General features: G+C 57.4%; 66 protein-coding genes, 2 tRNA genes and 2 pseudogenes (2 of these 70 running past the window's edge). 51 read left to right on the top strand and 19 right to left on the bottom strand.

Annotated features, from left to right (window positions below; translation table 11 throughout):
* The 5 genes and pseudogenes from kdsA to HEQ17_RS04595 form a co-directional block, all read left to right on the top strand.
* Positions 1-196, top strand: a pseudogene (gene kdsA, locus HEQ17_RS04615) (3-deoxy-8-phosphooctulonate synthase) (it extends 660 nt beyond the left edge of the window).
* Positions 193-480, top strand: a complete 288-nt coding sequence (locus HEQ17_RS04610) for a DUF1330 domain-containing protein (RefSeq protein WP_296291582.1) — start codon at positions 193-195, stop codon at positions 478-480. Before kdsA ends, HEQ17_RS04610 begins: the two are co-directional and overlap by 4 nt.
* A 52-nt stretch (positions 481-532) precedes the next feature.
* Positions 533-1,816, top strand: coding sequence for a phosphopyruvate hydratase (gene eno, locus HEQ17_RS04605; RefSeq protein ID WP_296291580.1), 1,284 nt, complete (start codon positions 533-535; stop codon positions 1,814-1,816).
* Between the two features lie 11 nt (positions 1,817-1,827).
* Positions 1,828-2,103, top strand: coding sequence for a septum formation initiator family protein (locus HEQ17_RS04600; RefSeq protein WP_296291578.1), 276 nt, complete (start codon positions 1,828-1,830; stop codon positions 2,101-2,103).
* 40 nt (positions 2,104-2,143) lie between these two features.
* Positions 2,144-2,731: an ATP-binding protein gene (locus HEQ17_RS04595; protein ID WP_296291576.1), complete on the top strand. Its 588-nt coding sequence runs from the start codon at positions 2,144-2,146 to the stop codon at positions 2,729-2,731.
* A gap of 29 nt (positions 2,732-2,760) precedes the next feature.
* Here the strand turns inward: HEQ17_RS04595 and HEQ17_RS04590 are convergent, their stop codons facing one another.
* Together HEQ17_RS04590 and HEQ17_RS04585 are read right to left on the bottom strand one after the other, a co-directional pair.
* Positions 2,761-3,747, bottom strand: a complete 987-nt coding sequence (locus tag HEQ17_RS04590; protein ID WP_296291575.1) for an Hsp33 family molecular chaperone HslO — start codon at positions 3,745-3,747, stop codon at positions 2,761-2,763.
* 65 nt (positions 3,748-3,812) lie between these two features.
* On the bottom strand, positions 3,813-4,337 hold the full coding sequence (locus HEQ17_RS04585; protein ID WP_296291573.1) for a gamma carbonic anhydrase family protein: 525 nt from the start codon (positions 4,335-4,337) through the stop codon (positions 3,813-3,815).
* Positions 4,338-4,422: 85 nt separating this feature from the next.
* Here HEQ17_RS04585 and HEQ17_RS04580 point away from each other — a divergent pair, with 85 nt between their 5' ends.
* A complete protein-coding gene (locus HEQ17_RS04580) occupies positions 4,423-5,199 on the top strand; it encodes a ferritin-like domain-containing protein (RefSeq protein WP_296291571.1) in 777 nt (258 codons plus the stop codon).
* An 81-nt stretch (positions 5,200-5,280) separates the two neighbouring features.
* On the top strand, positions 5,281-5,739 hold the full coding sequence (locus HEQ17_RS04575) for a RidA family protein (RefSeq protein WP_296291569.1): 459 nt from the start codon (positions 5,281-5,283) through the stop codon (positions 5,737-5,739).
* Between the two features lie 61 nt (positions 5,740-5,800).
* On the opposite strand, the gene HEQ17_RS04570 is transcribed toward HEQ17_RS04575, so the two are convergent.
* Positions 5,801-6,910, bottom strand: a complete 1,110-nt coding sequence (locus HEQ17_RS04570; protein WP_296291567.1) for an NAD(P)/FAD-dependent oxidoreductase — start codon at positions 6,908-6,910, stop codon at positions 5,801-5,803.
* A gap of 111 nt (positions 6,911-7,021) precedes the next feature.
* Between HEQ17_RS04570 and HEQ17_RS04565 the strand changes: the two genes are divergently transcribed.
* Positions 7,022-7,783, top strand: coding sequence for an SDR family NAD(P)-dependent oxidoreductase (locus tag HEQ17_RS04565; RefSeq protein ID WP_296291565.1), 762 nt, complete (start codon positions 7,022-7,024; stop codon positions 7,781-7,783).
* Positions 7,784-8,027: 244 nt separating this feature from the next.
* Here the strand turns inward: HEQ17_RS04565 and HEQ17_RS04560 are convergent, their stop codons facing one another.
* Positions 8,028-8,609, bottom strand: coding sequence for a Fe-Mn family superoxide dismutase (locus tag HEQ17_RS04560; protein ID WP_296291563.1), 582 nt, complete (start codon positions 8,607-8,609; stop codon positions 8,028-8,030).
* A 211-nt stretch (positions 8,610-8,820) separates the two neighbouring features.
* Positions 8,821-10,179 carry an exodeoxyribonuclease VII large subunit gene (gene xseA / locus HEQ17_RS04555; RefSeq protein ID WP_296291561.1) on the bottom strand — a complete coding sequence of 453 codons (1,359 nt, stop codon included), beginning with the start codon at positions 10,177-10,179 and terminating at the stop codon, positions 8,821-8,823.
* Positions 10,180-10,597: 418 nt separating this feature from the next.
* On the opposite strand from xseA, the gene lpxK reads away from it, so the two are divergent.
* The 14 genes and pseudogenes from lpxK (at position 10,598) to HEQ17_RS04485 (ending at position 21,721) form a co-directional block, all read left to right on the top strand.
* Positions 10,598-11,584: a tetraacyldisaccharide 4'-kinase gene (lpxK, locus tag HEQ17_RS04550; protein WP_296291559.1), complete on the top strand. Its 987-nt coding sequence runs from the start codon at positions 10,598-10,600 to the stop codon at positions 11,582-11,584.
* A 23-nt stretch (positions 11,585-11,607) separates the two neighbouring features.
* Positions 11,608-11,814 carry a Trm112 family protein gene (locus HEQ17_RS04545; protein WP_296291557.1) on the top strand — a complete coding sequence of 69 codons (207 nt, stop codon included), beginning with the start codon at positions 11,608-11,610 and terminating at the stop codon, positions 11,812-11,814.
* Positions 11,815-11,823: 9 nt separating this feature from the next.
* Positions 11,824-12,627, top strand: coding sequence for a 3-deoxy-manno-octulosonate cytidylyltransferase (gene kdsB, locus HEQ17_RS04540; RefSeq protein WP_296291555.1), 804 nt, complete (start codon positions 11,824-11,826; stop codon positions 12,625-12,627).
* A gap of 97 nt (positions 12,628-12,724) precedes the next feature.
* Entirely contained in the window at positions 12,725-13,381 is a 657-nt protein-coding gene (gene adk, locus HEQ17_RS04535; protein WP_296291553.1) for an adenylate kinase, read from the top strand.
* Between the two features lie 236 nt (positions 13,382-13,617).
* Positions 13,618-14,289: a transcriptional repressor LexA gene (lexA, locus tag HEQ17_RS04530; protein ID WP_296291551.1), complete on the top strand. Its 672-nt coding sequence runs from the start codon at positions 13,618-13,620 to the stop codon at positions 14,287-14,289.
* Positions 14,290-14,555: 266 nt separating this feature from the next.
* On the top strand, positions 14,556-14,714 hold the full coding sequence (locus HEQ17_RS04525) for a hypothetical protein (protein WP_296291549.1): 159 nt from the start codon (positions 14,556-14,558) through the stop codon (positions 14,712-14,714).
* 78 nt (positions 14,715-14,792) lie between these two features.
* Positions 14,793-15,800, top strand: a complete 1,008-nt coding sequence (locus tag HEQ17_RS04520) for a D-2-hydroxyacid dehydrogenase family protein (protein WP_296291547.1) — start codon at positions 14,793-14,795, stop codon at positions 15,798-15,800.
* Positions 15,791-17,332: pseudogene (locus tag HEQ17_RS04515) on the top strand (3-hydroxyacyl-CoA dehydrogenase); the annotation flags it as partial. The gene HEQ17_RS04520 and the pseudogene HEQ17_RS04515, both read left to right, overlap by 10 nt.
* A 49-nt stretch (positions 17,333-17,381) precedes the next feature.
* Positions 17,382-18,161 (top strand): oxepin-CoA hydrolase, alternative type, encoded by a 780-nt coding sequence (locus HEQ17_RS04510; RefSeq protein ID WP_296291546.1) that lies wholly within the window; start codon positions 17,382-17,384, stop codon positions 18,159-18,161.
* A gap of 57 nt (positions 18,162-18,218) precedes the next feature.
* The gene (locus tag HEQ17_RS04505) at positions 18,219-18,938 is read left to right on the top strand and encodes a Crp/Fnr family transcriptional regulator (protein WP_296291543.1); all 720 of its coding nucleotides are present in this window, start codon (positions 18,219-18,221) and stop codon (positions 18,936-18,938) included.
* A gap of 64 nt (positions 18,939-19,002) precedes the next feature.
* Entirely contained in the window at positions 19,003-20,088 is a 1,086-nt protein-coding gene (locus tag HEQ17_RS04500; protein ID WP_296291542.1) for a phosphotransferase, read from the top strand.
* 38 nt (positions 20,089-20,126) lie between these two features.
* On the top strand, positions 20,127-21,386 hold the full coding sequence (locus HEQ17_RS04495; RefSeq protein ID WP_296291538.1) for an acyl-CoA dehydrogenase family protein: 1,260 nt from the start codon (positions 20,127-20,129) through the stop codon (positions 21,384-21,386).
* A gap of 86 nt (positions 21,387-21,472) precedes the next feature.
* Positions 21,473-21,549, top strand: a tRNA-Pro gene (locus tag HEQ17_RS04490).
* A 95-nt stretch (positions 21,550-21,644) separates the two neighbouring features.
* Positions 21,645-21,721: transfer RNA gene (locus tag HEQ17_RS04485), tRNA-Arg, on the top strand.
* A gap of 21 nt (positions 21,722-21,742) precedes the next feature.
* Here the strand turns inward: HEQ17_RS04485 and fliS are convergent.
* Together fliS and HEQ17_RS04475 are read right to left on the bottom strand one after the other, a co-directional pair.
* Entirely contained in the window at positions 21,743-22,165 is a 423-nt protein-coding gene (gene fliS, locus HEQ17_RS04480) for a flagellar export chaperone FliS (protein ID WP_296291536.1), read from the bottom strand.
* 112 nt (positions 22,166-22,277) lie between these two features.
* Positions 22,278-23,120 (bottom strand): hypothetical protein, encoded by an 843-nt coding sequence (locus HEQ17_RS04475; protein WP_296291534.1) that lies wholly within the window; start codon positions 23,118-23,120, stop codon positions 22,278-22,280.
* A 117-nt stretch (positions 23,121-23,237) separates the two neighbouring features.
* On the opposite strand from HEQ17_RS04475, the gene HEQ17_RS04470 reads away from it, so the two are divergent.
* Genes HEQ17_RS04470 through HEQ17_RS04455 form a run of 4 tightly spaced genes read left to right on the top strand, consistent with a single transcriptional unit; the run spans position 23,238 to position 24,484 of the window.
* A complete protein-coding gene (locus tag HEQ17_RS04470) occupies positions 23,238-23,489 on the top strand; it encodes an AbrB/MazE/SpoVT family DNA-binding domain-containing protein (RefSeq protein WP_296291532.1) in 252 nt (83 codons plus the stop codon).
* Complete coding sequence (locus tag HEQ17_RS04465; RefSeq protein WP_296291530.1) at positions 23,483-23,830, top strand: type II toxin-antitoxin system ChpB family toxin; 348 nt, start codon at positions 23,483-23,485, stop codon at positions 23,828-23,830. Before HEQ17_RS04470 ends, HEQ17_RS04465 begins: the two co-directional genes overlap by 7 nt.
* A gap of 33 nt (positions 23,831-23,863) precedes the next feature.
* Positions 23,864-24,277 carry a hypothetical protein gene (locus HEQ17_RS04460; protein WP_296291528.1) on the top strand — a complete coding sequence of 138 codons (414 nt, stop codon included), beginning with the start codon at positions 23,864-23,866 and terminating at the stop codon, positions 24,275-24,277.
* Between the two features lie 6 nt (positions 24,278-24,283).
* A complete protein-coding gene (locus tag HEQ17_RS04455; RefSeq protein ID WP_296291526.1) occupies positions 24,284-24,484 on the top strand; it encodes a hypothetical protein in 201 nt (66 codons plus the stop codon).
* Between the two features lie 67 nt (positions 24,485-24,551).
* Here the strand turns inward: HEQ17_RS04455 and HEQ17_RS04450 are convergent, their stop codons facing one another.
* The 6 genes from HEQ17_RS04450 to HEQ17_RS04425 are packed head-to-tail and all read right to left on the bottom strand — an operon-like array spanning position 24,552 to position 30,397.
* Complete coding sequence (locus HEQ17_RS04450; protein ID WP_296291525.1) at positions 24,552-24,995, bottom strand: hypothetical protein; 444 nt, start codon at positions 24,993-24,995, stop codon at positions 24,552-24,554.
* A gap of 46 nt (positions 24,996-25,041) precedes the next feature.
* The gene (fliA, locus tag HEQ17_RS04445) at positions 25,042-25,761 is read right to left on the bottom strand and encodes an RNA polymerase sigma factor FliA (RefSeq protein ID WP_296291523.1); all 720 of its coding nucleotides are present in this window, start codon (positions 25,759-25,761) and stop codon (positions 25,042-25,044) included.
* 4 nt (positions 25,762-25,765) lie between these two features.
* On the bottom strand, positions 25,766-26,590 hold the full coding sequence (locus HEQ17_RS04440) for a MinD/ParA family protein (RefSeq protein ID WP_296291521.1): 825 nt from the start codon (positions 26,588-26,590) through the stop codon (positions 25,766-25,768).
* Positions 26,583-27,950, bottom strand: coding sequence for a hypothetical protein (locus HEQ17_RS04435; protein WP_296291519.1), 1,368 nt, complete (start codon positions 27,948-27,950; stop codon positions 26,583-26,585). The genes HEQ17_RS04440 and HEQ17_RS04435 overlap by 8 nt, the downstream gene beginning before the upstream one ends.
* Before the next feature lie 6 nt (positions 27,951-27,956).
* Positions 27,957-30,074 carry a flagellar biosynthesis protein FlhA gene (flhA, locus tag HEQ17_RS04430; protein WP_296291517.1) on the bottom strand — a complete coding sequence of 706 codons (2,118 nt, stop codon included), beginning with the start codon at positions 30,072-30,074 and terminating at the stop codon, positions 27,957-27,959.
* Between the two features lie 56 nt (positions 30,075-30,130).
* Positions 30,131-30,397: a hypothetical protein gene (locus HEQ17_RS04425; RefSeq protein ID WP_296291515.1), complete on the bottom strand. Its 267-nt coding sequence runs from the start codon at positions 30,395-30,397 to the stop codon at positions 30,131-30,133.
* Between HEQ17_RS04425 and HEQ17_RS04420 the strand changes: the two genes are divergently transcribed.
* From HEQ17_RS04420 to HEQ17_RS04365, 12 genes are read left to right on the top strand one after another with little or no spacing between them, the layout of a single operon-like run.
* A complete protein-coding gene (locus HEQ17_RS04420) occupies positions 30,386-31,666 on the top strand; it encodes a flagellar hook-length control protein FliK (protein ID WP_296291513.1) in 1,281 nt (426 codons plus the stop codon). The two genes, HEQ17_RS04425 and HEQ17_RS04420, sit on opposite strands and share 12 nt — an antisense overlap.
* A gap of 24 nt (positions 31,667-31,690) precedes the next feature.
* A complete protein-coding gene (locus HEQ17_RS04415; RefSeq protein ID WP_296291511.1) occupies positions 31,691-32,266 on the top strand; it encodes a flagellar basal body-associated protein FliL in 576 nt (191 codons plus the stop codon).
* A gap of 31 nt (positions 32,267-32,297) precedes the next feature.
* Positions 32,298-33,296 carry a flagellar motor switch protein FliM gene (gene fliM / locus HEQ17_RS04410; RefSeq protein WP_296291509.1) on the top strand — a complete coding sequence of 333 codons (999 nt, stop codon included), beginning with the start codon at positions 32,298-32,300 and terminating at the stop codon, positions 33,294-33,296.
* Positions 33,297-33,316: 20 nt separating this feature from the next.
* The gene (fliN, locus tag HEQ17_RS04405; protein WP_296291507.1) at positions 33,317-33,628 is read left to right on the top strand and encodes a flagellar motor switch protein FliN; all 312 of its coding nucleotides are present in this window, start codon (positions 33,317-33,319) and stop codon (positions 33,626-33,628) included.
* A 17-nt stretch (positions 33,629-33,645) separates the two neighbouring features.
* Positions 33,646-33,966: a flagellar biosynthetic protein FliO gene (gene fliO / locus HEQ17_RS04400; RefSeq protein WP_296291505.1), complete on the top strand. Its 321-nt coding sequence runs from the start codon at positions 33,646-33,648 to the stop codon at positions 33,964-33,966.
* A complete protein-coding gene (gene fliP / locus HEQ17_RS04395; protein ID WP_296291503.1) occupies positions 33,963-34,715 on the top strand; it encodes a flagellar type III secretion system pore protein FliP in 753 nt (250 codons plus the stop codon). Before fliO ends, fliP begins: the two co-directional genes overlap by 4 nt.
* An 11-nt stretch (positions 34,716-34,726) precedes the next feature.
* Positions 34,727-34,996 carry a flagellar biosynthesis protein FliQ gene (gene fliQ / locus HEQ17_RS04390; protein ID WP_296291501.1) on the top strand — a complete coding sequence of 90 codons (270 nt, stop codon included), beginning with the start codon at positions 34,727-34,729 and terminating at the stop codon, positions 34,994-34,996.
* 18 nt (positions 34,997-35,014) lie between these two features.
* A complete protein-coding gene (gene fliR, locus HEQ17_RS04385; RefSeq protein ID WP_296291499.1) occupies positions 35,015-35,791 on the top strand; it encodes a flagellar biosynthetic protein FliR in 777 nt (258 codons plus the stop codon).
* The gene (gene flhB, locus HEQ17_RS04380; protein ID WP_296291497.1) at positions 35,784-36,947 is read left to right on the top strand and encodes a flagellar biosynthesis protein FlhB; all 1,164 of its coding nucleotides are present in this window, start codon (positions 35,784-35,786) and stop codon (positions 36,945-36,947) included. The genes fliR and flhB overlap by 8 nt, the downstream gene beginning before the upstream one ends.
* Positions 36,944-38,284: a hypothetical protein gene (locus tag HEQ17_RS04375; protein WP_296291495.1), complete on the top strand. Its 1,341-nt coding sequence runs from the start codon at positions 36,944-36,946 to the stop codon at positions 38,282-38,284. Before flhB ends, HEQ17_RS04375 begins: the two co-directional genes overlap by 4 nt.
* Before the next feature lie 17 nt (positions 38,285-38,301).
* Positions 38,302-38,664, top strand: coding sequence for a hypothetical protein (locus HEQ17_RS04370; protein ID WP_296291493.1), 363 nt, complete (start codon positions 38,302-38,304; stop codon positions 38,662-38,664).
* A complete protein-coding gene (locus tag HEQ17_RS04365; protein WP_296291491.1) occupies positions 38,661-39,647 on the top strand; it encodes a hypothetical protein in 987 nt (328 codons plus the stop codon). Before HEQ17_RS04370 ends, HEQ17_RS04365 begins: the two co-directional genes overlap by 4 nt.
* 33 nt (positions 39,648-39,680) lie before the next feature.
* Here the strand turns inward: HEQ17_RS04365 and HEQ17_RS04360 are convergent, their stop codons facing one another.
* A complete protein-coding gene (locus tag HEQ17_RS04360; RefSeq protein WP_296291489.1) occupies positions 39,681-40,058 on the bottom strand; it encodes a surface-adhesin E family protein in 378 nt (125 codons plus the stop codon).
* A gap of 59 nt (positions 40,059-40,117) precedes the next feature.
* Between HEQ17_RS04360 and HEQ17_RS04355 the strand changes: the two genes are divergently transcribed.
* On the top strand, positions 40,118-40,261 hold the full coding sequence (locus tag HEQ17_RS04355) for a hypothetical protein (RefSeq protein WP_296291487.1): 144 nt from the start codon (positions 40,118-40,120) through the stop codon (positions 40,259-40,261).
* A 109-nt stretch (positions 40,262-40,370) separates the two neighbouring features.
* Here the strand turns inward: HEQ17_RS04355 and HEQ17_RS04350 are convergent, their stop codons facing one another.
* A complete protein-coding gene (locus HEQ17_RS04350; protein ID WP_296291485.1) occupies positions 40,371-40,511 on the bottom strand; it encodes a hypothetical protein in 141 nt (46 codons plus the stop codon).
* A 211-nt stretch (positions 40,512-40,722) separates the two neighbouring features.
* Between HEQ17_RS04350 and motA the strand changes: the two genes are divergently transcribed.
* The 3 genes from motA to HEQ17_RS04335 all read left to right on the top strand — a co-directional run bounded on the left by motA (position 40,723) and on the right by HEQ17_RS04335 (position 43,133).
* A complete protein-coding gene (gene motA, locus HEQ17_RS04345; protein ID WP_296291483.1) occupies positions 40,723-41,586 on the top strand; it encodes a flagellar motor stator protein MotA in 864 nt (287 codons plus the stop codon).
* Positions 41,586-42,551, top strand: a complete 966-nt coding sequence (locus HEQ17_RS04340) for a flagellar motor protein MotB (RefSeq protein ID WP_296291481.1) — start codon at positions 41,586-41,588, stop codon at positions 42,549-42,551. The genes motA and HEQ17_RS04340 overlap by 1 nt, the downstream gene beginning before the upstream one ends.
* Positions 42,552-42,635: 84 nt before the next feature.
* The gene (locus tag HEQ17_RS04335; protein WP_296291479.1) at positions 42,636-43,133 is read left to right on the top strand and encodes a hypothetical protein; all 498 of its coding nucleotides are present in this window, start codon (positions 42,636-42,638) and stop codon (positions 43,131-43,133) included.
* A gap of 52 nt (positions 43,134-43,185) precedes the next feature.
* On the opposite strand, the gene HEQ17_RS04330 is transcribed toward HEQ17_RS04335, so the two are convergent.
* The gene (locus tag HEQ17_RS04330) at positions 43,186-44,427 is read right to left on the bottom strand and encodes a sigma-54 dependent transcriptional regulator (RefSeq protein ID WP_296291476.1); all 1,242 of its coding nucleotides are present in this window, start codon (positions 44,425-44,427) and stop codon (positions 43,186-43,188) included.
* Between the two features lie 438 nt (positions 44,428-44,865).
* Between HEQ17_RS04330 and HEQ17_RS04325 the strand changes: the two genes are divergently transcribed.
* The 5 genes from HEQ17_RS04325 to HEQ17_RS04305 are packed head-to-tail and all read left to right on the top strand — an operon-like array spanning position 44,866 to position 48,495.
* Entirely contained in the window at positions 44,866-45,237 is a 372-nt protein-coding gene (locus HEQ17_RS04325) for an LPP20 family lipoprotein (protein ID WP_296291474.1), read from the top strand.
* Between the two features lie 4 nt (positions 45,238-45,241).
* On the top strand, positions 45,242-46,495 hold the full coding sequence (locus tag HEQ17_RS04320) for a hypothetical protein (RefSeq protein WP_296291472.1): 1,254 nt from the start codon (positions 45,242-45,244) through the stop codon (positions 46,493-46,495).
* Between the two features lie 21 nt (positions 46,496-46,516).
* Positions 46,517-47,086: a hypothetical protein gene (locus HEQ17_RS04315; protein ID WP_296291470.1), complete on the top strand. Its 570-nt coding sequence runs from the start codon at positions 46,517-46,519 to the stop codon at positions 47,084-47,086.
* A 21-nt stretch (positions 47,087-47,107) separates the two neighbouring features.
* On the top strand, positions 47,108-48,217 hold the full coding sequence (locus HEQ17_RS04310) for a flagellar hook-length control protein FliK (RefSeq protein WP_296291468.1): 1,110 nt from the start codon (positions 47,108-47,110) through the stop codon (positions 48,215-48,217).
* A complete protein-coding gene (locus tag HEQ17_RS04305) occupies positions 48,214-48,495 on the top strand; it encodes an EscU/YscU/HrcU family type III secretion system export apparatus switch protein (protein ID WP_296291466.1) in 282 nt (93 codons plus the stop codon). The genes HEQ17_RS04310 and HEQ17_RS04305 overlap by 4 nt, the downstream gene beginning before the upstream one ends.
* Positions 48,496-48,562: 67 nt before the next feature.
* On the opposite strand, the gene HEQ17_RS04300 is transcribed toward HEQ17_RS04305, so the two are convergent.
* From HEQ17_RS04300 to flgA, 3 genes are all read right to left on the bottom strand, one after another.
* Complete coding sequence (locus HEQ17_RS04300) at positions 48,563-48,994, bottom strand: flagellar protein FlgN (RefSeq protein WP_296291464.1); 432 nt, start codon at positions 48,992-48,994, stop codon at positions 48,563-48,565.
* 7 nt (positions 48,995-49,001) lie between these two features.
* Complete coding sequence (gene flgM, locus HEQ17_RS04295; protein WP_296291462.1) at positions 49,002-49,304, bottom strand: flagellar biosynthesis anti-sigma factor FlgM; 303 nt, start codon at positions 49,302-49,304, stop codon at positions 49,002-49,004.
* A gap of 148 nt (positions 49,305-49,452) precedes the next feature.
* The gene (flgA, locus tag HEQ17_RS04290; RefSeq protein ID WP_296291460.1) at positions 49,453-50,250 is read right to left on the bottom strand and encodes a flagellar basal body P-ring formation chaperone FlgA; all 798 of its coding nucleotides are present in this window, start codon (positions 50,248-50,250) and stop codon (positions 49,453-49,455) included.
* Positions 50,251-50,547: 297 nt separating this feature from the next.
* On the opposite strand from flgA, the gene flgB reads away from it, so the two are divergent.
* The 4 genes in view from flgB to HEQ17_RS04270 are tightly spaced (at most 53 nt apart) and all read left to right on the top strand, a layout consistent with a single transcriptional unit that may run on beyond the window.
* Complete coding sequence (flgB, locus tag HEQ17_RS04285) at positions 50,548-50,937, top strand: flagellar basal body rod protein FlgB (RefSeq protein ID WP_296291458.1); 390 nt, start codon at positions 50,548-50,550, stop codon at positions 50,935-50,937.
* Between the two features lie 2 nt (positions 50,938-50,939).
* Positions 50,940-51,365, top strand: coding sequence for a flagellar basal body rod protein FlgC (gene flgC / locus HEQ17_RS04280; protein WP_296291457.1), 426 nt, complete (start codon positions 50,940-50,942; stop codon positions 51,363-51,365).
* 14 nt (positions 51,366-51,379) lie between these two features.
* A complete protein-coding gene (locus HEQ17_RS04275) occupies positions 51,380-52,072 on the top strand; it encodes a flagellar hook capping FlgD N-terminal domain-containing protein (RefSeq protein WP_296291455.1) in 693 nt (230 codons plus the stop codon).
* Positions 52,073-52,125: 53 nt separating this feature from the next.
* Positions 52,126-52,555, top strand: the beginning of a protein-coding gene (locus HEQ17_RS04270; protein ID WP_296291453.1) for a flagellar hook-basal body complex protein. Its footprint extends 1,934 nt past the window's final position; only the first 430 of its 2,364 coding nucleotides appear in the window; its start codon is at positions 52,126-52,128; its stop codon lies beyond the right edge, outside the window.

The following is a 52,555-nucleotide window of genomic DNA, read 5'->3' as shown; positions in this document are numbered from 1 at the left end:
GCCCGTGCTGGCCCGCGCAGGCGTGGCCGTGGGCGTAGCAGGTCTGTTCATGGAAACCCACCCCAAGCCCGCGGAGGCTTGGTCCGACGGCCCCAACGCCGTGCCCCTGGGCAAAATGCGGGCCCTGCTCGAAACCTTGGTTCAGCTCGATGCCGTGACCAAGAAAAACCCATTTTTAGAGGATGACTTTTCATGAGCGGCTACATCATCGCCCAGGTCCAGGTGACCAACCCCACCCAATACGAAGAGTACAAAAAGTGGTCCACAGCGGCCATGAAAACAGCAGGTGCAGAAGTGTGCGTGCGCGGCGGCCAAGTGCAAGTGCTCGAAGGCGATTGGGCCCCTGAACGCATCGTGATTTTGAAGTTTCCTTCGTTTGAAGCCGCCAAGGCTTTTTACGAACTGCCCGAATACCTGAAAGCCCGCGAAGCGCGCGAAGGTGCCGCCATCATGCGCATGGTGGCCGTTGAGGGCGTTTGACCCCTTGGCTTGGAATACTTGTTTTATTTTTCATTTTTGAGAGAGTTCCCAAATGAGTGCAATCGTAGATATCGTCGGCCGTGAAATCCTCGACAGCCGTGGCAACCCCACCGTCGAATGCGACGTGCTGCTGGAGTCCGGCGTCATGGGCCGCGCCGCTGTGCCGTCTGGCGCATCGACTGGCAGCCGCGAAGCCATTGAGTTGCGCGATGGCGACAAGAGCCGCTATTTGGGCAAAGGCGTGCTCAAGGCGGTGGAGCACATCAACACTGAAATCTCCGAAGCCGTGCTGGGGCTCGACGCCTCCGAGCAGGGCTTTTTGGACCGTACCCTGATCGACCTGGACGGCACCGACAACAAGAGCCGCCTGGGCGCCAACGCCATGCTGGCCGTGTCCATGGCCGTGGCCCGTGCTGCAGCCGAGGAGTCTGGCTTGCCGCTGTACCGCTACTTTGGCGGCATGAACGCCAACCAATTGCCCGTGCCCATGATGAACGTCATCAATGGCGGCGCGCATGCCAACAACAACCTGGACTTGCAAGAGTTCATGATCATCCCCGTGGGCGCACCGTCGTTCCGTGAAGCCGTGCGCTGGGGCGCTGAAGTTTTCCACGCCCTGAAGAAAATCATCCACGACAAGGGCATGAGCATTGCCGTGGGCGACGAAGGCGGCTTTGCTCCCAACGTCGACAGCCACGAAGCGGCCATCCAGATGGTGCTGGATGCCATCACGGCTGCGGGTTACACCCCTGGTGAGCAAATCGCCATTGGCCTCGATTGCGCCGCCAGCGAGTTCTACAAAGACGGCAAATACAAATTGTCCGGTGAAGGCCTGGAGCTGAGCGCTGAGCAATGGACCGACATGCTGGCCACCTGGTGCGACAAGTACCCCATCATCAGCATCGAAGACGGCATGGCCGAAAACGACTGGGATGGCTGGAAGGTGCTGACCGACCGCTTGGCCAACAACGTGCAGATCGTTGGCGACGACCTGTTCGTGACCAACACCAAGATCTTCAAGGAAGGCATCGACAAGGGCATCGCGAACTCAATCCTGATCAAGATCAACCAGATCGGCACGCTGACCGAAACCTTTGCAGCCATCGAAATGGCCAAGCGTGCCGGTTACACCGCCGTCATCTCACACCGCTCGGGGGAGACCGAAGACTCGACGATTGCCGACATCGCGGTGGGTTTGAATGCGGGTCAGATCAAGACCGGCTCCATGAGCCGCTCAGACCGCATGGCCAAGTACAACCAGCTGCTTCGCATCGAAGAAGACCTGGGCGAAGTGGCGGTGTACCCTGGCCGCAGCGCTTTTTACAACCTGCGTTGACTTGCTGCACCATGGGCAACCGTCTGATTCCTGCTGCGTTGTTTGCCTTGCTGGCCATCGTGCAAGTTCAGCTATGGTTTGGTCAAGGCAGCTTGACCCATGTCAATGCCTTGAGGCAGGAATTGGAACAACAAAAATTGGCCAATGAAGAAGCCCGGCGCAAAATGGAACAACTGAGCGCCGAAGTCAACGACCTGAAGCAAGGCTTGAACATGGTCGAAGAACGTGCCCGGCAGGAGCTGGGCATGGTCAAGGCGCACGAAATATTCGTTCAAGTCGCCAAATGAAGCTCTGGCAGTTGGGCTTGGGCTTTGCCAGGGTCACACCGTGACGCCAAGGACCGTGACCATCGTGGGCGCGAGTGGTACCGGAAAGTCCTGGCTGCTAAAAAACCTGAGCGATTCACTCACCGCAAGAGGTCATGATGTCATCGAATGTGCCCCGGCATTCCGCGCCGAGTGGCCTGAATTGGCAGATACAGGGCTGACCGCCCCAGCTTGGGTGATTTTGGAGCAGTGGCCGCATTTGAACCAGGCCAACAACTCTGGCTTGGGCAGCATGGACCAACCCAGACCATCGACAGACAAGCCGCCCCCCGAGCCGCTCACTTTGATGATGGGCATGGATTTACCCGGCCTTGGCCTGCATCAACAACACGAAGACCGCCTTGTCAGGCAGGCACTGGGCGTGTCAAACACCCCTTTTCGGGTGATTTATGGCCAGGGAATGGACCGCTTGAGCAACGCTTTGCGAGCCGTAGGTTTGCCCGGCGAAACCACCGCTTGGGCTCAAACACGAGAAAGTGATCAATTCCACATCAACCGGGGAAGAGACACCTGGCAGTGCAACGATTGCAGCGACCCGGGCTGCGAACACCGGTTGTTCACGGGTTTGCTGGCCGGGCGATCCATCTGAACCGCATCAGGTGGACGATTCGAGCCCCATCAGTGCACCATGCCGCCTTGCCCATCGGTGGCCAGGCCTGTGAACAGTCCTGCGGCATCCACCGGGTCGAATCGGTATTGCGCGCCGCAAAAATCGCAACCCACTTCGACCTGACCTTGTTCGGCAATGATGCCCTCGACCTCTTCAGTGCCTAAACTGCGGATCATCTGGCCCACCCGCTCGCGGTTGCAGCGACAAGCAAAACGTGGCCCAGTTTCGCCAACGAGGGGAGCAAACCGGGCCAGCGGTTCTTCCCAGTACAGGCGGTGCAAGATGGTATTGGCGTCCAGACTGAGTAATTCTTCGCGCTGCAGGCTTTTGGTCAGGATGGCGATGCGGCTGAAGTCTTCGCTTTGGCCCAGCACCGACTCGCGCATTGACGAATCGATTTGCCCGGCCAGATTGCCCTCACCTTCGATGGGCAAACGCTGGATCAACAAACCCGCCGCCAGCTTGTCATCTGCGGCAAGCACCAGTACGGTGTCCAGTTGCTCGGACTGGAGCATGTAGTGCTCCAGAACCTCGCTGATGTTCTCCAGTTTTTCACCCCGGTCCCCAAACAGCGGCACCACGCCTTGGTAAGGCTGCTGACCGGGCAAGCGGTCTTGGGGGTCGAGTGTGATGGCACAACGCCCTTCATTGTTCACGTTGACCATCTGGCTCAAGGTGGCGTTTTGGGCCACCTCGCCCACCAGGTTAGCTGTGGCGCGAAGACTCAGGTCAGATTGCACCTCCACCACACCCAGCTTGACCGGGCCGTCGCCAAAAATCTGCAGCACCAATGCGCCGTTGAACTTGATGTTGCCCTGCATCAGCACGCCCGCAGCGGCCATCTCGCCAAGAAGCTGTCGCACGGGTTCGGAGTAGATGCCGGTCTCGGAGTTGGCGGCACGGCGCGCCAGAATGTCTTGCCAGGCATCGGTCAAGCGCACCAGCATGCCGCGCACTGGGAGGCCTTCGAAAATGAATTTATGGAGTTCGGACAAAGTTCAATCAACAGCCCGGGGGCCGACCCTCAAAAAATAAAAAAGCTTTCAGTTGGGCCGGGATGTCAGCCAATTTTCTTCAGGCCCATCTTGAAGCGACGGGCATTTACCACATAGTGTCGGGCGCTTTCCCGCAGGCCCTCGATCTGTTCAGGACTCAACTCCCGGACCACCTTGGCTGGTGTGCCCATGATCATGGAGCCATCCGGAAATTCCTTGCCCTCAGTCACCAGGGAGCCAGCACCCACCAGGCAGTTTCTGCCAATTCTGGCACCGTTGAGCACCACCGCACCAATGCCAATCAGCGATTCATCACCAATCGTGCAGCCGTGCAGCATGACCATGTGGCCGACGGTGACATGCTTGCCAACCTTGAGCGGTTTGCCGTGGTCGGCATGCATCACGCTGCCGTCCTGGATGTTGCTGCCTTCGCCAATCTCGATAGTTTCGGTATCGCCCCGCACCGTCACGCCAAACCAGACACTGGCTTCAGCCTCAATCTTGACCGCGCCCATGACCTGGGCGTTGTCAGCCACCCAGGCGCTGTCGGCCACTTCGGGGATATGGGTATCGAGTTGGTAAATGGCCATGGTGCTTTCGTGTGTACTTGTATGCCTGAAAACCTACAATTGTAGGGATGCCCACCCCTTGGCGTGGGCGCTGAGACTGATCGCTATGCACTCCCTTCGCACTGCTGCCCTCGCCCCCTGGGCCCAAACCGACCCCGTGCTGAAAGCACAGACCACTTTGGCGCTGGACCTGCGCCTGCCCGTGGTTGCAGACCAGGCGCTGCAAGCCCCAAGTCCAGCTCCAGGCCGCTCGGCACGTCCCGAACTGGTGCCACACACCCAGCTTAAAGCCAAATCCATGTCCACCCCTGAAGGTAGGGCCATGCTGGTGCATTCGATTGCCCACATTGAGCTCAATGCCATCGATCTGGCGCTCGACGTGGTCTGGCGCTTTGCGGGCATGCCCGATGACTTTTACACCGATTGGGTGCGTATCGCCCAAGAAGAGGCCAAGCACTTCACCCTGTTGCGCAAGCACCTGGTGGACATGGGCTTTGACTACGGTGACTTTCCGGCGCACAACACCCTTTGGGACATGGCCGAACGCACCCGGGGAGACTTGCTGGCGCGCATTGGCATCGTGCCACGCACCATGGAGGCCCGAGGCCTGGACGCCTCGCCGGGCGTGAAAAACAAACTGGTCAGCGTAGGTGATCACCGCGCGGGCGACATCCTGGACTTGATCCTGACCGAAGAAATTGGCCATGTGGCCACCGGTAACCGCTGGTACCGCTACCTGTGCGCGCAGCGCGGACTGGACCCGATCAGCACCTACGCCGAGCTGGTCGCGCAATACGATGCTCCCAAACTGCGCCCACCCTTCAACCTAGCGGCAAGGCGCTTGGCAGGATTTGAAGAGGTCGAACTGGCTGCCCTGAGATGAACCCAGCCGGGGCCTTTGGGCTTGAGTGACAATCTATCCATTGTTTGTCCGCTGTCTCAACTCTCACATTGAAAGCTTTCCATGAATGTCTACGAAACACTGAAAACCTTGAGCCTCGAACTTCCGCCCATAGCTGTGCCTGCTGCGGCCTATGTGCCCTTCGTACAAACTGGCAACCTGGTTTTCCTGTCAGGCCACATCGCCAAAAAAGACGGCAAAGTCTGGGTCGGCCAACTGGGGCGAAACATGGACACGGCAGAAGGCCAGCAAGCTGCTCGCTCTGTCGCCATTGATCTGATCGGCACATTGCATGCCGCAGTGGGTGACTTGAACAAGGTCAAACGGATTGTCAAAGTGATGAGTCTGGTCAACTCGACCGCTGAATTCACAGAACAACATCTGGTCACCAACGGTTGCAGCGAACTGCTGGGGCAGGTTTTTGGCGCTCAGGTGGGCGCACATGCCCGCAGTGCATTTGGCGTGGCGCAGATCCCCCTGGGTGCGTGCGTTGAAATCGAATTGATTGCCGAAATCGGCTGAGACCGGTCTCGCCCAAGCGGCAGCCCCTTGCGCCCTGGCGCTGCATCGCCGACGTTGGGGCTCAGGACAAACGCCTGCAAACCTCTGCAGCGATCGCCATTGAGCTGGTCAACCCAGGGGATTCGATGCCCAAAAGATTCACCAGACCGGGCACGCCGTGCTCGGCAGGGCCCTGGATCATGAAGTCGCCCGCCGCTTCGTGCGGGGCGTTGATCTTGGGGCGTATGCCCGCATAACCCGCCTGCAAAGCGCCATCGGCTAAACCCGGCCAATACTTGCGCACCTCGGCATAAAAGGCATCGCCCCGGCGCGGTTCCACTTGCAAGTCCGTGGGGTCCTCGACCCATTGCACGTCAGGACCGAACTTGGCTTGCCCGCCCAGATCGAGCGTGAGGTGAACACCCAAACCGGCTTTTTCGGGCACGGGGTAAATCAGGCGGGAAAACGGTGCCTTGCCCGCCAGCGTGAAGTAGTTGCCTTTGGCGTAATGGGCTTGGGGCAAGAGGCTTTTGTCCAGCCCGTCCATCCGCCCGGCCAGCGCCACGGCGCTCAGCCCTGCCGCGTTGACCAACACCTTGCAGGCCAGCTTGGTGCCGTCTTGCGTGGTCACACGAATCGGGTGCGTGGCGGTGCCCTGCCGCACGCCAATGTGCTGCACGGGCGAGACCAGCGCCAGCAGACCGCCCGCGTTTTCCATGTCGCCTTGCAAGGCGAGCATGTAGCCGTGGCTGTCAATCACCCCGGTGCTGGGCGAGAGTAGCGCCGCTTCGCAAGCCAGCGCAGGCTCCAGCGCCTGGGCCTGAGCAGCCGTGAGTTTTTGCAAATCGTGCACGCCGTTGGCGGCGGCCTTGGCCATGATGCCGTCCAGCGCCAGCACTTGCTCGGGGCTGGTGGCCACGATCAGCTTGCCCAGCTGTCTGTGTGCCACGCCGCGCTCAGCGCAATAGGCGTAGAGCATTTGCTTGCCTTGGACACACAGCCGCGCCTTGAGCGAGCCAGCCGGGTAATAAATGCCCGCGTGGATGACCTCGCTGTTGCGCGAGCTGGTGCCGGTGCCGATGGCGTTTTCCGATTCGACCACCAGCACCTCGCGGCCCGCGAGCGCCAGCGCCCGACCCACAGCCAGACCGACCACCCCGGCCCCGATCACAACAGCTTCGATTTGTTCCATGGGCAGCATTGTGGCTCAGACGTTGAGAGTCTTGAAGCAGTGACACCCGCAAGACAGACACCCGCAACGCACACTGGCAGACTGCCTAGCATTCAACAAGGAGACCGTTTCATGTCGCTGTTCGATCTGAAAGGCAAAGTCGCTGTCGTCACCGGCTCCAGCCGGGGCATTGGCCGATCCATCGCACACCAGTTGGCCCTGCAAGGCGCCAAAGTGGTGGTGTCCAGCCGCAAGCAAGACGCCTGTGAAGTGGTGGTCAAAGAGATCCAGGCTGCAGGCGGCGAAGCCATGGCCATTGCGGCCAGCATTTCCAGCAAAGAGCAGCTGCAAAACCTGATCGCGCAGACCCGTGAGATTTGGGGGGTGATCGATATCCTGGTGTGCAATGCAGCCACCAACCCCTATTACGGTCCGGCCACGGGCATGAGCGACGAGGTGTTTGACAAGGTGATGCGCAACAACGTGCTGTCGAATGCCTGGTTGTGCAACCTGGTCTACCCCGACATGAAGGCCCAAAAAGACGGGGCCATCGTGATCGTGTCGTCCATAGGCGGCTTGCACGGCTCGTCGGTCATCGGCGCCTACAACCTGTCCAAGGCGGCCGACATGCAGTTGGCGCGCAATCTGGCGGTGGAATGGGGGCCGGACAACATCCGCGTCAACTGCATTGCACCGGGCTTGATCAAGACCGACTTTGCCAAGGCGCTGCACGAGGACCCGGTGCTGAGCGCCAAATACAACAGCCAGGCCCCTATGCGCCGTATGGGTGAGGCGGATGACATTGGCGGCATCGCGGTGTTTTTGGCGAGCTCGGCGGCCAATTATGTGACCGGTCAGACCGTGGTGGCCGATGGCGGGATGATGATTCGCTGATTCGCTGATTCGCTGATTTGCTTGTTTAGCGATGTCCGCTGAGAACGGTGTGGGGCCGGGCGCCTCATGCTGGGGTACCAGAAATCGGCGCCAGGCCCCACACCGTTCTCAGCTCCGTGGTTGATCGCGGGGCAGTCAAAGGGTATTTCGAAAGCGGCGATTTGTCCAAGGGACCCATTCACCTTCAGCCCCTCAAAGCACAAAGCCCGCATCAGCGGGCTTTGTGACTGGAAGCTTGGCTCGATCAGCCGAAGTTCTTCTCAGCGAAAGACCAGTTCACCAGGTTGTTGAGGAAAGTCTCCACGAACTTGGGACGCATGTTGCGGTAGTCGATGTAGTAGGCGTGCTCCCAGACGTCCACCGTGAGCAAGGCCGTGTCGCCAGTGGTCAGGGGGGTGCCCGCTGCGCCCATGTTGACGATGTCGACCGAGCCGTCGGCTTTCTTAACCAGCCATGTCCAGCCAGAGCCGAAGTTGCCCACGGCGCTCTTGACGAAGGCTTCTTTGAAAGCAGCATAGCTGCCGAACTTGGCGTTGATGGCTGCAGCCAAGGCGCCTGTGGGCTCGCCGCCGCCGTTGGGCTTCATGCAGCTCCAGAAGAAGGTGTGGTTCCAGATCTGGGCCGAGTTGTTGTACACGCCGCCGCTGGATTTTTTGATGATCTCTTCGAGGGACATGGTCTCGAATTCAGTGCCCTTTTGCAGGTTGTTCAGGTTCACCACGTAAGCGTTGTGGTGCTTGCCGTGATGAAACTCCAGGGTTTCCTGGCTGTAGTGAGGGGCCAAAGCGTCGATCGCGTAAGGCAGTGCGGGCAAAGTGTGTTCCATGAGGGGTCCTTGTGTTGATGCAAATTGAAAAACAATCCGCGTATTTTAGGGGCATCACGATCGCCCCTTGGGTATTCAGGACTCTGGAGAGCATGACGGCGATGGTCATCTGAAACACATCGCCTTGGCGGGGTGGGGCCAGGGCGACGATTTTGGGTACCCCCGCATGAGGAGCCCTGGCCCCACCCCGCCAAGGCTTACCCAAGGGACCCTATTCAAGCGACACGACCAAAGGCACCACGCCATCGGACAAAGTGGCCTGAACGCTCTGTCCGGGCTGAAATTGCCCGGCATGGGTCAAAGCCTGACCCTTGTCATCACTCAGCCAGGCATAACCGCGCTCAAGCACCTGACGCGGGTCCACCGACGACAAGCGCAAAGCGGCACGCTCCAGGCGCTGGGCGCGTTGCGGCACCTGCTGAGCCCGGTTGAAACCGAAACGGTCATTGAGGCGCTCCAGTCGGTGCCCGCTGTCCGTCAGATCGTTTAGTACACTGACATGCAATCGGTGCGCCAGTTGATCCAGCCACGGCAGGTGCTGGCCCAACAAGGCCTGTGGACGACTCAAGCGGTTGGCTATGGCGCTCAGGCGCTGGGCTTGGCGGTCTTGCTGACGAGCCAGCCCCACACCCAGCCGGGCGGCAACGCTGTCAAGACGTTGGGCTTGTCGGTCTTGCTGACGCAGCAGGCCCCGATTCAAGCGGTGTTCCAAAACACTTAAGGCTTCAATCCCCACGCCCCTGTCGGTCGCGGCCATCTCGGCTGCCGACGTGGGCGTGGGGGCGCGCACATCGGCCACAAAGTCGGCAATGGTGAAATCGGTCTCGTGGCCCACGCCGCAAATCAGCGGCACAGGACTCTGGGCGATCACACGGGCCAGGTTTTCGTCATTGAAAGACCACAGGTCTTCCATCGAACCGCCACCACGCACCAAAAGGATCACGTCCACAGGCGGGCAGAGCGGGTTGTCTTCGGCGGTGAAGTGATAAAGGCTTTGCAGCGCTTGCGCCAGGGTGGTAGCCGCACCCGCACCCTGCACCAGAGCAGGAGCCATCAACACCGGGATGTGCGGCACGCGACGCTCCAAGGCGGTGACCACGTCATGCCACGCTGCGGCCCCCAGCGATGTGACCACCCCAATGGCGCGGGGCTGGGCTAGCAGTTCGCGTTTGAGCGCAGGATCAAAAAGGCCTTCGCCCTCCAATTTAGCCTTGAGACGCAAAAATTGCTCAAACAATGCACCTTGCCCGGCACGGCTCATCGATTCGACCACCAACTGCAGGTCGCCACGAGCCTCGTACAGCCCCAAGCGGCCCTGCACCTCGACCAGCTCGCCATCTCGGGGGGGGAAATCCAGCAAATTGGCGGCCCGCCGAAACATGGCGCAACGAATCTGCCCGGTATCGTCCTTGATTGAGAAGTAACAATGCCCACTGGCTGCGCGTGAGAAACCCGAAATCTCGCCGCGAACCTTGACGGGATTGAACTGGGCGTCCAGACTGTCAGCGACAGCGCGGCACAGCGCCGAAACGGACCACGCACGGGGCGTCAAATCGACATTTTCAGTCATGGAATGGCGGATTGATGAGGGTTTTGAGAAGGTTTAAAGCGGTAAGCCATGGCTGGTCATGCCCAGTACTCCACAAGCCAAGCCCCGCGACATGAAAAAAAGTCCACCGAAAACAATTTATGGATCACCAATCCAAGTATTTGATTTTATTGATGATTTTAGTTTTTTGATACCAATGAAGCCCTCGAATTCAAAACCCGGGTATTCAAAACACAGCCGAAGGTCAAAGTTTTCCACAAAGTTATCCACAGAATTGCCAGAGGCCAAACTGCATCCAGGGCATCAGGCACCCTGCAAGTCAGCCTTGACCGATAATCAAGCCGCCTGATGCCTGCCCAGAAATGACTTTGACCATGACCAAGCTACCCGATGGATTCTCCCATTTTGTGAGCGCGCACGCGAAAGCATCGAGTCATTGATGGGCCATTCCCCACACCACCTTCTACCGCGCATTTGGAGCTCGCGTAACACCGTTGCCCGCTTGTTGACACCCTTGTCCATCCTTTACGGGCTGGTCTTTTTTGTCCGTCTGCTGTGTTATCAGTGGGGCTTCAAAAAGAGACGCCGATTGCCCGTGCCCGTGGTGGTGGTGGGCAATGTGGTGGCCGGCGGCGCTGGCAAAACACCAGTGACCATGGCCATTGTGGACCACCTGCTCGCCCAAGGCTGGCGTCCCGGGGTGATTTCCCGTGGACATGGACGACAGAGTCGAGACACACGCCCTGTTGACACCGACAGCCATCCCGCCGATGTGGGTGACGAACCCCTGCTGATACGCCAAAAAACCAATCTGCCAGTTTGGGTTGCCCGGCTGCGCGCTGACGCCGGGGTGGCACTGCTCAAGGCCCATCCGGAAACGGACATTCTGGTTTGTGACGATGGTTTACAGCATTGGTCATTGGAGCGCGATATCGACATTTGCGTCATGGACGAAAGAGGCATCGGCAATGGTTGGCTATTGCCTGCAGGCCCCTTGCGCGAACCCTGGCCCAAATCGGTGGATTTTTTATTGCACACCGGGGCCAATCAGCTCCCAGGTGGATTTCACGCCCATCGACAGTTAGCCGACTGGGCCGTGGATGGTCAAGGGCGTCGTGTGACCTTGAACAGCCTGCTGAATCAACCCGTGGACGCCCTGGCCGGCCTGGCCCGGCCCGAAGGGTTTTTCAAACTTCTGCGCGACAAAGGCCTGACTCTCCATTACACCAGCGCCCTGCCAGACCACTTTGACTTTGGCTCCTGGCCCAATTCTGATTTGACAAGACCACTGCTATGCACGGAAAAAGACGCGGTCAAATTGTGGCGTCACCAGCCGCAAGCCTTGTCAGTGCCACTGACGCTGAAAGTTGAGCCAGATTTTTGGACTGCGTTGGATCAGCGTTTGTTGTCACTCAAGGCACCCTGACGCTCGCCCGTTATCATCTCACCATGGACATCAAATTGCTTGAATTGCTGGTTTGCCCAGTCACCAAGGGACCTCTCAATTTTGATCGGGAGCGTCTTGAATTGCTATCTCGAAGTGCTCGTCTGGCTTACCCGATTCGTCAGGGAATTCCTATCTTGCTGGAAAACGAAGCCCGCACACTGACTGACGAGGAAATTGAAAAACTCGCGGCCCTGCGTCCGGCGCTTTGAGAGCTCAGCATGACCAATCAGGCAGTCCAGCAGGAATTTACAGTGGTCATACCGGCACGCATGGCCTCAAGCCGCCTGCCCAACAAACCACTGGCCGACATAGATGGGTTGCCCATGGTGGTGCGGGTGGCACAACGCGCACTACAGTCCCAGGCCCGTCATGTAGTGGTCGCAGCCGACGATACACAAATCGTGCAAGTCTGCCAAAGCCACGGCATTTCGGCCCTGCTGACCCGCAAGGACCATGTCAGTGGCAGTGACCGCTTGGCGGAGGCATGCCAACTCTTGCGACTTGCTCACGAAGCGGTGGTGGTGAATGTGCAGGGTGACGAGCCTTTGATACCCCCCGGATTGATCGATGATGTCGCCAGAGTGCTCATCGAGCGGCCCGAAGCCAGCATGAGCACCGCAGCCCACGCCATTGACTCTTTGCAAGAGTTCGTGAATCCGAATATCGTGAAAGTGGTTATGGATGTGCGCCAAATGGCCTTGTATTTCAGTCGTGCCCCCATTCCGTGGTGGCGTGATGGCCAGTTATCGGGCTCATTTCAAACTTTGCCCAGCCCCGCACCATGGCGGCACATCGGCATTTACGGTTACCGGGCTGGTTTTTTGTCGGATTTCCCGAGCCTGCCCCCCTCTCCATTGGAAAACACCGAATCACTTGAACAGCTACGGGCGCTGTGGCATGGTCACCGGATCGTCGTCCACCTGACCCAACAAGCCCCGGGACCAGGGGTGGATACCCCGCAAGATCTGGCCCGTATTCGTCAACTGATCGCGCAAGGAAACCTGTCCTCCCCCTGGCCGTAAGCCAACTTTGAGAATGGCGTGCTATTCTCAAAACACTGACAGGTCTGGTCATTTGGCTGGACCGACCCAAACCATTACAAACAACAAGGACCTTCCCATGAGACTGATTCTGCTGGGCGCACCCGGAGCTGGAAAAGGTACCCAAGCCACTTTCATTTGTCAGAAATACAACATTCCCCAAATTTCCACAGGCGACATGTTGCGGGCCGCAGTCAAGGCCGGCACACCGCTGGGTCTGCAAGCCAAGGCCGTGATGGAATCCGGCGCTTTGGTGAGCGATGATTTGATCATCAACCTGGTGAAAGAGCGCCTCGCGCAAGCCGATTGTGCCAATGGCTTCCTGTTTGACGGCTTTCCCCGCACCATTCCGCAAGCCGATGCCATGAAAGCCGCCGGGGTCAAACTCGATTACGTGCTCGAAATTGATGTCCCCTTCGATGCCATCATTGAACGCATGAGCGGCCGTCGCTCGCATCCAGCCTCAGGCCGCACCTACCATGTCAAATTCAAACCTCCCAAAAAAGAGGGCCTAGACGACGTGACTGGCGAACCCCTGGTGCAGCGCGCCGACGACCAGGAAGTGACCGTGAAAAAACGCCTCGATGTTTACAGCGCCCAGACCCGCCCCCTGGTCGACTACTACGCCAATTGGGCGCAAGCAGATGCCATGACCGCCCCGAAATATCGAGCCATCAGCGGAACTGGCAGTGTGGAAGACATCACCCAACGCGCACTCCTGGCACTGGCCACTTAGGCCGCGAAGCGCTTCAAGAGCAGCGGCTGGCGCACCACCACCTTCCCAAAACACGCCCCGTTCAGGGGCTTTGTTATTTGCATGAGCTCAAGCCGGGAAAGGATCGTTCCAGCAAACTGCTCAAGAACATCTGTTCACCTCCGCGCTCATTTTTAAAAAAAGCTTGCACAAACCGAAAAGCTGGTTAAAAATACAGTCACTGGATGAATAAACAGCCATCCCCACCAAGGAAGCACATGACTGACAGCCCCAAACTGACTGCACGGCAACAAGAAATCCTGGAGCTCATCCAGAACACCATCGCCAGCGCCGGTGCCCCCCCTACGCGAGCCGAGATCGCAAGCGTGCTGGGCTTCAAATCAGCCAATGCTGCAGAAGAGCACCTCAAAGCCTTGGCCCGTAAGGGGGTCATTGAATTGGTCAGCGGCACTTCTCGTGGCATACGTCTCAAAGGCAATAACCGAAACACCCCACGCACAACAACCGACCTTTTAACCATGACTCTGCCGGGTTTGGGTCAGTTGTGTTTGCCACTCATTGGTCGCGTTGCTGCAGGTTCACCGATCCTGGCCCAGGAACATGTTGACCGCAGCTACCAAATCGAAAGCAGCTTGTTTTCCACCCAACCCGACTATCTACTTCGGGTCCGCGGCATGTCCATGCGCGATGCCGGCATCATGGATGGCGACCTGTTGGCCGTGAAATCGACCAAAGAGGTTCGCAATGGACAAATCATTGTGGCCAGACTGGGCGAAGAAGTCACCGTCAAACGCCTGAACAAAACAGCCACCGGCATCGAACTCTTGCCTGAAAATCCGGACTACCCAACCATACGCGTCCACCCAGACGAGCCCTTTGACATCGAGGGCCTAGCGGTCGGTTTGATCCGGAACAGCAGCCTGATGTAAGCCCTTCGACTTGCACTCAGGTGGCGGGCGCTGTTCAGCAGCCCTGAACGCAATGTCTCTCATCACCAATCCTGCCTATGTCCAACCTCCATGCTTTTGAAAGGTTTCACATGGGAATCGCTCTCCTGACCCTCTCAGGTCTATTCAGACATCTGCCGGACTTTCACCCGTCCAAATCGGCCAAATTCAGACGCGCCATTGAACCTTCGCCCTACCCCGGTCGCGCAGTTCGACCCACGGTTTGCACCACAACTGTGTCAAAACCCATGTCCATCAACACCCAGCGTCTGGAGGTTCTCAGGCTCCACGAATTCAAGGACAGACCGCAAACCACTGGAAGAATGGTGATCTCTGGTCGCATGTCTGATGTGTGCGCCGAATTGGATCGACTTGCGGCCCTGGAAATGATGCGTTCGCGAAATTGACCCCGATTGGCAAACACCCCACAAAAAGGCAGGGATCGCCCTGCCTTTTTCGTCTCCTGACAAGGCACAATGTCGGGCATGAATATTGTGATCCTAGACGACTACCAAGATGTCGTGCGCAAACTCGAATGCGCGTCCAAGCTCGAGAACTACCCTGCCAAGGTTTACACCAACACGGTCAAAGGCATTGGTCAACTGTCTAGCCGACTTAAAGATGCCGATGTGATCGTGTTGATCCGTGAACGCACCTCTTTGAACAGGGCCTTGATAGACAAACTGCCACGCCTGAAGTTGATCGCCCAAACAGGTCGCGTCGGTAATCACATCGACCTGGCGGCTTGCACGGAGCGGGGCGTGGCCGTGGCCGAAGGGATGGGCTCCCCCGTTGCACCGGCCGAACTGACTTGGGCTCTGATCATGGCAGCATCCCGGCGCCTGCCCCACTACATCAGCAACCTCAAGCATGGTGCCTGGCAGCAGTCGGGCCTGAAATCCAGTGGCAGGCCCACCAATTTTGGTTTGGGTATCGTGTTGAAGGGCAAAACCCTCGGTGTATGGGGTTACGGAAAAATTGGCCAGTTGGTCGCAGGCTATGGCCGCGCATTTGGCATGAACGTGCAGATTTGGGGTAGCGATGAGTCCCGAATCCGGGCCGTCAAGGATGGATTGACCGCCGCGCCCAGTCGTGAGTCATTTTTTGAAAATTCGGATGTGCTGTCCTTGCATTTGCGCTTGAACGAGGCGACTACCGGCATCGTGACCAGTAATGACTTGGGCAACATGAAACCCACAGCCCTGTTGGTCAACACATCGCGTGCAGAGTTGATCGAGGACAATGCTTTGGTTGGTGCCTTGAATCGAGGGCACCCCGGCATGGCCGCGATCGATGTTTTTGAATCCGAGCCGATCTTGCAGGGTTCTACTCTCTTGCGGCTGGAGAATTGCATCTGCACACCACACATAGGCTATGTTGAGAAAGACAGCTATGAGCTCTACTTCGGAACGGCTTTTGACAATGTCGTGAACTACATCAAAGGTACGCCGACCAACATCGTCAATCCTGGCGCACTGCAGGTGCGCAGGTAAGAGCTCCGACCATGAAACTCGAGTTTTCCAGGGTTGCCGTCATCGGCGCCGGCGCCATGGGCCGGGGCATTGCCCAAATCGCCGCGCAAGCAGGCAGCCAGGTTTGGCTATTCGACACGCAAGCCGAAGCCATTCACAAAGCCCGCGATGCGGTGTTCCAGCAATGGGACAAGTTGCAAGAAAAAGGCCGCTTGAGCGCCGAAGCCCTAGCAGGGCACAAAAGCCGCCTGCTGGGCGCAGCCAGCCTGCAAGACCTGGCCGAGTGCGAGTTGGTGGTCGAAGCCATCGTCGAAAGGCTCGACATCAAGAAAAGCCTGTTCACCGATCTGGAAAAAGTGCTGGCACCCAGCGCCGTGTTGGTGACCAACACCTCCTCGCTGTCCGTGACTGCAATTGCTGCCGCCTTGCAGCGGCCAGCTCAGTTTGCGGGCTACCACTTCTTCAACCCCGTACCTCTGATGAAGGTGGTCGAAGTGATTGCGGGCCTCAAAACCGACCCCGAGGTGTGCCAACGCCTGACCGAGTTTGCTCGCCAAATGGGCCACACACCCGTTCAAGCTCAAGACACGCCGGGTTTCATCGTCAACCATGCGGGTCGCGGTTATGGCACCGAAGCGCTGCGCATCGTGAGCGAAGGCATTGCCGATTTCGCCACCATCGACCGCATCCTGCGCGATCAGGTGGGCTTCAAACTCGGCCCCTTTGAGCTGTTTGACCTGACGGCCCTGGACGTGTCGCACCACGTCATCGAAGCGATCTACCACCAGTACTACGAAGAGCCACGCTACCGCCCTAACGTCATCACCGCCCAGCGCTTGGCGGGGGGTGTGGTCGGCAAAAAAGTGGGCGAAGGCTTTTACAAATACGTGGATGGTGCAGCGCAAGTGCCCGCCGAGCCACCAGTGCCTGTGGTGGACAGCATCCCGCCCGTGTGGGTCTCGCCCCGCGCAGCGCGCCGCATGGAACTGCTGCAACTGCTCAAAGACCTGGGCGCCACCATCGAAACCGGCGCATCGCCCTCCCCCGACGCGCTGACCCTCGTCGCCCCGTTGGGTTTTGACATCACCACCGTCGCCGTGGTCGAGCGGCTGGACCCTGCCCGCACCGTCGGCATCGACATGCTGTTTGAGGACGCATCCACCAAGCGCCGCGTGCTGGCCACCAACCCGGCCACACGCATCGACATGCGCAATGCGGCCCATGCCTTGTTTGCCAGAGACGGCAAAGCCGTCTCGGTCATCCGCGACAGCGGTGGATTTGTCACGCAACGCGTGGTGGCCTCCATCGTCAACATCGCGTCCGACATGTGCCAGCAACGCATCTGCAGCCCGCAAGATCTGGAAACCGCTGTCACGCTGGGCTTGGCTTACCCCATGGGCCCCTTGGCCATGGGCAACCGCTTGGGTCCCGACAGCATCCTGGAAGTGCTGTTCAACCTGCAAACGGTTTATGGTGACCCCCGCTATCGCCCCAGCCCCTGGCTGCGCCGCCGTGGTGCGATTGGCCTGTCGCTCATGCACACCGAAGAATAACAACTTTGCGGGACAGATCTTTAGCTCTGTCCCCAACTGATCAATAAATATGACCGCCCAACTGCTCAGCACCAGCGAAGGCCGGACCTTGGTCCTGACCCTCAGCAACCCGGAGTTTCGCAACGCCCTTGGCCCCGAGATGTACGCCGCAGGCGTGGAAGCCCTGAGCGTGGCCGAATCGAACCCCGATGTGCGCAGCGTGGTGATCACCGGGGCCAACAGCATCTTTAGCGCTGGCGGCAATTTGCAGCGCTTGCAAAACAATCGGCAACTGCCGCCCGAACACCAGGCGCAAAGCATTGAAGGCCTGCACAACTGGATCGAGGCTATCCGCACCTTTCCCAAGCCCGTGGTGGCCGCCGTGGAAGGCCCGGCGGCTGGCGCCGGTTTTTCGTTGGCATTGGCCTGCGACATGATCGTCGCCGCGCGCAACAGCGTGTTCGTGATGGCCTACAGCTCGATTGCTTTGTCGCCCGACGGTGGCGGCAGTTGGAGCCTGTCGCGGGCCGTGCCGCGCCAGCTGGCCACCGAGCTGCTGATGTGTGGCGAGCGCATCGGTGCCGAGCGACTGCAACAGCTTGGCGTGGTCAACCGTCTGGCCGACGCCGGTCAGGCGCTGCAGCAAGCCTTACAACTGTGCGAGCTGCTCAATGCCCGCGCACCCAACGCCCTGGCCAGCATCAAGGATTTACTGGCCGACGCCGATGACAACAGCTTGACAACGCACCTGGCCCGCGAACGCGACCACTTTGTCAAAAACCTGCACCACCCCAACGCAGGTATTGGCATTGGCGCGTTTTTGAACAAGAAAAATCCCAAATACGATTAAAGCGACTGGTCCCCCAGGCGACAAAACCCCGATCATCAGTCACTCAAAGGACAGAGCATGGACGAACCGATTCTGACAATGGAGGAAAGAGAGGCGATCAACAATGGTCGCTGGTTCTCAAGCCTTTCACCTTCACTACGACACGACATACTTCGATGCGCTTACGTCAAACGACACAAAGACGGCGACATGCTCGCTGCCCGGGGCGATCCGCCCGAGCAGTGGATCGCCTGTGCCAAGGGCGCGGTGCGCGTGAGCTCCACCTCGGTGTCGGGCAAACAGATCACCTTGACCTATGTGGAGCCGGGCATCTGGTTTGGCGATGTGTCGATCTTCGACGGAGACCGGCGCACACACGACTGCTATGCACACGGCGAGACGACCACGCTGAACGTGGCCAAGGCCGACTTCAAGAAAATCCTGACGCAGCATGTCGAGTTTTACGACGCGATGCTGCGCCTGCATGCCCGGCGCATTCGCCAGCTGTACGGCTTGGTGGAAGACCTCAACACATTGCCCTTGCGTGCTCGTCTGGCCAAACAACTCAACCACTTGGTGCGCAGCTACGGTGTGCCCAGTTTGTCGGACGCCAAGGCGATCCGCATCAGCTTGCAACTGGCGCAGGAAGAACTGGCGCAATTGCTGGGTGCTTCACGCCAACGAGTGAACCAGGAACTCAAGCAAATGGAGCGCGAGCAAATCATCCGGATCGAGCCGGGCGGCTTGGTGGTGCTGGACCGCGATGCGCTGTTGCGGATCGTGAACGCGGACCACTGACACGCCATATTTTCACCCTATCGCCGCTGACTGCGGCGACCACTGATTTTCGACGGGTCCACCCATGAGTGCTTTTGATCATTTTGTGGGGACCCGGCCTGTCAAGGGCACCCACGCCTTCGACATCCCAGCCCTGGAAGCCTGGCTCAGCGCCAAAATCCCCGGCTTTGCAGGCCCTTTGAGCGTGGAAATGTTCAAAGGCGGCCAGTCCAACCCCACCTACAAACTCATCACGCCCACACGCCAATACGTGATGAGGGCCAAGCCCGGTCCGGTGGCCAAGCTGCTGCCTTCGGCCCACGCCATCGAGCGCGAATTTGCGGTCATGAAAGGCTTGCACGGCACCGACGTGCCCGTGGCCCAAATGCATGTGCTGTGCGACGACGAAGCGGTGATTGGCCGCGCGTTTTACGTCATGGAGTTTGTGCAAGGCCGCGTGCTGTGGGACCAATCTTTGCCCGGCATGTCGCAGGCCGAGCGCGGTGCGATTTACGACGAAATGAACCGGGTACTGGCGGCGCTGCACAAGGTCGATGTCGCCAAGCAAGGCCTGTCCAGCTATGGCAAACCTGGCAACTACATTGAGCGCCAGATCGGCCGCTGGAGCAAACAGTACGCAGCGTCTGTCACCCAGCCCATTCCCGAGATGGACCAGCTGATCGAATGGCTGCCGAAAAACATCCCGGACAGCGCCAAAGACGAGTCAATGGTCGGCGTCGTGCATGGCGACTACCGCTTGGACAACCTGATGTTCCACCCCACCGAAGCGCGCGTACTCGCCGTGCTCGACTGGGAACTGTCCACCTTGGGTCACCCGTTGGCTGACTTCAGCTACCACTGCATGGCCTGGCACATCAAACCGGGCACCTTCAGGGGCATCGGTGGTCTTGATTTCGCGGCTCTCGGCATCCCGTCTGAGGCCGAATACATTCGCCGCTACTGCGAGCGCACCGGTTTCACCACACCCGAGGCTTTGGCCAAAGACTGGAATTTTTATTTGGCCTACAACATGTTCCGCATTGCCGCGATTTTGCAAGGCATTGCCAAACGCGTCGAAGACGGCACTGCGTCCAGCGAGCAAGCCAAAACCTCCGGTGCCGGTGCGCGCCCGATGGCCGAGTTGGCCTGGCAGTTCGCCCGCAAAGCCTGACCCCCTTTTTACGACCCATCACTTCAAGGAGATAGACCATGGATTTTGAATACACCCCCAAGGTCAAAGACATGCAGGCCCGTTTGCTGACCTTCATGGACGAGCACATTTACCCCAACGAGGCGAGGTTCTTCGAAGAGATTGCCGAAAACCGCGCCAAGGGCAACGCCTGGGTGCCCACCAAAATCGTCGAAGAACTCAAGCCCAAGGCCCTGGCCGCCGGTTTGTGGAACCTGTTTTTGCCCAAGTCGACACGCGCACCCCAAGGCCTGTCCAACCTCGAATACGCACCCTTGTGCGAGATCATGGGCCGTGTGCCCTTTGCGGCCGAAATTTTCAACTGCTCAGCGCCCGACACCGGCAACATGGAAACGCTGGAGCGCTATGCCAGCGAAAGCCTCAAGGACGAATGGCTGGAGCCTTTGCTGCGCGGTGAAATCCGCTCGGCCTTCTTGATGACCGAGCCCGATGTGGCCTCATCGGACGCGACCAACATCGAATGCGAAATCCGCCGCGAAGGCAATGAATACGTCATCAATGGCCGCAAGTGGTGGTCGTCCGGCGCGGGCGACCCACGCTGCGCGGTCTACATCGTCATGGGCAAGACCAACCCCGATGCCGGTCGCCACGAACAACAATCCATGATCGTGGTGCCCGCCAACTCGCCCGGCATCACCGTGGTGCGCGCCCTGTCGGTGTTTGGTTATGACGACGCACCGCATGGCCACATGGAAGTCGTGCTCAAAAACGTGCGCGTTCCAGCGGAAAACATCTTGCTGGGCGAATGCCGTGGCTTTGAAATCGCGCAAGGCCGCTTAGGCCCTGGCCGCATTCACCACTGCATGCGCACCATCGGCATCGCCGAACGCGCCCTGGAGCTGATGTGCAAACGCCTGAACGAGCGGGTGGCCTTTGGCCGCGAAGTGGCCCGCCAGACCGTGTGGCAAGAGCGCATTGCAGAATCGCGCTGCATGATCGAGCAAGCCCGCCTGCTCACCCTCAAAGCCGCGCACATGATGGACACCGTGGGCAACAAGGTCGCCAAGGCCGAAATCGCCATGATCAAAATCGTGGCCCCCAACATGGCCTGCCAGATCATCGACTGGGCCATTCAGGCGCACGGTGGTGGTGGCGTGTCACAAGACTTCCCGCTGGCCTATGCCTACGCCCACCAGCGTACCCTGCGCCTGGCAGACGGCCCAGACGAAGTGCACCGCAACTCGCTGGCCAAACTGGAGCTGGCCAAGCAACTGGCTTTGCCGGGCAATATCAAAATGCCCGTGACACGGGGTGGCTGAAAACACCATGCGCTCCGGTCACCGGATGGGACTTTTTTAGGGCTCGCGCGAACAATGACCAATTTGGGAGTTAAAATACTAGCAGTCGGAGCGTAGCGCAGCCTGGTAGCGCATCTGCTTTGGGAGCAGAGGGTCGCGAGTTCGAATCCCGCCGCTCCGACCATTTCTGTGGATTTTCCTGCACGGCGTCATTGCAAAATTTGGCGTCTTGGACGCTCGATAAAAAAGGCCCATACGGGCCTTTTGTCTTTCTTGTATCTGCCCGTAGCTCAGTTGGATAGAGCAACAGCCTTCTAAGCTGTGGGTCACAGGTTCGATTCCTGTCGGGCAGACCAATCAGCCTTGCCCGACCCCCGTCAGTTGGCGTAATGCGTCTTGCGACCGGTGTCAGCCAGCAAACTGGGCAGGCTCTGCCAAGCTTGCGAAATGTCATTGATCAAGGTTTTAACCTCTTCCAGTGCTGGCAAATCGTTGTAGGCGTTGATGTGGAACAGTCGCCGAGTAATGTAAGCGTACAGCTCATTTAGATTCTGGGCCAACTCTCCTCCTCGCTCGAGATCCAGCGCGCCTTGCAAACCCACCACGATGCGCCCGGCACGAGCCAATGCTTTGGATTTTTCTTCAATGACGTTGTTTTGGATGTGGCCTGATGCCATTGCAAGGCTCTCCAGCAAACCATCAAACAACATCTGGATCAACTGGATGTTGTCCGCCGTCGCCACACCTGTGGTGACCTGGACAGAACCGTAACTTTCAGCAAACTTGGAATAGGCACGCATGGAAGACCCCTTGACTACTTGAGTAAAAGAGGTATCGGTGTCTGGCAAGCAAACTTGAGCCAGGTCGGGTTCATCAGCACGAATTTTTAAGCGCAAGACCAAAGGCTCAGGCTTACCCGACGACGCCTAAACTGACTGCGGCTGATCTTGAGTGGGCGTTGTTGCAATACGAGCCATCGCTCACGCCGATGCTCACTTGCGCAGGTGTCATGCCCATCTGGCCCAGCCAATTTTGCTGGGGGCTGGACAGGGGGCCACCTTGGAGCATGCCATTGATGGTGGCGTAGCCCATGCCGGCACCGGCTGCGATGGTTGTTCCGGCGATGGCTGGTGTTACTGCTAGGGTGCTGACAGAATTCGCCGCAACAATCGAGCCATTGGCCAAAGCCCAATTCCCCGTTCCAGCAATCATCGCCCCCGTACCCCAGGTCAGGGCAGCCGTCAGCAGCATAAATGCCACGCCTGTCCAGCTGCTCTTGGACTCGACGTTACGATAGATCTCCTCTTCGATATTGGGGATGTTGCCCCCCTCCAGATGCTCCAGCACAAAGCCTGCAAAGGCCAGTTGATCCGGGTGTGTGCACGTCGTGGTCCGGGGGCAAATCACAGCCATCATGGAGGGTGTGGTGGTGTTGCGCTGCGTGGACATCGACAAGGGTGCGGCCAGGTAAACCTTGGGCCTTGCGTAGCCCACGGTGGTGGTGTTGATTTTCTTTCTGAGCAAGTTACCACTGGTGGACTGGCGTTGATCCAGGCGCAGCGAAGTCTCCACAAAGAATGCATAGGGGGCTTGATGGTGCATCATGGCCTGGCCAACGGCCACCTGCGCGGCGGCAATGTTCATGTTGTAGAACACGGGGTCTGTGGGATTGGGCAGCGCCTGCATGTGTTTGGGATAAAACGGATCAATGCCCCGGGTATAGGGGCTCCAGTTTTCTGATTTGTCGCGGAACATGCGCCGCACAATGTGCCAGCGATGGTGGGGGGCTGCAAGGCTTTCTGTCGTAAAACATAGTTTGACATATGGTGCGCGGGGAAATAAAATTCCATTACGCACTCAAGGAGTTTAAAAATGGAAGTCACACTTAGAAAAATGGGTAACAGCACAGCTTTGGTCATGCCACCACCGGTCCTGCGAGATCTCGGATTGTCGGCAGGACGGACCATGAAAATTCACGTCACTGCGAACGGCAAAATTGTTTTAGAGCCGAGGCGAAAGTACAAATTGGCTGATTTGATTGCGCAATGTGATCTCAAAGCTGCAGCCCCTGCTGATTTGAGTGTGTGGGACAAAACTGCACCTGTTGGCGGCGAAGTATGGTGAAACGTACTTTCTCTCGTGGAGACATTGTTAGTGTGCCGCTTGATCCAGTTGTTGGAAAGGAGCAGTCAGGACATCGCCCCGCGTTGGTATTGACCAGTCAAGCGTTTAACAAATTGGGGGATGTACTTGTTGCTCCCATTACCCAAGGTGGTGATTTCGCAAGGTACGCCGGATTTGCTGTGAGTTTGACGGGAACGGGCCTGAAAACGCAAGGGGTTGCGCTCATCAACAAAATAAGAATGCTTGATTTGAATGCGCGTGATGCAAGAAAAATCGAAACGGCACCAGCTGAGGTTATTGAAGATGCCATTGCCAGGCTTGAATCAATGCTCGAGAAATAGGGGCTGTCAACGGCTCGCGTAAGTTAATCGTTAATGAATCAACAATGGAAGACCTTCCATGAAAACTTTCCGCACTTTTGCGCTGCTCGTGGCCACCGCTGCCTTGCTGGGGTTGGGGGGGGTGCAACGTTAACGCCAAACGACATTCTTTCTATGCATGCACCCGGTGAACAGTCTTTGTATGGAGTCGTAGCTGGTAAACCTAGAAAGCTTCATGAGCTGACCGATTACAAGGACTTTCGAGAAAACTGTGGGCAACAAATTCAACCTGATGTAATTGCCGCCTCTGCGAATGAGTGGTTGAAGAAACACGTTTGCGGAAACATGGAGAAATGGCAATTTGTGCCTATCGTTTACCACACAAAGGTGTGGGGAGCTAAGGGCATCAAGGCTGCTAGGGCTTATGCCCCTATAGACTTGATTATTGAAGAAGATGATGTTTTGTAGTTCAGCATGGATGCGACAGATACGTCCATTGAGGGACGAAAAATTCGTCCTGATTTAGTCAAGCGCGTAGCTCGCAAAGCTAAGGACGCCACTAAAGAGTCTGGTTGCTATTGGGATGGCGGAAAAGGTGCCACCACGGCATTCATTGGCGGTGGTGCCGTCTGTGATGGCTGGAACTGGCGGGATCAGAAGTTCGCCAAGGAATGAACTGAATCTTCATGTCGATCACAAAGGGCCGCAATAGCGGCCCTTTGTGTTGGTGCACTTGCCCGGCTCAATCGGGCCTGTCAGACTCGTCGGTGAAGTAAGCCGTGGCCATGCAGTTATAGAAGGTCTTCTGTTCGCGGCCAAAGCCTGCATTGATACACGCCTGACGCTTGCGAGTGAAGTCCTTGGCGTTGTAGGCAATGTTGGGGGGTGTATCCGCACGAGGTGTGACACCGGGCACAAGCCCTTGCGCGAGGCATTGCGCCCGGGTCAAAGTGACCGGGCAGTTGCCCTCAATCAGCCGGCGTGTGCCTTGAAAGTTGTTGCCCGATTGCGGTGTTCCTGGATTTCCAGATTGGATACGTTTGGTCGATGCCGCTGAATAAAGACCCGTGCAGCGATGCCCGCGACACTGTTGCAGGGCAAGGTGTGATCCGACCACAGTGGTCGCATCGATCAAGCCCGAATCGAGCCAGACCACTTTTCCCTGTGCTGCCACAGCTGCGCACATGTCGGCAGCAAGAAGTTGTCGATTGAAAAGACCGAATACTGGAGATTTAATTGGTTTGAGAGATTTTTAGATTTTGTCGCAATTTCTTCACCACGGTCGAGAGAATTTGACTGACCCGGGATTCACTGACACCCAAAATCTCACCGATCGCCTTGAGATTCATCTCTTCGACATAATAAAGCGACATGACCATGCGTTCCCGCTCAGGCAATTGGTCAATGGCTTGAACCACTGCCTCCATGAACTGAGCCTCTTCCACCATCACTTCGGGCTGCATCGCACTGTCGGCAGGCATGTTCATAACCTCGTCGTTGACGACCTCCATCGAGAAGGTTTCGAAGAGTTTGGCCTGGCCCCGTTCTTTATGAAATTCACCGATTTCCTTGCCCATGAACTGGGCCAGCTCGGCCTGATTCGGTGCACGCCCTAACTCTGCAGCCAACACATGCACCGCTTCGTTCTCGTTTTTGTTGAAGGCGACCGCCGAGCGCGGCAAGAAAGACTGCCGTCTGACTTCATCCAGAATCGCACCGCGCACCCGACTCAGGGCAAAATGCTCAAACTCAAAACCTTTGGCGGGATCAAACGACCGCGCCGCTTCGATCAATCCCACCATGCCCACCTGAACCAATTCGTCCAGCTCCATGAAAGGCGGCAAACGCACTTTCAGATGCACCGCCACACGTTTGACCATGGGCATATGCGTCAGGATCAAGGACTCATGCCGGTTTCCGACCTCTTCGTACAATGAAACATTGATGCTCATGTCTTTACCCGCCTGCTGGAACGCTAAGCATGCGCTCCAAGAAAAATTGCGTCCGCCCGGAAGCCGACTGAACCGGTGGCAACCTGGACACTGCCTCGGCCAGAGCTCTGAAATCCCGCGCAGCGGCGCTGCCCGGCGCGTAATCGAGGACCGACTGGTACTTGCGCAAGGCCTGTAACACCAGCTCGTCGCCCTCAATCGCGTTCAAATAACGGATCGACACGCCCAGACAACGGGTGCAGACATCGTTCAAACGGCGATACAAGCGCCGACCTTCCTGGGCGTTGCCCACCATATTGGGAATCAGGTAAATCTCGTCCAGCGACTGCTCTGTCGACATGACTTTGATCAAGCCATAAGCATCGGCAATCGATGAGGGTTGGTCGCACACCACTACAAAACGACGTTGACAAGAGGCCATGAACTCCAGCACCGCCGGTGCAATGCCCGCAGCCACATCCACCACCAGGTAGTCCACCGGTTCGTCCAAGGTGTCAAAAGCATGAACCAAACTGGCAATCTGCACCGCATCCAACGCGGCAATGTCTCGCAAACCGGAGGCACCTGGCACCAAACGGACACCCTGCGCCGTGGTGACCAAAACTTCTTGAAGTTTTTTGCTGCCATTGAGCACGTGGCTGACGTTATGAGGAGCATGCGCTCCCAGCGCAATCTGCGCATTGGCCATGCCTAGGTCGGCGTCCAGCAACATCACCTTGTGGCCCCGCATGGCCAAAGCCACAGCCAGGTTGATCGACACGGTGGTTTTACCGGCACCCCCTTTGCCGCTGGCCACGCCGATGACCTGAGGGAATTTTTTCTTATCCATGCAAAGCCTTGGCAGATGACTTGGCCGTGACGGCAATAGGCTGGATCTCCGGCAACAGGGCCTGCAAAGGCATCATCGCCAAGTCCACCAGGCGCTCGGCCCTGAAAGCCAGGGGAGGCACGTGGATCCGGCTGTCTTCTCCCATGCAGGAGACACTCAGAGACTGGTCACACAAGCCCTTGATCAAGGGCCAGGGGTAGGCCGCTTCATCCACCTTGGTCAGCATCAGGGACGACCACCGGGTGTTCGAACTTTGGAGAATTTTTTGCACACTGGTCACCGTCGCATCAACAGGCAGCACGGCGTGAATGTCCACACCAGAAAATGACTGCTTGAGTTGTTGTGCGTGGCCCACGAAATCGGTACCCGGCGTGTCGATCCAGATGGTCCTTCCCTGCAAGTCGTCCAGCAAAGCCTGCAGCATGGCCAAGTCAGCGGCCCGCAAGCAACTTGCACCCGCCTGTGAAGCCAACAATTGGATTTGAGACCAGACACCCGGGCGCTGATCGCCGTAGCTGATCATGACCTGCTTGTCAGCCCCATGAATCTGGGCTGCGGCATGGGCAAGACGACCCAACATCGATGTTTTGCCCGCTCCCGAAGGCCCGCACAGGATGTGTACACCGGCATCGGGTACTTTCATCTCCGCTCGGCTGATGGCAACGGCCAACATGCTCTTCAGCACGGGCCAGGCCTCGCCCAGCGTCTGCAGGCACTGGATGCTGTCGGTCAGCAAGCTGCGCAGGGCCACGGGCATACCAACTTCCTGCATGGCTATGGACAGCCTCTGGATGTCGGGCGACAAGCCCAACATTTGCTGCCACGGTTGCATCTGGATTGACAGTGCGAACTCTCTGCGCAAGGCCGACATTTCCTCGCGCAGCATGGCGACGATTTCCTGACTGCGCTGATGTTCATGCTGGGCCGTCTGCACGGCCAAGGCCTGCGCCGACTCTTGCAAAGCCAGTGCACTCGGAGTTGGGCGCTCAGTCGCCGCAGCGCGCCCCTGCAAACCGGTATGGCCTGTCTGAAAGTTCCTGGTGGCCGGCGCTTCGGGCTCGCTCACAGATGCCGCTTGGGCGCTGGCGTTTTGAAACACCCTGGCAAAAGGCAGGGGCTCGTTTTGGTCGGACTGCAAGGCCAAATCATCAGACACTTTGCGGGAATTCAATGCGGAATGAGCCTGCTGCGCCATGGTGTCGTCCTGTGCAGCTTCGCTGGACACTTCGACGGCAACGATCAACTCGGTCTGCTGATCTACCCTTTGACTCGAAATGATCAGGACATCGGGGCCATAAAGCTGAATGGCTTTTTCATTCGCTGATCGGCTGTCGCGGGCAATGATGCGTTTGAGTTCCATGATTTATCAGGCTTTGTTGACAGGAGAGTTGTTGCGTGGATCGGCTTGCACGGTGTTGATCACCTTGACGGCCTGGTCATCCGGTATTTCGCTATACGACAGCACGGTCAGGTCGTTCACTCGGTAACGCACGGCGCGTGACATCCAGGGGCGGATCGCAGGCGAAACCACCAGCACGGCGGGCAAGCCCTGCTCCTCAGTGGTACGGGCACTTTCACGCAAGGCGGCAAACAGGCTTTCGGCTAAACTGGGCTCCAGCACCATGCCAGCCGCATTCGTGTTTTGTTGCAGTACGTTGTGAAGCAATTGCTCCAGCTGGGGGTCCAAGGTCAAGACCGACAGAGTGTCACGATTTTCAGTCAGGCTTTGGACGATCATGCGGCCCAGCTTGGGGCGGATCAACTGGGTCAGCTGATCCGGGTCTTGTGTGCGTGCGCAGACCTCAGTCAAGGCCTCAACCACAGTGCGCATGTCGCGAATGGGCACCGCCTCCTGCAACAAGTTTTGCAAGGTGCGGGTCACCACACCCAAAGACAACTTGCCCGGCACCAACTCTTCCACCAGCTTGGGGGATTTGGCGGCCAATTTATCCAGCAGCTTTTGGGCCTCGTCGTGGCTCATCAGCTCTGAGGCATTGTCACGCAGAACTTTGTTCATGTGGGTAGCAATGGCCGTGCTCGGGTCGACCACGGTGTAGCCCAAAGCGCGGGCCTGATCGCGCCAAGAGGACTCGATCCAGACGGCTTCAAGGCCGAAAGCGGGCTCTTTGGTGGGCTGGCCTTCAACTTTGCCGTACACCTTGCCGGGGTTGATCGCCAGTTCACGACCCACCTTGACCTCGCCACGACCACGCACCACGCCATTCAAAACGATGTGGTACGCGTCGGGCTCAAGGTTGAGCGCATCACGAATGCGAACAGGTTGCACCAAAAAACCCAATTCGGCCGAGAGTTTCTTGCGCACGCCCTTGACGCGCGTCATCAGCTGACCTCCCGACTCGACGTTGACCAAGGGGATCAGGCCATAACCAATCTCAAGGCCAATCAAATCCACCTGCTCCACATCGTCCCAGTCCAGCTCTTTGGCCGTTTCATGGGTGGGCATTGCAGGTGCGGCTGTTTTTTGCTCGAGTTGCATCTGTTTGCGCATCACCATGAAGGCCACCCCGGCTGTGGCGGCGGCCAGGGTCAGGAACACCAGATGGGGCATGCCCGGCACCAGACCCATAATCGTCAAAATGGCGGCCGAAATGAACAAAGCAGGCACATTCGACAATTGACCAGAAGCCTGCTCGGTCATTGACTCGGAAGTCGTCACCCGGGTCACGATGATGGCAGTGGCCAGCGACATGAACAGAGAAGGAATCTGGGCGACCAGGCCATCACCAATGGTCAGCAGGACATAAATACGGCTAGCCTCGCTCACGGGCAAGTTGTGCTGACCGATGCCGATGGCCAAGCCCCCAACGATGTTGATGATCAGGATCAGCAGACCCGCAATCGCATCGCCACTGACAAATTTGGAGGCACCGTCCATAGAGCCGAAAAAGTCAGACTCCTGCGCCAATTCTTCCCGGCGTTTTTTGGCGGTTTCCTGATCGATGACCCCGGCGTTCAGGTCGGCATCGATCGACATCTGCTTGCCGGGCATCGCATCCAGCGTAAAGCGGGCATTGACCTCGGAGACGCGACCCGCGCCCTTGGTCACCACAAAAAAGTTCACGATCATCAAAATCACGAAGATGATGAAACCGACCACATAGTTGCCGCCGATGACGAACTCGCCGAACGCCGCAATCACTTTACCGGCTGCCTCTGGGCCTTCATGGCCGTTGACCAACACCACGCGGGTAGAGGCCACATTCAAGGCCAGACGCAACATGGTGGCAAACAACAAGACCGAGGGAAAGGACGAAAACTCCAACGGCTTACGCGTGCCAATCGCGATCATGATGACCAACAGGCCAATCATGATGTTGAAAGTGAACAGGATGTCCAGCAGCAACGGTGGCAGTGGCACCACCAGCATCGCCATGATCAACAAGACCAAAGCAGGCAAACCCAGACCCGCCCAATCCAGACGGGAGAAGTTCTGTCGGATCGCTGACAGGGTCAATGTACTCATGTGTGCAAGGGCTCGCGCAGAGTGAACAGGGTTCGGGTGTAAAAAATTCAACACCATTAAGCAAAGTACATGCCACAAGCAACAACACCCTGCTGTGGACGGGCGGCAACGAAGCCCTGAAAGCTGGTGCGTAACTTGCTGAGATACGTGTTGTCAGACGCAAGCGGCAAAAAATGTCCGCCAGAAATCAGCCCGTTGAACCTGTCAAAACCCTTGAAAAAAGCGCCAAGCCCATGACCTTTGCCTTGATTGAACAAGCGATTCGATCTGCCAGCAGCCAAAAGATGGATGCTTTTGAACTCAAAAATAAAATGCCTCACCATCCTGGAGCCTCCGAATTTAGTCAGGTGATGTCCGAGGTCATGGACCAGCCGCGTGAATCGAAGCCCGGCTTGGCCAGGCAACATGTGGCCGACACCCTGCCAGTACCCGCGATTTTGGGCGCGGCGTTCGGGGGTGATCTCCTCAAAGCCGTCCACCTGGGGCCCCATTTGAATGTCATCACAGCAGAGACTGCGGCCCCTGATGATCAAAGTCTGCTGGCTTTTGCCCGATCGCAAGGTCTGGACGAAAGCGCTGTGCAATGGCTCATGGGCACAACCCAGGGCTTGAGCTCATCCGATCATGACCTGCCCAAGGCAGGCGTGGCAATTCAGTCTGGTGCAGGACTGCCCGGGCCAGTCAGCCCGCAGCATCCAGACAACCACATGCCCATCCCGAACGGGACGCTGAACACAGCAGCGCTGTGGGTCATGGCCCAACAGACAGAGCCAGCCCGCTCGACCGCCGCAGTGCCCGATGATCTTTCGCAGGCAATCAAAATGCCTATTCACTTCATGGTCGGCGCTGCGCCTGCCACCATCTGGATGCTGCGCAACAACCAAACCATCACTCAGGACAAAGCCACCCTCTCCACACGCAGCCTCATCGCCGAGAGCGAGCTGGACCTGACGCAAATGGCCAGCCCGCAACTGATGGAAAGTCTGAGCCAAGCCCTGGCCGAGGCGGGCATGTCAGGGTCAGGCCGCACCCCCACACCTTTATCTGGCCATGACACTCTTCCCACAGCACATCGCCTGGAAGCCCCCACTGCTGTCAGACAAGAAGCCCAGAACTCCACAGCCAGCGCCCCCCCGCAAGATGACGGTCTAGGGCAACGCAATCCCAAGCTGCAAAGCCTGGCCGAAAAAATGGGTCAAGCCATCGGTCAACGCATTCTGTCCGAGATCGAAAAAGGCCAATGGCACCTGAAACTATCTTTGCGCCCCGCCACCTTGGGTCATATCGAAGTGGAAATGCGCATGCGCAGTGGTGAACTGGATGCCCTCTTCACCGCACCGCAAGCGATGACCCGGGAACTGCTGCAAGACGGCATGGCGAAACTCAGGGACACCCTTAATCAGATGGGCATGGATGTTGCTTCAATGCAGGTGGGTGATGGTCAATCTCAAAAAGGTGGCGGAGAGTCGACACCGGAAAAGATGTCAAAAAAGACAGGTTCCGGTGTCAATGATTCAGCAACCACACCTGCCTCCGCAACCAGGAGTCCGATCATGAAAATGGGTCAAGACGGCTGGGATGTGTTGGTTTGACACCCCATCAATCAAGGAATCGACATGGCAGACGAAGAAATCGCAGTTGAAGTCAAGAAAAAATCGCCTCTGATCAAAATTGTGGCGATCGCACTGACGGCCATTTTGTTGCTGGCCGGCACGGCAGTGGGCACGATGTTCGTCACGGGTTTCTTTGACAAAAAAGAATTGTCAGAGGCCCAATTGGCTCTCAAAAAACTGGAAGAAGGCGGCACTGACAGCAAAGCAGCCATTGACAACACGCCGCAAAAGGTTACCAAAGAGTCGCCCGGACTCCAACGCTTCGAAAACAGCTACATGGAGCTGGAAAAACCTCTGGTTTCCAACCTTTCCGAGACACGCAAAGTGATCCAGTTGAGCCTGGCCATCATGACGCATTACGACGAGCGTGTTTTCAAAAACGCCAAAAAACATGAATTTGCGCTGAGATCGGTCTCCCTGGACGTGATGCGTCAAATGACAGAAGCCGACCTGGTCAAACCCGACTTCCGCAAAGAGTTGGCCGCCAAGATCCGAGACGAGATGAACGCTGTCTTGCAAAAGTACGAAGACTTTGGCGGCATCGAAGAGGTTTACTTCACGAGCTTTGTGGTTCAGTGATACAGCCCGCCCTTCAATAAAAGCTTTGACCATGGCTGAAAACCAACCCCTGTTGTCCGCAGAAGAACTGGCCGCCTTGTCGGCCGGTATCCATGACGGCACTCTGGATGTGGACACAGGCTACAACCTGGACGCCCACGTGCGCAAATACGACCTGGTAGCTGAAGACAGCAGCCTGGGGGTGAACCTCTCGTCACTTGACATGATCAATGAGCGTTTCATTCGCCTGTTCAGGCTGGGCATGCTCGAGGTGCTGCGCACCAGTCCCCGCATCAACCCCAGCCACGCCCAGATCATGCGTTTCGGCCACTACATCAGAGACCTGAAAGCACCACTGTCAGTCAACATCATCCGCATGGCGTCTTTGCGCGGTTACGCCATGGTGGTGATCGAACCTACCATGGTGTTCAGCTCGCTGGACAGCTTCTTCGGAGGATTTGGTCGTGGTGTTGGTCAACTGCCCCCGGGCAGGCTGTTCACCCTCACTGAAACACGCATCATCAAGATCATCCTGCAGGTCTTCTTTCGCTCGTTCAAAGAAGCATGGTCCCCAGTTGCGCCGATTGATTTCGAGCATGTCAGCTCCGAGATCAACCCTCAATTTGCGCAAATTGCTGACGATAACGATCTGGTCGTGCTCAGTCGCTTCGAATCCGAAAACACCACACAAGGAGCAGGTTTCATCGACATGGTGATCCCCTACGGGGCACTCAAACCCGTACGAGACTTGCTGCGCAGCCGTGTCCAAACGGGCGATGGCAACGAAGAATCCGACAAGGTCTGGCGCGCCCAACTGGCCGACGCTGTCAAGGACGCAGATCTGGAAATCCAGATTCTGTTGGGCAAACTGCATGTGTCGCTACAGCAGTTGCAAACCATGCAAGCCGGTGACGTTTTACCCTTCAAGAAAGCCGAGTCGGCCAGAGCCATGATCCAGGACATGCCTGTCTACGATGTTGAAGTGGGTGCCATGGGCAGCCAAGTGGCCGTCAAGATCGTCCAGGCCATCAGCCCCCATACCCCAGCCTGACACCCCCATGAGGAGCGCCCATGAGCGAACTGTCCCCCACCGCTGAATCAAACCCAGAAACTGCCGACAAAGGCCAAATTCACGCCGATGTTTTACAAAATATCCCCGTCACCTTGTCCATCGAAGTGGGTCGAGCCGTGATCAAAATTCGCGACCTGATGCGCCTGACGCAAGGCAGCGTGGTCGATCTCGACCGGGTCGCGGGCGAGCCACTGAACCTGCTGGTCAACAACACCGTGGTGGCCCAAGGTGAGGTGGTACTGGTCAATGACCGTTATGGCATCCGTCTGACGCGCGTGGTACCAGCCTCCGAGCGGCTCGAAAATCTTTAAGAGCAAGCGAGCTGAGCATGAACCCGGTATGGACATTAGGCGACTGGCTGCAATACCTGTTCAGCTTCATTTTTGTCATCGGCTTGTTGTTGTTGCTGCTGTGGACTTTGCGTCGATTGCAAAGCGGTACATCGCTGTTGCGAAAAAGCAAGAACCGCTTGCATGTGCTGGAAACCCTGTCTGTCGGCGCCCGCCAGAAGATCTTGCTGATCAGGGTGGACGAGCGCGAAATCCTCGTGGGCATCTCAGCCCAACAAATGACCGCGCTGTCTCCATGGCCTGCTTCACCTGCCTCCGATAAAGCACAAGCCCCTGAAACTGAAAACCCACCATCATGAAACGCCCCATTCACATCGGCTTGCTACTGACCTTGCTGCTGGGCCTGCTGCCCATTTTGGCGCAGGCCGCCCCTGACATGCCGGTGATCACCAGCACCAATACCGGCAAAGGCACGCAATACAGCATCACGCTGCAATTGCTGGCTTTGATGACCACCTTGTCGGTGCTGCCCTCCTTGCTGCTGATGATGACCGCTTTCGTGCGCATCGTGATCGTCATGTCGATCCTGCGGCAAGCCCTGGGGACAGGTCAGACCCCGCCCAACCTGGTCATCGTTGGTCTGTCACTTTTCCTGACGCTGTTTGTCATGTCGCCTGTGCTCAATGAGGTCTACCAAAACGCCCTGCTGCCCTACATGAATCAAGGGCTGTCATTTGACAAGGCCTTGGCCGCCGCCGAAAAGCCCATTCGGGCCTTCATGCTCCTGCAAACCCGTGAGGACGATATCGCCATGTTCATGGAAATCGCCCAGAACAAAGGGGTGGCCAGCTCGCAGGAAGTGCCCTTCATGACCCTGGTGCCAGCCTTTCTGACATCGGAACTCAAGAGCGCATTCACGATCGGATTTCTAATTTACATCCCCTTTGTGGTGATCGATCTGATTGTGGCCAGCGTGTTGATGTCCATGGGCATGATGATGCTTTCGCCCATGATGATTTCCATGCCTTTCAAGCTGATGTTGTTTGTACTGGTCGATGGATGGAGTCTGATCATGGGCTCATTGGCCTCCAGCTTTGCCATACCCTGAAGGAGCACACCATGGACACCGCAATGGTCATCGATTTGGCACGACACGCCCTTTGGACATCCCTGCTGGTCTGCGCTCCCTTGCTGGGCGTAGCGCTGGCCATCGGCTTGGTGATCGGCATCATTCAGGCTGCCACATCGATCAACGAAATGACGTTGAGCTTCATTCCCAAACTGATTGCGCTGGGCTTGGCTTTGTTGGTTTTTGGGAGTTGGCAATTGGTCACCCTGATCGACTTCACGCGCAGTATTTTCCAGCGCATTCCAACCCTCTTTTCCTGAGCGCGGACCGCATCCAACATGAACTTACTGGCAGCTGACATCGTCGAAAGGTTTTACCTATTTTTATGGCCGATGCTGCGCATCTCAGCTTTGATGATCACGGCCCCCATTTTTTCGCTGAAGGCGTTCAATCTGCGTTTACGCATCCTGATGGCTCTGGTCCTGGCCTGGTTGGTCTACCCATTGCACCGCTGGCCGCTGCTGGACCCGACCACTGCCCCCGGCCTGATCGAGGTTTTCAATCAGATCATGATCGGATCGGTCATGGGTCTCATCTTGCAAGTGGTGGTCGCGGCTTTTGTGGTGGGCGGCCAGAGCATTGCGGCCGCCATGGGCTTATCCATGGCGAACATGCTCGACCCGAACATGGGCAACGTCCCTGTCATTTCCCAGTTGATGATCATCATGTCCACCCTGATTTTTGTTGGATTTGGTGGCCACGCCATCATGTTGGGGCTGATCTCGGAATCCTTCAACACCTTGCCGATTGGCACCTCCATGCTGAATCAGAACGTCTACGGACAAGTGCTGAAATGGAGCTCCATGATGTTTCTCGGTGCCGTATTGCTGGCTCTGCCCATCATGGTCTCGCTGCTGTTCATCAACATCGGGCTGGGCGTGGTCACCCGCGCAGCGCCGAGCCTGAACATTTTTGCTGTGGGATTTCCCGCCATGATCATCGCGGGCTTCCTGATCCTGATCATCTCGATGGGCAGCATCGGGGCCCGCATGGAGTGGTTGTGGGTTCAGGGTTTCAACGTGGTGCGCGACGTCATGGGAGTTCCAAATGTCTGAAGCCACTGGACAGGAAAAAACAGAAGACCCCACGGCAAGGAAACTGAGCAAGGCCAGGGAAGAAGGTCAGGTTGCCCGCTCCATCGAGTTGCCTGCGGCGGTCATCGTGATCGGCACCCTCATGCTGCTGATGATGACAGGCGGTTGGTTGATTGCCCGCATGGCGACTGTGTTTGCCAATGGCTTTGTCTTTGATCGCGCCACCGTGAACAACCCACTGTTGCTGCCCGCCCATTTTGGCGACCAAATGCTGGCCTCCTTTGTCACCGTGATGCCCATCATGGTCTTCACCGTCATTGCGGCCATTGTGGCCTCTGGGGCGACGGGTGGTTACTTGTTTTCGATGCAAGCTGTGGCCCCCAAGAGCTCCAAGCTCAGCCTGATCAGTGGGCTCAATCGCATCTTTGGTGCCCACGCTGCGGTAGAGCTGGGCAAGGCCATCCTCAAATTCACCCTCGTCTCGCTGGTGCTGTGGTGGTCACTCATGTCAAATATGGACGCCCTGATCCAGATGGGCCAGATGAGCCTGGAGCCCGCGCTTGCATCAGCAGGTGGCATGGTCGTGCAGTCGGCTTTGTGGGTTGCCTTGAGTCTGGCTGTCATTGCCCTGATCGATGTTCCCTATCAGAAATACTCGTTCAACAAGCGCATGCGAATGACCAAGCAAGAGGTCAAGGACGAGTACAGGCAAATGGAAGGCAGCCCCGAGGTCAAGGCCCAGATCCGCCGCCGACAGCGTGAGATGGCCAACTCGCGGATGATGCAGCGGATCAAAGATGCCGACGTGGTGATCACCAACCCGGAGCACTTCGCAGTGGCGCTCGAATACGACCCCACAGGCGATGGTGCGCCTGTCATGGTGGCCAAGGGCTTGGACCACATGGCCACCCTCATCCGTGAAGAAGCCAAGGCTCATGGCGTGTATCTTTTTGAAGCCCCCCCGCTGGCGCGAGCCATTTACTTCACAACCGATATCGAACAACAAGTGCCCGCAGACCTTTACCACGCGGTAGCTCAGGTCATTGCCTATGTCTTCAGCCTGGAGGCAGCCTCGCCCTTGAACCCGCCACAAGCCAAGCCACGAGTCAAAGTTCCGAACGGCATGCTGTTCAATCCTGACGGCAGTCGCCCCGAGAAAGCGGCAGACCAAGCATGAATATCCAGACCCACCCCGAGAACAACCCCTTGAACCATTATGTTTTTCGTGCGGCCGACCGCATGCGAATTGATGGCTGCGCCAATGCCGTGGCCCACGAAGGTCTGAGCCTGGCGCTTTATTGCCCATTCGAGGCCTTGCTCGACCACTACGTCAACCTGCTTCTGAGCCGATTGCGCCAACAAGCACCGGATCACCGCATGGAAGTCTACTTCCCGGCAAACACCGACGGCTTGCTGGGTCGATTCAACGAAGTGCTGGCCAGCCAATCGCTCAACGAGGCCATCAAAACCTCTTCCACCACGCACCCGACGCAAATCTGGCTGGTGCACGACGCGCAAAACTTGCCGGACAGTGAACTCCAGCTGTTGGCTCGCCTGATCCAGAACTTTCCAGGTGCCAACATCCGGGCCATTCTGCTCAAGTCGGGCGCCACCCATGCCGCCCAAACATCTTTGTCCGCCTTTGGCCGAAAAATCCTGCGCTGGGACATCGAAGCCCCCACCGAAGAGCAAGCCCAGGCCGCGCTTGAACAAGCCCGCCAGGAGGGCAACTTCAGCGCAGTACAACAACTGATCCAACGTATTCGGCGCCAGCAACTGCCTGAACTGGACATGCCTTTACATGCTCCGGTGCTTTCGGCCAACGTGGCCAGTACCCAAAATGAACCAAACCAGACTCGGGCCTCGACAGACACAAAAAAAATCAACGCGTTTGAGCACCCTGACGCGGTTGTCGCGCACTCTCAAAAGGGTCTGCACCTGCGCAAAACCACAAACTGGCTGCAGCGCTTGATCAAGCTGGCACTGGGTATCGCCTTCATGCTGGTCTTGTCCATGCTGGTGATGCTGTGGATCCAGCCCGAAGCGTTTGGTCTCAAATCGGCCAAGCCTGTCGCAGCAGCCACCGGCAAGAGCCCAGAGTTGGTGTCCACTCTGCTGCCCCCCACAGAGCCCACCGCCTCACCGGCAAATGCCCCTCACACGCAGGCCACCATGGCCGTGACCCCGACCGAGCCAGCCATTGAAGCCCCGGAAGTCGCCTTGCAAGCACAAGCCTGGCTCAAGCAACTGGATGCAGGCAGCTTCTTGTTGCAGCATGGCATCGACAGTTCTTACGAAAAAATTCTGGACATCCAGCGCAAACACCCTGCCCTGAAAGACGCGCAAATCATCGCGGCCTATCGCCCCGGCGAAAAACTGGCCCATTTCGTGCTCGTGTCGGGCCCTTTCAACGAGTTGAATCAAGGCCACGAGGCATCCAAGCGCCCCGGCATCCCGAGAAGCTGGGTCCGCCCCACGCGCAGCTTGCAAGAGATGCTGAAAAACCCAACCTGAGCGATAAAGGTACATCGATGCAACAAAACACAGCACTGCGCGACGAAGCGCACCATGCCGTCAAGACGCAAGAGGCGACCGATGTCGCCGAACGCACTGCAAATCAAACACTTGTCATCCAGGAGCCCCCGCTGCCATCCGAGAAGGGGCAAACCCTCGGTACTTCAGCAGAGTTGGCACCTGCGCCTGTCAAATCTCCTGAGCCAGACAACCCGACCCCCGCATCACACACAGGGCGCCAGCTCGATCCCCCTGTGCTGTGGGAACAAGACAGCCCGATCAAAAAACATCTGGCACAACTGAGAACACGCAACGCCCTTTTGGGTGAACAACTCGAAAGACTGAAGAGCCCCTTTCAAGCCCGAGGAATCAGACCATGAGCGAAAACACCTTGACACCTGACGCAGAGCCAAAAGACATGCCACCGTCCGAAACCACACAAGCCACATCGCTAGCTGACGGCACAACGCCATTGGCCACGCCTGAGTCTCCCGACGTTCATTCCGATACCGCTGATGCAACTTCTGCCAAACCAAAAGCTCAACCGCAGAACGCGGGTATCCCGGTAGACCAAAGGGCTTATCAGCAGTACCAGTCGCTGGCCCAAGTCGTTCTGGATTCCGCGGACCTGGCGACCCAATCTGCCGAAGCAGCCGCCCAAGCCAGCATTCAACTGCGACAAACCACTGCCGACTTCAAGGAGCTGACCGAAGCGGGACATAAAAAAGCCCGTACCCTGATTACCATCACCTCAGGCTTGTTGATCATCAGCCTGATTTTCTTTCTGTTCATGGGCGTGCGGCTGGTCAGCCGCATCAACCAACTCGACGTCATGCTGCTGGCCGTGGGCAAGCGCGTGGTCGAGCTCAATACAGGCCTGGAAGCCCTTGAAGGAGTGAATCAAAGCGTCAAAGACTTGACCTCCCAGCAAATGGCGCTGACCAAGTCACAAGGTCAGATCGAGGGCCGCATTGACGCCTCACTCAAGCAGTCCGAGAGTCTGGTTCAAAAGGTGCCCAGCGAAACAGCCAAGCAAGTCGCCGCCAGCAGCGATTTGGTGATGCGTCAGGTCCAGGGCATCAACGCCCGATTACAAAGCCAGGCCAATTCGGTTCAATCCATCGGCAACGAAGTGAAGTCGCTCAAATCGGCCGTCAGCAATGTCGATGGTCTCAAGCGCGATGTGGAGGCCCTCGTGACACTGCAAAAGGAGCGTTATCTGGAAATCGTACAAAAGAACAACGCAACCGCCTCACGAGAGCGCGCAGTACAGTTTCCAAGGCTTACCACACCCAAGCCAAGCGAAACACCTGCGGCCAACGCCACCACTGGGAGCTCAGCCTCCCCTGTAGTCAAACCCTGAGCCGTCAGCATCTTGCATCAGATCGGCCGTGGCTCAATCGATGCAGACCGCGATGTAGGTCAGCACAAAAACGCCATTCGGCGGGATTTTGCGCCAGTAACCCATCTCCTCGACTGTGGCGATTTTCCGGCCAGACATTTTGGGGCCGGTAAAACTGGTCATCTGGCCAATGCGGTGCATCTTGTAGTTGCAGTCGTACTCGTTCAGATAACGTCTGGAGCGAACGCCTTGGGCATCAGGGACTTTGAGGTCCTGCATTTCCCAGACACGGCGAACCGTACCGGCCTTCTCAATCGCATTGCGGTTGACGTACAGCGTGACTTCCTCGGTTTCGCCAATGCGGGTCCAGGCCATGGCTGAGACCGGCACCAGACCCGCAAACAAAAGCCCAGACAGAACAAAAACGCGCATTGATAACCCCGACTCAGTCATGTTTTTTCTCAACGATAAGTCCCCACAAAGGCCACAGCATGTCCCCAACACCTGGCTTCGAGCACGAGACACCCCGCAAGTCGCGGGGCCTGACGCGGCCCGTATCGAGCACCTTGATGCCCTGCCCCTGCAAGTGCGCCATGGCCTGCCAAAACAGCGCCTTGTATGCATTGATCTGGTGAGCCTGTTTACAGACTCATCCCATATGGTAACTGGCGACACCGTCAGGGATCAAAAACATCATCACGCCAAAGGTGTTCTTGCCCAGCCTGGCATGGGCCAGCGCCAAGGTCACACGTTGACAGGACGCTGCGCGACGCAAGACCACACAAAGCCGGTGGACAGCTCATGAGAGTTGCAGGCTTCGCGTTGGGCCAAGGCTGTGCCCCACAGCCACTCGTCATGATGGGTCTTTTTGTGAATTCGGCTCAAGATTGCCCATTTGTGTCCGATGAATAAGGGTATCGATGAAAAAAATGAGCACAACACACACAAAAGACCACACCCTGCTGGGTCACGACATCCCCATAGTCCGATTGACGACTGGGGAACGGGCTTTGGGGATGTGATGGACTTCATTTTTGAATGGACACCGGCTTGACGCATCGACGTCTGCTGCATCTTCTGGCTTTAAAGGGGCACCATGTTTTTCTTTGTTGGTTTAGTGGTTGTTTTTGGTGCCGTTTTTGGTGGGTACATGCTCGCTGGCGGGAAAATGGACCCGATCATCAAGGCCGCCCCCTTCGAATTCATCATCATCGGCGGCTCGGCCATGGGTGCCGCTCTGATCGCCAACAGCTTTCCGGTCTTCAAAGCGGCCATGAGCGGCATTGGTCAATGCATCAAGGGACCCAAATGGCAAAAGTCCGACTACCTTGACCTGATGCTGCTGATTGGCAAGCTGCAAACCGTCATGAAAAAAGAAGGCGTGGTTGCCCTGGAATCGCACGTCGAAAATCCTGACTCCAGCCAGATTTTTGGAGAATTTCCCAAACTGGCCAAAGACCACTCCATCGTCCAGATGATTTGCGATCCGCTTCGTCTGATGGTGATCTCTCAGGGCAATCTGGACGCAGACGCGCTTGACGATCTGATGAAAAAGGCCATCAAGGTGCATCACCACGAGGCCTTGCTGGCGCCTGCTGCACTGGCCAATATTGCTGGCGCCTTGCCCGCTCTGGGTATCGTGGCCTGCGTGTTGGGTGTGGTCAAGACCATGGGCGCGATTGATCAACCCCCGCCCGTCCTGGGCGCTCTGATCGGTGCCGCTCTGGTGGGAACACTGATGGGCGTTTTTCTGGCATACGGCATGGTCGAACCCTTTGCCGGTCGACTGACCCAAATCATCAATGAAGATGCACAAACCTACGATGTCATCCGCGAGATGATCGTCTGCAATCTGAAAGGCCACCCACAGCCCTTGGTGATTGAATCAGCACGTGCCTGTATTGCGCACCACAGTCAACCCAGCTTTTCCGAAGTTTTTGACGGGATGCGAGGAGCCTGATGACCAAGGCAGACAATTCAACGCACCCCAAGTCCGGCGAGGCAGCAACAGCCGCCGCTGCAGGGGCCGTACGCCCCATCATTCGCAAAATCATTGTCGAAGAGGGTCATGCGGGTGCTCATGGGGGTGCCTGGAAAATCGCCTTGGCCGACATGATGACGGCCATGATGGCTTTCTTTTTGCTTATGTGGCTATTGGGTGCCACCGACGAGGAAAAACGCAAAAACGTGGCAGATTACTTCAGACTCTCCTCCCACAGCCAGATCGTGTTTGGTGAATTGGCCGGCTCGAATGGTTTGTTCGGTGGCAAGTCCATCATCGACACCGAAGGCTTCCCCTTCACCGCTGCGCAAACCGCCTTGCTCGAACGCTTGACGCCACAGGCGCAAGGCGGCGCAGCGGAAAGCTTTGGCTCGTCGAATCAAGAAAACAACAAAGACGGACCCTCCGAGCAAGCCCCCGGCATGGACAAGGCTACGCCCAGTCAGAAGCAGGACAAGGAGAACTTCGACAAGCTAGAAAAGGACATCAAGAAAAAACTCTCGGAAAGCAAGCAATTCGAAAAAATCAAGGACCAGGTCAGCATCACCCGGGAAAAGGACGGCCTGCGCATCGAAGTGATCGACAAGGCCGACTTCGCGATGTACGGCTCAGGTGGCGCAGCCATGGGCGCCAAAGCCGCTGCCTTGATGGCCGAGGTGAGCAAGTCGCTCAAGCCGCTGCCCAACAAACTGGCCATCCGCGGGCACACCGACAGCACGGGTTTTCCGCTCGACAGCATGCGAAACAATTGGTCTTTGTCCACCGAGCGGGCCGATGCCACACGTCAATTCATGCAAGCCCAAGGCATCAGCACCAACCGTTTTTCGCGCATCGAAGGGGTCGCCGACACCAACCCCAATGTACCGGGCAACCCTGCCGACCCCAGAAACCGACGGGTCAGCATCACGGTGCTCAACCAGTGATGCGGTTTGAAGATCGACGCGTTCACCCGAACCCATGACCCCCGACCCCATCACATCACATCACGTCATGCAAGAGGTTCAACCATGTTAAAAAACATCACGATCGGTATCGCCATTGGTTCGCTGGTGATGGGCGGGGTTTGGGGGCTGGCGCGTCTGATGGGCCATACCGCACCCACACCCGAGCTGGAAACCACAAGTAGGCCAGATGACAACAAAGGCGTGATCGACCTGATCTGCGAACTTGAATTGGATCTGGACGGTCAACTGGTTTTGGGAATCAAGGAGAACGAGCCATCCCGCATTACCATGGCCCAAATTGATTTCGGGAAAAATTCGGGCTGGTACCAAGGCAAAATTGCCATCTCGGAAAGTCGCGCAGGCACCCTCAGCATGATGGGAAGCCGACTGAGAATCTACCGTCCTGCGATGTTCCAGCGCTTTGGCGTGGTGATCACGGGTGAAGAATTTGTGGTGGACCGCAAGACCGGCAGTTTTGTGCAGTCCCTCAGCTTGCAAGACGGGCGCACCGTCAAGCTGATCAAGGGCACCTGCGCCAAAGTGATCAAGCCCCCTTTTTAACCCGCCCCTGTGTTCGCCCGGGCCTTGAGCCCCAAAACTGACAGGCGGAACATCACGCTGCGCCGCGAAGCTCGTACTTGTTGATCTTCTCGATCAGGGTCGTTCTTTGCAACTGCAGCAGCTTGGCCGTTCGAGAAACATTACCTTGCGTGCGGGTCAAAGCCTGCTCGATCAAACTTCGCTCCACTGCAACAAGGTGTCGCTTCAGAGAAACGCCTTCTGGAGGAAGTGTCTGAATGCCTTGCGCCATCAAAATTGCCTGCTCTACATCATTGATTTCATCGTTCGAAGCAAACAATGGTTCGGGACTGAAGGCATTGACAGGCAAACTGAACGAGGTTTTTGGGTCTGACAACAAATGGGGCATCAGGCCCTCTTCGGCCTCGAAAGGCGATCTGCCATGATCCTCTGTCGCCGAAAAAACCACCTGCGAGACAGCGACTGACTCGGCCAACGAAGGCGGCAAAGCTGCAGCAGCGGTCAAACCATGCTGACCCAGCCATTGGGCCTGCAAAGAGGCCAAACCCAAAGGCAACATAAAAGCAGGCACCGTTTGAACCTGCAGCAATTGCGAGGGGTACAAAGTTGAAAATCGGTCCACCAAATTTGACAACTCCCGCACATTGCCAGGCCAGGCATAGGTCTGCAGAAGTTGCGTCATTTCAGGCGAAAACCGCACTGCTTTGGCATGGGGCAAGGCATACTTGTCAGCGTAAAAGTTCAACAAGGTCAGAATATCCTCAGCACGCTCGCGCAGCGGCGTGGTGGTGACGGGCAAAACATTGATGCGGTAATACAAGTCTTCCCGAAAACGTCCGGCCTCGACCTCAGCCTCGAGTTTTTTGTGCGTTGCGGCCACCACGCGTACATCGATAGGAACTTCACGCGTCGCACCCACAGGCAAGATGCAGCGCTCTTGTAACACGCGCAGCAACTTGACCTGCATGTCCATGGGCAAGTCACCGATCTCGTCCAGAAAAAGCGTGCCGCCATGGGCCAATTCAAACCGTCCGAGACGATCAGAGAATGCGCCGGTAAAACTGCCTTTTCGATGACCAAACAATTCACTCTCAATCAAGTCACGCGGAATGGCGCCACAGTTGATCGGCACAAAAGGCCCGGATGCGCGAACCCCTTGCATGTGCAACGCTTGCGCCACAAGTTCTTTGCCGGTCCCGCTTTCTCCTGTGATGAGCGCTGTTGACGACGATGCCGACAAGGTCTTGATCAACTCGCGCAAGAACTGCGTAGCCTGGCTTTCACCGATGATGAGAGGTATGGCGTTGGATTTCATGTGCAATTGACCATCTGTTTACCGTGTTTGTTGGATCACCCCTGCACCGCCATCAGCGGCAACAGTGGGCATGCGAAAACAACTGAATGTCATGGTTGACTTTATAAATCAACAAATACAATTTTTGCAAGAATATTTGTCATTTTTTGCATTTTAAATGATAAAACAACAAATATTCACTATTTTTCAAATGCCAACACAGCCCCAGCCGTTGGTGCGCAGGGTCAGGGAACCGCTCAAGACTGCCGACCTGCTGCCGATACATCAGCATGAGCAATCAGCCGAGCCCACCACTTCAGGAGGAGCAGGCTCCAATGGAGTTTCAAGATGACATTCACCCGACCTTTGGCGTTCACGCTGCTCACCCTTTCGGTTTTGACGGGCTGTAAATCCCCCCCCTTACATGGCCAGGCCTCAGCACCGACCACGACCGCATCGATGATCACGCCCCTAGTCGAAAAACGAGAAACCCTGGTGGCCACGGGATACGCCGTTATCAGCGTGCAAAACCACAAAAACCAGGCGCAGCAACGCCTGTTGGCCATTCGGGCATCCAAGCTAGACGCTTACCGCTCCTTGACCGAACAAGTTTATGGACAGCAGCTGGATGCCACCACCACGGTGGCCGACATGACCGTGCTGAGCGACACCTTCAGGGCCAAGGTTGAGGGGGTGATTTATGGCGCCGTGCTGGTCAGCATTGCCCCTGTGGGTGACGACACGTACGAAACCACCTTGTCGCTTGACCAGCATGTGGTCAGGGACCTGCGCAGCCTCTACCTGAGTCAATTGGCCTCACGCCGCCGCTGACAGCATGCGCGCCCCTGTTGACTCCTCCTTGTCAGGCACGCAGTCCTTGTGGGAACATGCGGGCTTGCCACATCCGGCTCCATGGCTGGCTCTGGTGCTGATCTGTGTCAGTGCCCTACCGGTGCAGGGGCAAGACACCCGAACGACAGGCCCCGGTGTTGACATGGGCCTGAAGGCCAGCGCGGCCAAGCCCGCAACGCGCCCCGCCACTGCCAAACAGCTCGAGGCCCAGCTCAGTGCAATTCGCCAGGCAATTTTGCAGGCCACCATTGACCGACCGACCCGCGTGCTCAGCAGCGCCTGGATCGATGACAAAGGTGCCCTCCATGAAAGCGCACACTTTCAGTCCGAAGCCCAAGTGCGTGGCATCCGTGTTTTGTCCTACATCCAGGACGAACAAGACGCCACACCACAGGTCAGCGCCGAGGTACTGCCCTGGGGCTGGCGTAAAGCACAAACCAAGGCCTCCTCATGCTCCCCCCCACCGCGCCCATGGCGCTTGCCTCTGACCCTGCATACACGCTTGGAAGGCGGTTTTACAGGCGTGCAGCTGTTTGCCAGCCAAGCCTTGCTGAGCACCTTCAGCCAGACCTGGAGGAACAAGCTACAAGCCTCGCAGCGCTGGCGCGCCCAAATCATGTCCATGCCCCCCGACAACAGTTACTTACGGGCCTTGACTGGCCCCAGCGAGAGCCCGACCGGCTGGACCGCCGAGCTGGTCCTCAAGCCGCACGCGCCCGAGGAAGACTTCAATGTGCGCAAGGCCTGGCACGCACTGAATCAGGACCAAGCCAACTGGCGCTGGACACTGAGCTTCACCTTGGGTGAGCGTCATTTCGCAACAGGTCCCATCGAGCCCCGCTGGCAAATTGAACAGGTCATCACCATCGCCCCGTTGGCGGTCACGCAAAACCCGAGCGCCTGGCAGCAAGGTCTGAAAGAGCAGCAGCAACAGATAAACGCCTGGGTGCAGCAACTGGACAAGCGCTCCGAATGCGAACCTGTGCAGTTCCATGTGCGCCGCTCTGGCACAGACGGCCTGCAGCTTCAGGCTGGCTTTGACAGCGGCCTTCGCTCCGGCGACCGTGTTCTGCTGATGAGCCCCACACACATCCCCAGCCAGATGCTGGAGCCCGGCGCCACTGAGCACCTGGCCCTGGCCCAAGTGGTCAAAGTGGGGCCGGATCGCTCCGAGCTGCAACAACTGGCCGGACCGCCATTGGCCGCTCAAGGACACTGGGTGGCCCTGCCCCTTTGATCAGGCACGATGAGATCTTTTATGCAAACACCCACCAAGAACACACGGCGCCTCATTCGGCCATCCCACCCGCCCGGGCACCCTGGAGCACCTCAGCCTCTGGCTCTGTGGTTGCTGTTGGGCGCTGTCGCAGCGTCTGGGCCTGCTGCGGTCCAGGCAACAGAAGTCTCCGCAGCTGCTGCCTCTGCGCTCAGGGTACTGAGCACGCCGCTTCATGAAACCCACAACCCATCTGGCGCGGCCCAATCCCCAGACCTGAGCCAACGAGAGTCTTCTGGCCGACGAATCACTGTTCAAAAAGGCGAAAGCATCGATGCGGTGATTCGTCGCGGTCTGCCTGGCTTGATCCTGAACGAGGAGTTCTTGCGCCAGGCTTTGGCCAAAGCCAACCCGCGCATTTTCCCCTCTGGACGAACCTATCCGGTCAGGCCCGGTACGGTCTTGGTTCTGCCCTCCCCTGAGGGCCTTCGTCAACAGGTCATGCTGCAATACCCGCAAACGGCGGCCCTGTTTCAGGCATCGATCAAAGCCACCGAGGGGGACAGTGCGCCCATTGGCCCCAACAAGCGCCAATGGGTTCGTTTTCCTTGACCCTCAAGCGGACCCATTCGCATGATCACGGGGGCTGCAACCAGTCACCTCACCGCCAAAATCCCCACCATTTACCTGGAGGGAAAGCTGCCCCTGGTCCTCGAAAAAAGCGCTGTCGAACTCGGCTTGCGCGATGGCCAGGTGGTGCAAGGCACCATAGAGTCAAGAATCGAGGCTCTGCGCCTGCACCTGCAAGGCGCACAAAAAGGGACCTTCATTGACCTGCCCAAAGACCTTCCAGCCAGTTTGCGCATGGCCTCGGGCGATGCGGCCTTGTTTCGGGTGCAGATGCTGGCCAACGGCAACATCCTGCTGCGCCCCCTGCAAACCGCTCCCGCACCTGCTGCCAGCGCGGGAGCGGCATCCGCCCCACTGCCGGGCAGAACACAACACCTGAGCTTCAGGCCCCCTGACATGCAAGCCCTGGGGCAATTGCTGCGCCCGGGTATGCTCGAGAGCATGCTGCAAGGCCAGATCGACTCATCCCCCGAGTTGGGGGTCCTCCAGCAATGGCTTCAGTTGCGTCCCAGCATGGCAAAGCTCACCCCGGAAAAACTGCAGCAAGCCATGCACCGCAGCGGCTTCATGACGGAAGGTCTGCTCACTCAAGGCCTAGGGAGCGGCCTGCTTGATCTGAAAAGTGTTTTACGGCAACTGCTGCGCAACGGCACAGCCATCGACAAGGACGGCCTGCTCAAAGACAGTCTGGACGATATCGAGTCAAGGCAACTGCTGGCCAACGAGGGGCTGGATGGGCGCGAATGGGCGTTCTCGATGATGCTGCCTTTTGCCGATGCCGAGCCCGTGGCCTTGCGGCTGATGCGCGGGCGGCATCCATCCGGACAGGCCAAGCCACCTTGGGTCATCCACCTGCACACCCGCACCAGCGATCTGGGTGAACTCTGGTTGCAAACCCGCATCAACGACGAAACGCAAATCGACATGGTGATGTGGGCCGAGCGCGAGGACGTGGTGAACCTTGCCCAAGCCATGGCCGACCACTTGGAGCGGGAACTCGACAGCGCAGGTCTGCACATGACGCGGCTGCAAATCATCCATGGCCAAGGGCCGCAGGTGCCCGCGCCCCATGCCCCACCCGAGATGGGCAGCTTGCTGGACGTGCAAACATGAAATCCCAACTCAAAGAAGCCATCGCCCTGGAGTACGGACGGCGCAAAACCCCAGTCATCAGCGCCAAAGGTCAAGACGACCTGGCCCAAAAAATCATCGAAGAAGCTTTGAAACACGGGGTGTATGTGGCGCAAGACCCGCAGTTGCTTGCCTTGCTTGGCCGCGTGGACCTGGACGCCGAAATTCCGCCCGAGATGTACACGGCGGTCGCGGTCATTTTGTCTTGGGTTTATTGGCTCAAGGGCATGCGCCCTGGTGATGAGAAAACCAAGGACTGAGTCCACGCCCTGATGTCTGCTCGGTTGGTACCGTACGTCACGGTCACTCAACAAGCCAAGCGGACACTCAGGCCAGTTGATGACCCCAAGCCCCCGGACTGCGTGCAATTTTGCCCATCCGATCGTACAGATCCACAGCCGGTGCGGACGAGTCCCCATGCAGGGCCTGCAAGGTGCCTTTGACAGCCTCTAGTTGTCGCTGCAACAACTGGATATTCCGCAGATGGTCCTGTTTGCTTTGCTGCAAGCTGTTGAGCTGTTGCTGCCAAACGGAGGGCATGGGCTTTTGTGCAGCAACCCATTCAGCCAGAGCTGCCAAATTTTGTAAAACCGCGTTTTTCTCGTCCTGAATCGACTCAAAAGACGCCAGATCACGGGTCTTCAAGGCCGCAAACTCCAGTGCAAGGATTTCCGCCAAACGGGTCACAGCCTCAGGAGCAGCCATCAAGGCTGCCTCCAAGGGCTGTGCAGCAACATCCGGGCGGGTCAACGCGTTCATTGATCGATCAGCCTTTGATCATTTTTTCGATGGCGATGAAATTTTCAGCAATCCGACGCGAGTCCAGCGGATACTGACCTTGTTGGATGGCGGTCTTGATGGCTTCCACTTTGGCACGGTCAAATTCTGGCTCTTGCATGGCGTTCTGAGCGATGGGGCTCAGGCGCAGCTCGTCTGTGGCCGGAGGTGACAATCGCCCGACTTCCTCAGAAGCGGTCAAAACAGTGCGCGGCTCACCTTTGGCAGCCGCTTGCTGGTTGGAAGTTTCTATTTGGACCTTGCGGCCATAGTACGAGATGGGATCGGTCATGGTGGTACTCATTTCTGGTCTCTGGAGATGGAGCTGAGACCCAGCTCGAATATCGAATCGGCTTGAGATAGCGGAACTTGAGGAGGAAAAACATTTTTTTCCGGAAATCCGTACGCAAAATTTCCTTGCAGCAGGCCGCCTGCTCATTTCACAAGCCCGCCACCTGGTTAGGACCTTGCACCCGACCGCTCAATTCCCGGCCGGAATCACGGTTTTTGAGCTTGATTTGCTCACCAAACCGTCCATCTTGCAACGCCTCCACCCGGGCGGAAATTTGAAAACCCTGCGCCTGGCCCACCGACAACAAAACCATTTGACCTCTTTTGACCAGCACCGCTGGTCGAATGTCATGGCTTCGCAGAGGAACGCCGGGCCGCACATCACGCACCACTTCGGCATGCAAAACCTCTGATGCTTCCTCCAGCACATTGACAGGCATGACTGGAGTATCGACCTGCGCACGCTGCACATGGGTCTCGTTGAGCATCATGCCTCGCTGCAAGGGCATGCTGGCCACCAACACCCAACGTTTGGCAGGTTCTGCTGGTGGGAGCGTTCTGGCTGACACAAAAGTCACGGGGGCTTTGACAGCCACACTGACACGAACAAACTGTTGCCAGACCGGCTGACTGCAGCGCACGCGAATTGTCTCATCGCTTGCAAATGGTTGGTCTACAACCAAGGGCTCCCGGCATGCGAGCACCTTGACCCTGGCATCCAGAGGGGCCAGCGACACCTGCTCGATCGTGACTTTTTTCGATTGGGCCACCCAATTCTTGACCGACATCTGCAGTGCCGCAAGAGGCGGGACCGCAGTCGCCACAGGCTTGGCAGGTACCGCAGCCCATGAGGGCGTAATCAACAACCCAACCAGCAAACCCCGCAAAAGTGCATGGGCGAGCAAGAGATCGTGCGGGCGGCACAGCATGTGCAAGGGGTGTTTCATGAAAGTGTGGAAGTTTTGACGTTGGGTGAATCGGAAAGTCACTAGCAAGAACAGGACCAACCCAAATCGACACGCCCACGCTGCCGCAGCGGCAAACCCTTGCCACACGTGTCCAAACCTTGCCGCCGCTGTGCATGAGAGTCGGCTTTTGCTGCTGAACACTTTGCCAAAAGGGGTCAAAAGCACTTGGCACAGCTTTTGCTTTAATCGACCCGAACCCGCTCAACTTGAGCAGACATCGTCAAAAGAACGACGAATTTTGAACATCGAATCCAAGACCTCAGCCTAGGAGTCCAGATGAATTTGTTGAACCAAGCACTTGGCGTGCATGAACAGGCTTTGCAAGTCAAAAGCCGCCGCCTGGAAGTGCTGTCGCAAAACATTGCCAACGCCGACACCCCGAAGTACAAAGCCCGGGACATCGATTTCAAGGCCGTGATGAGCGCATCCCTAGAACAAGATAACAAAATGCTTTCCACCCGGGCCGGACACTTTGCTGCTGGCCAAGCACTCAGTGCTGATGGCATGCGTTACCGCACACCATTCAACTCATCTTTTGACGGCAACACCGTGGAGATGAGCGTGGAGCAAGCCCAGTACGGCAAAGCGGCTGCCGACTACCAAGCCACGCTGAACTTCCTGGAAAGCAGGGTCAGTGGCATCCGCAAAGCGCTGCGAGGAGATTGAGCATGAGCGTAGACAATATATTTGGCATAGCCAGCTCTGCGCTGAACGCGCAGCTGACCCGCATGAACGCCACCGCCTCGAATCTGGCCAACGCTGGCACGGTTGCGGGATCTGAAAAAGATGCGTTTCGCGCCAAGCGCCCTGTCTTCAAAGCCCTGGTTGATGCAGAAATGTCCAAGCCTGGGGCTGCTTATGTCGGCGGCGTCAAAATTGACCGCATAACCGATGACGCAGCGCCACCGCGCCGAGTGTCTGACCCCAGAAATCCGCTGGCAGACGAGCTGGGCTATGTCTATCAATCCAACGTGAGTGAAGTCACCGAAATGGTGGAGATGATGGCCGCCGCCCGCTCTTACCAAAACAATGTGGAAGTGATCAATACCGCTCGGCAATTGATGATGCGCACCCTGGACATCACCAAAGCCTGACTCGAAAGTACCTCATGACCACCGATACCGTTACCTCTTCGAGCCTGCTTAAAGGCGTCACTCGCTACGAAGACGTCAAAGACAAGGACAAGTCCAAAACCAGCGAAGACATGGGTAAGCAGGACTTTCTGACCCTCTTCACCGCGCAACTGCAAAACCAGAACCCGCTGGAGCCCGTCAAGAATGAAGCCTTTGTGGCGCAGCTGGCCCAGTTTTCCCAGCTCGAAGCCCTGACCAATATGCAGACCTCGTTAGACAGTTTTGTGACCGCGATGTCGAGTGAACGCATGCTGGGCAGTGCTGCGCTGATTGGCAAAAAAGTGGCTGTAAGCGACAGCCCCACCCAACTCATCTCAGGAGGCTCCATTGACGGCAGCATCGACTTGCCCCAGGGTGCCAGCGGCATCCAGGTCAACGTACACGACAGCCAAGGCCGATGGGTACAAGAGTTGATCTCGGGGCCCCAACTGCCCGGCACCATGCCCATATCCTGGAACGGCAAAGATGCAGCCGATAACCCGGCGCCGTCCGGCCTGTACCGTTTGAGTGCCACGGCTGTGGTCAATGGACAAACCACCACTGTCCCGGTGAGCACCTTGTCTACCGTGCGCGCCATTGCTTCCAACCCCGGTGACGGCAGCCTCAGCGTGGAAGTCGAGGGCGGCAAAACCCTTCTGCTCACCGACGTCAAGCGCGTGGGCCTGTAAGCCAACAACCACGCCAGCCATTCATATCCCACGCACCACAGGAGCCCCCCAGCATGTCTTTTTACACCTCACTTACCGGCTTGAACTCGGCCACAGCCCAATTGGCCGTGACTTCCAACAATATCGCCAACGTGGGCACCTCTGGCTTCAAGCGATCGCGCGCTGACTTTGGCGACATTTTCTCGACCTCCCCGCTGCAAAAGTCCTCCAGCCACATTGGTCAGGGCGTGTCACTCAAGCAGGTAAGGCAGGAATTCACCCAAGGCAACATCTCCACATCCGGCAACTCACTGGACCTGGCCATCACCGGAGACGGCTTCTTTCCCCTGCGCACACCAGATGGCCTGCAGGACGTTTACACCCGCAACGGTGCATTCACATTGAATGACCAGAACAACGTGGTGAACTCCACGGGTCAGCGCTTGATGGCGGCTTCGGTAGACTCGTCTGGCAAAGCAAACCTGGCCAAGCTCTCCGTGTTGA

The sequence above is a fragment of the Limnohabitans sp. genome, assembly GCF_023910625.1.
In the GTDB taxonomy this organism is placed as follows: domain Bacteria; phylum Pseudomonadota; class Gammaproteobacteria; order Burkholderiales; family Burkholderiaceae_C; genus Limnohabitans_A.
Note: the sequence above shows the minus strand (reverse complement) of the source record. Positions and strands in the feature narration are given on the sequence as shown.

Excerpts from the sequence above, each read along its gene's own strand:
- HEQ17_RS04510 (WP_296291546.1), top strand. The coding sequence starts at position 17,382 with ATGACCGCCCAACTGCTCAGCACCAGCGAAGGCCGGACCTTGGTCCTG.
- flgM (WP_296291462.1), bottom strand. The coding sequence starts at position 49,304 with ATGACCGATCCCATCTCGTACTATGGCCGCAAGGTCCAAATAGAAACT.
- HEQ17_RS04600 (WP_296291578.1), top strand. The coding sequence starts at position 1,828 with ATGGGCAACCGTCTGATTCCTGCTGCGTTGTTTGCCTTGCTGGCCATC.
- fliR (WP_296291499.1), top strand. The coding sequence starts at position 35,015 with ATGAACTTACTGGCAGCTGACATCGTCGAAAGGTTTTACCTATTTTTA.
- HEQ17_RS04435 (WP_296291519.1), bottom strand. The coding sequence starts at position 27,950 with ATGGAACTCAAACGCATCATTGCCCGCGACAGCCGATCAGCGAATGAA.
- HEQ17_RS04585 (WP_296291573.1), bottom strand. The coding sequence starts at position 4,337 with ATGGCCATTTACCAACTCGATACCCATATCCCCGAAGTGGCCGACAGC.
- fliP (WP_296291503.1), top strand. The coding sequence starts at position 33,963 with ATGAAACGCCCCATTCACATCGGCTTGCTACTGACCTTGCTGCTGGGC.
- HEQ17_RS04450 (WP_296291525.1), bottom strand. The coding sequence starts at position 24,995 with ATGTGCGCAGCTGTGGCAGCACAGGGAAAAGTGGTCTGGCTCGATTCG.
- HEQ17_RS04335 (WP_296291479.1), top strand. The coding sequence starts at position 42,636 with ATGTTAAAAAACATCACGATCGGTATCGCCATTGGTTCGCTGGTGATG.
- HEQ17_RS04275 (WP_296291455.1), top strand. The coding sequence starts at position 51,380 with ATGACCACCGATACCGTTACCTCTTCGAGCCTGCTTAAAGGCGTCACT.
- HEQ17_RS04330 (WP_296291476.1), bottom strand. The coding sequence starts at position 44,427 with ATGAAATCCAACGCCATACCTCTCATCATCGGTGAAAGCCAGGCTACG.
- HEQ17_RS04415 (WP_296291511.1), top strand. The coding sequence starts at position 31,691 with ATGGCAGACGAAGAAATCGCAGTTGAAGTCAAGAAAAAATCGCCTCTG.
- eno (WP_296291580.1), top strand. The coding sequence starts at position 533 with ATGAGTGCAATCGTAGATATCGTCGGCCGTGAAATCCTCGACAGCCGT.
- HEQ17_RS04520 (WP_296291547.1), top strand. The coding sequence starts at position 14,793 with ATGAATATTGTGATCCTAGACGACTACCAAGATGTCGTGCGCAAACTC.
- HEQ17_RS04565 (WP_296291565.1), top strand. The coding sequence starts at position 7,022 with ATGTCGCTGTTCGATCTGAAAGGCAAAGTCGCTGTCGTCACCGGCTCC.
- fliO (WP_296291505.1), top strand. The coding sequence starts at position 33,646 with ATGAACCCGGTATGGACATTAGGCGACTGGCTGCAATACCTGTTCAGC.
- HEQ17_RS04475 (WP_296291534.1), bottom strand. The coding sequence starts at position 23,120 with ATGTTCCGCGACAAATCAGAAAACTGGAGCCCCTATACCCGGGGCATT.
- flgC (WP_296291457.1), top strand. The coding sequence starts at position 50,940 with ATGAGCGTAGACAATATATTTGGCATAGCCAGCTCTGCGCTGAACGCG.
- kdsB (WP_296291555.1), top strand. The coding sequence starts at position 11,824 with ATGACCAATCAGGCAGTCCAGCAGGAATTTACAGTGGTCATACCGGCA.
- xseA (WP_296291561.1), bottom strand. The coding sequence starts at position 10,179 with ATGACTGAAAATGTCGATTTGACGCCCCGTGCGTGGTCCGTTTCGGCG.
- HEQ17_RS04325 (WP_296291474.1), top strand. The coding sequence starts at position 44,866 with ATGATCACGCCCCTAGTCGAAAAACGAGAAACCCTGGTGGCCACGGGA.
- HEQ17_RS04470 (WP_296291532.1), top strand. The coding sequence starts at position 23,238 with ATGGAAGTCACACTTAGAAAAATGGGTAACAGCACAGCTTTGGTCATG.
- fliN (WP_296291507.1), top strand. The coding sequence starts at position 33,317 with ATGAGCGAACTGTCCCCCACCGCTGAATCAAACCCAGAAACTGCCGAC.
- lexA (WP_296291551.1), top strand. The coding sequence starts at position 13,618 with ATGACTGACAGCCCCAAACTGACTGCACGGCAACAAGAAATCCTGGAG.
- lpxK (WP_296291559.1), top strand. The coding sequence starts at position 10,598 with ATGGGCCATTCCCCACACCACCTTCTACCGCGCATTTGGAGCTCGCGT.
- HEQ17_RS04580 (WP_296291571.1), top strand. The coding sequence starts at position 4,423 with ATGCACTCCCTTCGCACTGCTGCCCTCGCCCCCTGGGCCCAAACCGAC.
- flgA (WP_296291460.1), bottom strand. The coding sequence starts at position 50,250 with ATGAAACACCCCTTGCACATGCTGTGCCGCCCGCACGATCTCTTGCTC.
- HEQ17_RS04610 (WP_296291582.1), top strand. The coding sequence starts at position 193 with ATGAGCGGCTACATCATCGCCCAGGTCCAGGTGACCAACCCCACCCAA.
- HEQ17_RS04465 (WP_296291530.1), top strand. The coding sequence starts at position 23,483 with ATGGTGAAACGTACTTTCTCTCGTGGAGACATTGTTAGTGTGCCGCTT.
- HEQ17_RS04560 (WP_296291563.1), bottom strand. The coding sequence starts at position 8,609 with ATGGAACACACTTTGCCCGCACTGCCTTACGCGATCGACGCTTTGGCC.
- HEQ17_RS04460 (WP_296291528.1), top strand. The coding sequence starts at position 23,864 with ATGAATCAACAATGGAAGACCTTCCATGAAAACTTTCCGCACTTTTGC.
- fliM (WP_296291509.1), top strand. The coding sequence starts at position 32,298 with ATGGCTGAAAACCAACCCCTGTTGTCCGCAGAAGAACTGGCCGCCTTG.
- HEQ17_RS04300 (WP_296291464.1), bottom strand. The coding sequence starts at position 48,994 with ATGAACGCGTTGACCCGCCCGGATGTTGCTGCACAGCCCTTGGAGGCA.
- HEQ17_RS04365 (WP_296291491.1), top strand. The coding sequence starts at position 38,661 with ATGAGCGAAAACACCTTGACACCTGACGCAGAGCCAAAAGACATGCCA.
- fliQ (WP_296291501.1), top strand. The coding sequence starts at position 34,727 with ATGGACACCGCAATGGTCATCGATTTGGCACGACACGCCCTTTGGACA.
- flgB (WP_296291458.1), top strand. The coding sequence starts at position 50,548 with ATGAATTTGTTGAACCAAGCACTTGGCGTGCATGAACAGGCTTTGCAA.
- HEQ17_RS04310 (WP_296291468.1), top strand. The coding sequence starts at position 47,108 with ATGATCACGGGGGCTGCAACCAGTCACCTCACCGCCAAAATCCCCACC.
- HEQ17_RS04570 (WP_296291567.1), bottom strand. The coding sequence starts at position 6,910 with ATGGAACAAATCGAAGCTGTTGTGATCGGGGCCGGGGTGGTCGGTCTG.
- HEQ17_RS04420 (WP_296291513.1), top strand. The coding sequence starts at position 30,386 with ATGCCTCACCATCCTGGAGCCTCCGAATTTAGTCAGGTGATGTCCGAG.
- HEQ17_RS04370 (WP_296291493.1), top strand. The coding sequence starts at position 38,302 with ATGCAACAAAACACAGCACTGCGCGACGAAGCGCACCATGCCGTCAAG.
- HEQ17_RS04340 (WP_296291481.1), top strand. The coding sequence starts at position 41,586 with ATGACCAAGGCAGACAATTCAACGCACCCCAAGTCCGGCGAGGCAGCA.
- HEQ17_RS04455 (WP_296291526.1), top strand. The coding sequence starts at position 24,284 with ATGGATGCGACAGATACGTCCATTGAGGGACGAAAAATTCGTCCTGAT.
- flhA (WP_296291517.1), bottom strand. The coding sequence starts at position 30,074 with ATGAGTACATTGACCCTGTCAGCGATCCGACAGAACTTCTCCCGTCTG.
- motA (WP_296291483.1), top strand. The coding sequence starts at position 40,723 with ATGTTTTTCTTTGTTGGTTTAGTGGTTGTTTTTGGTGCCGTTTTTGGT.
- HEQ17_RS04495 (WP_296291538.1), top strand. The coding sequence starts at position 20,127 with ATGGATTTTGAATACACCCCCAAGGTCAAAGACATGCAGGCCCGTTTG.
- HEQ17_RS04355 (WP_296291487.1), top strand. The coding sequence starts at position 40,118 with ATGTCCCCAACACCTGGCTTCGAGCACGAGACACCCCGCAAGTCGCGG.
- flhB (WP_296291497.1), top strand. The coding sequence starts at position 35,784 with ATGTCTGAAGCCACTGGACAGGAAAAAACAGAAGACCCCACGGCAAGG.
- HEQ17_RS04575 (WP_296291569.1), top strand. The coding sequence starts at position 5,281 with ATGAATGTCTACGAAACACTGAAAACCTTGAGCCTCGAACTTCCGCCC.
- HEQ17_RS04375 (WP_296291495.1), top strand. The coding sequence starts at position 36,944 with ATGAATATCCAGACCCACCCCGAGAACAACCCCTTGAACCATTATGTT.
- HEQ17_RS04425 (WP_296291515.1), bottom strand. The coding sequence starts at position 30,397 with ATGGTGAGGCATTTTATTTTTGAGTTCAAAAGCATCCATCTTTTGGCT.
- HEQ17_RS04500 (WP_296291542.1), top strand. The coding sequence starts at position 19,003 with ATGAGTGCTTTTGATCATTTTGTGGGGACCCGGCCTGTCAAGGGCACC.
- adk (WP_296291553.1), top strand. The coding sequence starts at position 12,725 with ATGAGACTGATTCTGCTGGGCGCACCCGGAGCTGGAAAAGGTACCCAA.
- HEQ17_RS04360 (WP_296291489.1), bottom strand. The coding sequence starts at position 40,058 with ATGCGCGTTTTTGTTCTGTCTGGGCTTTTGTTTGCGGGTCTGGTGCCG.
- HEQ17_RS04525 (WP_296291549.1), top strand. The coding sequence starts at position 14,556 with ATGTCCATCAACACCCAGCGTCTGGAGGTTCTCAGGCTCCACGAATTC.
- HEQ17_RS04320 (WP_296291472.1), top strand. The coding sequence starts at position 45,242 with ATGCGCGCCCCTGTTGACTCCTCCTTGTCAGGCACGCAGTCCTTGTGG.
- HEQ17_RS04305 (WP_296291466.1), top strand. The coding sequence starts at position 48,214 with ATGAAATCCCAACTCAAAGAAGCCATCGCCCTGGAGTACGGACGGCGC.
- fliA (WP_296291523.1), bottom strand. The coding sequence starts at position 25,761 with ATGAGCATCAATGTTTCATTGTACGAAGAGGTCGGAAACCGGCATGAG.
- HEQ17_RS04505 (WP_296291543.1), top strand. The coding sequence starts at position 18,219 with ATGGACGAACCGATTCTGACAATGGAGGAAAGAGAGGCGATCAACAAT.
- HEQ17_RS04545 (WP_296291557.1), top strand. The coding sequence starts at position 11,608 with ATGGACATCAAATTGCTTGAATTGCTGGTTTGCCCAGTCACCAAGGGA.
- HEQ17_RS04440 (WP_296291521.1), bottom strand. The coding sequence starts at position 26,590 with ATGGATAAGAAAAAATTCCCTCAGGTCATCGGCGTGGCCAGCGGCAAA.
- HEQ17_RS04315 (WP_296291470.1), top strand. The coding sequence starts at position 46,517 with ATGCAAACACCCACCAAGAACACACGGCGCCTCATTCGGCCATCCCAC.
- fliS (WP_296291536.1), bottom strand. The coding sequence starts at position 22,165 with ATGCGTGCCTATTCCAAGTTTGCTGAAAGTTACGGTTCTGTCCAGGTC.